The sequence below is a fragment of the Shigella flexneri 2a str. 301 genome (genome assembly GCF_000006925.2).
Classification (GTDB): Bacteria; Pseudomonadota; Gammaproteobacteria; order Enterobacterales; family Enterobacteriaceae; genus ECMA0423.
Window position 1 is genome coordinate 230,687 of sequence record NC_004337.2, and the last position, 57,671, is coordinate 288,357.

At 51.2% G+C, this 57,671-nt stretch carries 59 protein-coding genes, 8 pseudogenes and 10 other annotated features (1 of these 77 cut by a window edge); of the genes and pseudogenes, 33 read left to right on the forward strand and 34 right to left on the reverse strand.

Annotation, left to right across the window (positions count from 1 at the left end):
- The 6 genes and pseudogenes from safA to SF0208 form a co-directional block, all read right to left on the reverse strand.
- A protein-coding gene (safA, locus tag SF0202; RefSeq protein NP_706157.1) for a hypothetical protein crosses the window boundary here: on the reverse strand, positions 1–400 show its start. 647 nt of this gene lie to the left of the window's left edge; only the first 400 of its 1,047 coding nucleotides appear in the window; it begins with the start codon at positions 398–400; its stop codon lies off the left edge, out of view.
- A gap of 254 nt (positions 401–654) precedes the next feature.
- Positions 655–973, reverse strand: a pseudogene (gene safB / locus SF0203).
- Positions 970–2,853 (reverse strand): outer membrane usher protein, encoded by a 1,884-nt coding sequence (safC, locus tag SF0204; protein NP_706159.1) that lies wholly within the window; start codon positions 2,851–2,853, stop codon positions 970–972. Before safC ends, safB begins: the two are co-directional and overlap by 4 nt.
- 15 nt (positions 2,854–2,868) lie before the next feature.
- The gene (locus tag SF0205) at positions 2,869–3,363 is read right to left on the reverse strand and encodes a hypothetical protein (RefSeq protein ID NP_706160.2); all 495 of its coding nucleotides are present in this window, start codon (positions 3,361–3,363) and stop codon (positions 2,869–2,871) included.
- Positions 3,360–3,558, reverse strand: a pseudogene (locus SF0206). The gene SF0205 and the pseudogene SF0206 overlap by 4 nt, the downstream one beginning before the upstream one ends.
- A gap of 618 nt (positions 3,559–4,176) precedes the next feature.
- Positions 4,177–5,091: pseudogene (locus SF0208) on the reverse strand.
- Between the two features lie 6 nt (positions 5,092–5,097).
- Positions 5,098–6,428 (forward strand) — a mobile genetic element.
- Here SF0208 and SF0209 point away from each other — a divergent pair.
- Positions 5,144–5,554, forward strand: coding sequence for an IS2 repressor TnpA (locus tag SF0209; protein NP_706164.1), 411 nt, complete (start codon positions 5,144–5,146; stop codon positions 5,552–5,554). Its footprint overlaps the feature before it by 411 nt.
- Positions 5,512–6,417, forward strand: coding sequence for an IS2 transposase TnpB (locus SF0210; protein NP_706165.1), 906 nt, complete (start codon positions 5,512–5,514; stop codon positions 6,415–6,417). It lies within the feature at positions 5,098–6,428. Before SF0209 ends, SF0210 begins: the two co-directional genes overlap by 43 nt.
- 45 nt (positions 6,429–6,473) lie before the next feature.
- Here the strand turns inward: SF0210 and SF0211 are convergent.
- Entirely contained in the window at positions 6,474–6,761 is a 288-nt protein-coding gene (locus SF0211) for a hypothetical protein (protein NP_706166.1), read from the reverse strand.
- Positions 6,762–6,766: 5 nt separating this feature from the next.
- Positions 6,767–8,016: a mobile genetic element, on the reverse strand.
- Positions 6,775–7,980: pseudogene (locus SF0214) on the reverse strand. (Overlaps the previous feature by 1,206 nt.)
- Before the next feature lie 138 nt (positions 8,017–8,154).
- Here SF0214 and SF0215 point away from each other — a divergent pair.
- From SF0215 to SF0228, 14 genes and pseudogenes are all read left to right on the forward strand, one after another.
- On the forward strand, positions 8,155–9,057 hold the full coding sequence (locus tag SF0215; protein ID NP_706170.1) for a terminase large subunit: 903 nt from the start codon (positions 8,155–8,157) through the stop codon (positions 9,055–9,057).
- Entirely contained in the window at positions 9,058–11,223 is a 2,166-nt protein-coding gene (locus SF0216; protein NP_706171.2) for a packaging glycoprotein, read from the forward strand.
- Between the two features lie 13 nt (positions 11,224–11,236).
- Complete coding sequence (locus SF0217; RefSeq protein ID NP_706172.1) at positions 11,237–12,148, forward strand: scaffolding protein; 912 nt, start codon at positions 11,237–11,239, stop codon at positions 12,146–12,148.
- The gene (locus SF0218; RefSeq protein NP_706173.1) at positions 12,148–13,443 is read left to right on the forward strand and encodes a coat protein; all 1,296 of its coding nucleotides are present in this window, start codon (positions 12,148–12,150) and stop codon (positions 13,441–13,443) included. The genes SF0217 and SF0218 overlap by 1 nt, the downstream gene beginning before the upstream one ends.
- A 44-nt stretch (positions 13,444–13,487) precedes the next feature.
- Positions 13,488–13,718: a bacteriophage protein gene (locus SF0219; RefSeq protein ID NP_706174.2), complete on the forward strand. Its 231-nt coding sequence runs from the start codon at positions 13,488–13,490 to the stop codon at positions 13,716–13,718.
- Positions 13,696–14,196: a DNA stabilization protein gene (locus SF0220; protein ID NP_706175.1), complete on the forward strand. Its 501-nt coding sequence runs from the start codon at positions 13,696–13,698 to the stop codon at positions 14,194–14,196. Before SF0219 ends, SF0220 begins: the two co-directional genes overlap by 23 nt.
- A complete protein-coding gene (locus SF0221; protein NP_706176.1) occupies positions 14,196–15,614 on the forward strand; it encodes a packaged DNA stabilization protein in 1,419 nt (472 codons plus the stop codon). The genes SF0220 and SF0221 overlap by 1 nt, the downstream gene beginning before the upstream one ends.
- Positions 15,614–16,462: a packaged DNA stabilization protein gene (locus SF0222; protein ID NP_706177.1), complete on the forward strand. Its 849-nt coding sequence runs from the start codon at positions 15,614–15,616 to the stop codon at positions 16,460–16,462. Before SF0221 ends, SF0222 begins: the two co-directional genes overlap by 1 nt.
- Positions 16,462–16,917, forward strand: coding sequence for a head assembly protein (locus SF0223; protein ID NP_706178.2), 456 nt, complete (start codon positions 16,462–16,464; stop codon positions 16,915–16,917). The genes SF0222 and SF0223 overlap by 1 nt, the downstream gene beginning before the upstream one ends.
- Positions 16,918–16,919: 2 nt before the next feature.
- Positions 16,920–17,612: a DNA transfer protein gene (locus SF0224; RefSeq protein NP_706179.1), complete on the forward strand. Its 693-nt coding sequence runs from the start codon at positions 16,920–16,922 to the stop codon at positions 17,610–17,612.
- A 9-nt stretch (positions 17,613–17,621) separates the two neighbouring features.
- Positions 17,622–18,953, forward strand: a complete 1,332-nt coding sequence (locus tag SF0225) for a prophage DNA injection protein (protein ID NP_706180.1) — start codon at positions 17,622–17,624, stop codon at positions 18,951–18,953.
- Complete coding sequence (locus SF0226; RefSeq protein ID NP_706181.2) at positions 18,954–20,684, forward strand: DNA transfer protein; 1,731 nt, start codon at positions 18,954–18,956, stop codon at positions 20,682–20,684.
- A gap of 71 nt (positions 20,685–20,755) precedes the next feature.
- Positions 20,756–22,061 (forward strand) — a mobile genetic element.
- Positions 20,810–21,136, forward strand: coding sequence for an insertion sequence element IS629 protein (locus SF0227; protein NP_706182.1), 327 nt, complete (start codon positions 20,810–20,812; stop codon positions 21,134–21,136). Its footprint overlaps the feature before it by 327 nt.
- A pseudogene (locus tag SF0228) lies at positions 21,136–22,019 on the forward strand. Its footprint lies within the feature at positions 20,756–22,061. Before SF0227 ends, SF0228 begins: the two are co-directional and overlap by 1 nt.
- Positions 22,062–22,069: 8 nt before the next feature.
- Here the strand turns inward: SF0228 and psiF are convergent.
- The 4 genes from psiF to SF0230a form a co-directional block, all read right to left on the reverse strand.
- Positions 22,070–22,408 carry a hypothetical protein gene (gene psiF, locus SF0229; RefSeq protein ID NP_706184.1) on the reverse strand — a complete coding sequence of 113 codons (339 nt, stop codon included), beginning with the start codon at positions 22,406–22,408 and terminating at the stop codon, positions 22,070–22,072.
- A 100-nt stretch (positions 22,409–22,508) separates the two neighbouring features.
- A complete protein-coding gene (gene phoA / locus SF0230) occupies positions 22,509–23,993 on the reverse strand; it encodes an alkaline phosphatase (protein ID NP_706185.1) in 1,485 nt (494 codons plus the stop codon).
- A gap of 31 nt (positions 23,994–24,024) precedes the next feature.
- Complete coding sequence (gene yaiB, locus SF0231; protein ID NP_706186.1) at positions 24,025–24,285, reverse strand: anti-RssB factor; 261 nt, start codon at positions 24,283–24,285, stop codon at positions 24,025–24,027.
- 181 nt (positions 24,286–24,466) lie between these two features.
- Positions 24,467–24,670, reverse strand: a complete 204-nt coding sequence (locus SF0230a) for a hypothetical protein (protein YP_008439229.1) — start codon at positions 24,668–24,670, stop codon at positions 24,467–24,469.
- A gap of 77 nt (positions 24,671–24,747) precedes the next feature.
- On the opposite strand from SF0230a, the gene ddl reads away from it, so the two are divergent.
- Positions 24,748–25,842 (forward strand): D-alanyl-alanine synthetase A, encoded by a 1,095-nt coding sequence (gene ddl, locus SF0232; RefSeq protein ID NP_706187.1) that lies wholly within the window; start codon positions 24,748–24,750, stop codon positions 25,840–25,842.
- Positions 25,843–25,865: 23 nt separating this feature from the next.
- Here the strand turns inward: ddl and SF0233 are convergent, their stop codons facing one another.
- Positions 25,866–26,105, reverse strand: coding sequence for a hypothetical protein (locus tag SF0233; protein NP_706188.2), 240 nt, complete (start codon positions 26,103–26,105; stop codon positions 25,866–25,868).
- Between the two features lie 232 nt (positions 26,106–26,337).
- Between SF0233 and SF0234 the strand changes: the two genes are divergently transcribed.
- On the forward strand, positions 26,338–26,646 hold the full coding sequence (locus SF0234; protein NP_706189.1) for a hypothetical protein: 309 nt from the start codon (positions 26,338–26,340) through the stop codon (positions 26,644–26,646).
- Between the two features lie 58 nt (positions 26,647–26,704).
- Here SF0234 and yaiW read toward each other — a convergent pair whose 3' ends face one another.
- On the reverse strand, positions 26,705–27,799 hold the full coding sequence (yaiW, locus tag SF0235) for a hypothetical protein (protein NP_706190.1): 1,095 nt from the start codon (positions 27,797–27,799) through the stop codon (positions 26,705–26,707).
- 12 nt (positions 27,800–27,811) lie between these two features.
- A complete protein-coding gene (sbmA, locus tag SF0236; RefSeq protein ID NP_706191.2) occupies positions 27,812–29,032 on the reverse strand; it encodes a microcin B17 transporter in 1,221 nt (406 codons plus the stop codon).
- 351 nt (positions 29,033–29,383) lie between these two features.
- On the opposite strand from sbmA, the gene yaiH reads away from it, so the two are divergent.
- Positions 29,384–30,541: a beta-lactam binding protein AmpH gene (gene yaiH / locus SF0237; protein ID NP_706192.1), complete on the forward strand. Its 1,158-nt coding sequence runs from the start codon at positions 29,384–29,386 to the stop codon at positions 30,539–30,541.
- Here yaiH and yaiV read toward each other — a convergent pair whose 3' ends face one another.
- The 8 genes and pseudogenes from yaiV to SF0245 all read right to left on the reverse strand — a co-directional run bounded on the left by yaiV (position 30,542) and on the right by SF0245 (position 35,972).
- A complete protein-coding gene (gene yaiV / locus SF0238; protein NP_706193.1) occupies positions 30,542–31,090 on the reverse strand; it encodes a hypothetical protein in 549 nt (182 codons plus the stop codon). It abuts the gene before it with no gap.
- A gap of 42 nt (positions 31,091–31,132) precedes the next feature.
- Positions 31,133–31,661: a sequence feature (Similar to Escherichia coli K12 flagellin structural protein gi: 1786572 (468 aa). BLAST with identity of 98% in 176 aa. This CDS has been truncated. The sequence has been checked and is believed to be correct.), on the reverse strand.
- Positions 31,133–31,661 (reverse strand): annotated as a pseudogene (gene yaiU / locus SF0239). (Overlaps the previous feature by 529 nt.)
- 18 nt (positions 31,662–31,679) lie before the next feature.
- On the reverse strand, positions 31,680–32,492 hold the full coding sequence (locus tag SF0240; protein NP_706194.1) for a hypothetical protein: 813 nt from the start codon (positions 32,490–32,492) through the stop codon (positions 31,680–31,682).
- Between the two features lie 230 nt (positions 32,493–32,722).
- Positions 32,723–33,986: a mobile genetic element, on the reverse strand.
- Complete coding sequence (locus SF0241) at positions 32,766–33,584, reverse strand: insertion sequence element IS600 protein (protein NP_706195.1); 819 nt, start codon at positions 33,582–33,584, stop codon at positions 32,766–32,768. (Overlaps the previous feature by 819 nt.)
- A complete protein-coding gene (locus tag SF0242) occupies positions 33,620–33,922 on the reverse strand; it encodes an insertion sequence element IS600 transposase (protein NP_706196.1) in 303 nt (100 codons plus the stop codon). (Lies within the feature at positions 32,723–33,986.)
- A 168-nt stretch (positions 33,987–34,154) precedes the next feature.
- Positions 34,155–34,724 carry a hypothetical protein gene (locus SF0243; protein NP_706197.1) on the reverse strand — a complete coding sequence of 190 codons (570 nt, stop codon included), beginning with the start codon at positions 34,722–34,724 and terminating at the stop codon, positions 34,155–34,157.
- Positions 34,688–35,995, reverse strand: a mobile genetic element (partial). (Overlaps the previous gene by 37 nt.)
- The gene (locus SF0244; RefSeq protein NP_706198.1) at positions 34,699–35,604 is read right to left on the reverse strand and encodes an IS2 transposase TnpB; all 906 of its coding nucleotides are present in this window, start codon (positions 35,602–35,604) and stop codon (positions 34,699–34,701) included. Its footprint overlaps the feature before it by 906 nt. The genes SF0243 and SF0244 overlap by 26 nt, the downstream gene beginning before the upstream one ends.
- A complete protein-coding gene (locus tag SF0245) occupies positions 35,562–35,972 on the reverse strand; it encodes an IS2 repressor TnpA (RefSeq protein NP_706199.3) in 411 nt (136 codons plus the stop codon). (Lies within the feature at positions 34,688–35,995.) Before SF0245 ends, SF0244 begins: the two co-directional genes overlap by 43 nt.
- Positions 35,996–36,763: a mobile genetic element, on the forward strand.
- On the opposite strand from SF0245, the gene insA (SF0246) reads away from it, so the two are divergent.
- On the forward strand, positions 36,051–36,326 hold the full coding sequence (gene insA, locus SF0246; protein ID NP_706200.1) for an insertion element IS1 protein InsA: 276 nt from the start codon (positions 36,051–36,053) through the stop codon (positions 36,324–36,326). It overlaps the preceding feature by 276 nt.
- The gene (insB, locus tag SF0247) at positions 36,353–36,748 is read left to right on the forward strand and encodes an insertion element IS1 protein InsB (protein ID NP_706201.1); all 396 of its coding nucleotides are present in this window, start codon (positions 36,353–36,355) and stop codon (positions 36,746–36,748) included. (Lies within the feature at positions 35,996–36,763.)
- A gap of 29 nt (positions 36,764–36,792) precedes the next feature.
- Here the strand turns inward: insB (SF0247) and SF0248 are convergent.
- Positions 36,793–37,164 (reverse strand): hypothetical protein, encoded by a 372-nt coding sequence (locus SF0248; RefSeq protein NP_706202.1) that lies wholly within the window; start codon positions 37,162–37,164, stop codon positions 36,793–36,795.
- Positions 37,165–37,654: 490 nt separating this feature from the next.
- On the opposite strand from SF0248, the gene hemB reads away from it, so the two are divergent.
- Positions 37,655–38,662, forward strand: coding sequence for a delta-aminolevulinic acid dehydratase (hemB, locus tag SF0249; protein ID NP_706203.1), 1,008 nt, complete (start codon positions 37,655–37,657; stop codon positions 38,660–38,662).
- Positions 38,663–38,767: 105 nt separating this feature from the next.
- Here hemB and tauD read toward each other — a convergent pair whose 3' ends face one another.
- The 6 genes from tauD to insA (SF0255) form a co-directional block, all read right to left on the reverse strand.
- Positions 38,768–39,619 carry a taurine dioxygenase gene (gene tauD / locus SF0250; protein ID NP_706204.1) on the reverse strand — a complete coding sequence of 284 codons (852 nt, stop codon included), beginning with the start codon at positions 39,617–39,619 and terminating at the stop codon, positions 38,768–38,770.
- Positions 39,616–40,443: a taurine ABC transporter permease gene (tauC, locus tag SF0251; protein NP_706205.1), complete on the reverse strand. Its 828-nt coding sequence runs from the start codon at positions 40,441–40,443 to the stop codon at positions 39,616–39,618. The genes tauD and tauC overlap by 4 nt, the downstream gene beginning before the upstream one ends.
- The gene (gene tauB, locus SF0252; protein NP_706206.1) at positions 40,440–41,207 is read right to left on the reverse strand and encodes a taurine ABC transporter ATP-binding subunit; all 768 of its coding nucleotides are present in this window, start codon (positions 41,205–41,207) and stop codon (positions 40,440–40,442) included. Before tauB ends, tauC begins: the two co-directional genes overlap by 4 nt.
- 12 nt (positions 41,208–41,219) lie before the next feature.
- Positions 41,220–42,116 carry a taurine ABC transporter substrate-binding subunit gene (tauA, locus tag SF0253; RefSeq protein ID NP_706207.1) on the reverse strand — a complete coding sequence of 299 codons (897 nt, stop codon included), beginning with the start codon at positions 42,114–42,116 and terminating at the stop codon, positions 41,220–41,222.
- A 542-nt stretch (positions 42,117–42,658) separates the two neighbouring features.
- Positions 42,659–43,426 (reverse strand) — a mobile genetic element.
- Entirely contained in the window at positions 42,674–43,069 is a 396-nt protein-coding gene (gene insB / locus SF0254; protein NP_706208.1) for an insertion element IS1 protein InsB, read from the reverse strand. (Overlaps the previous feature by 396 nt.)
- Entirely contained in the window at positions 43,096–43,371 is a 276-nt protein-coding gene (insA, locus tag SF0255; RefSeq protein ID NP_706209.1) for an insertion element IS1 protein InsA, read from the reverse strand. (Lies within the feature at positions 42,659–43,426.)
- An 89-nt stretch (positions 43,427–43,515) precedes the next feature.
- On the opposite strand from insA (SF0255), the gene ykgH reads away from it, so the two are divergent.
- Complete coding sequence (gene ykgH, locus SF0256) at positions 43,516–44,184, forward strand: hypothetical protein (RefSeq protein NP_706210.1); 669 nt, start codon at positions 43,516–43,518, stop codon at positions 44,182–44,184.
- A 75-nt stretch (positions 44,185–44,259) separates the two neighbouring features.
- Positions 44,260–44,472 (forward strand) — a sequence feature (Similar to Escherichia coli K12 conserved hypothetical protein gi: 1786500 (71 aa). BLAST with identity of 95% in 71 aa. This CDS ontains frameshift. The sequence has been checked and is believed to be correct.).
- Positions 44,260–44,472: pseudogene (locus SF0257) on the forward strand. Its footprint overlaps the feature before it by 213 nt.
- Here SF0257 and ykgG read toward each other — a convergent pair.
- The 3 genes from ykgG to ykgE all read right to left on the reverse strand — a co-directional run bounded on the left by ykgG (position 44,427) and on the right by ykgE (position 47,272).
- Entirely contained in the window at positions 44,427–45,269 is an 843-nt protein-coding gene (gene ykgG, locus SF0258; protein ID NP_706211.4) for a transporter, read from the reverse strand. The pseudogene SF0257 and the gene ykgG overlap by 46 nt on opposite strands.
- Positions 45,115–46,542 (reverse strand): hypothetical protein, encoded by a 1,428-nt coding sequence (gene ykgF, locus SF0259; protein ID NP_706212.1) that lies wholly within the window; start codon positions 46,540–46,542, stop codon positions 45,115–45,117. The genes ykgG and ykgF overlap by 155 nt, the downstream gene beginning before the upstream one ends.
- 10 nt (positions 46,543–46,552) lie before the next feature.
- On the reverse strand, positions 46,553–47,272 hold the full coding sequence (gene ykgE / locus SF0260) for a dehydrogenase subunit (RefSeq protein NP_706213.1): 720 nt from the start codon (positions 47,270–47,272) through the stop codon (positions 46,553–46,555).
- A 363-nt stretch (positions 47,273–47,635) separates the two neighbouring features.
- Positions 47,636–48,403: a mobile genetic element, on the forward strand.
- Between ykgE and insA (SF0261) the strand changes: the two genes are divergently transcribed.
- The 9 genes and pseudogenes from insA (SF0261) (at position 47,691) to SF0268 (ending at position 55,847) form a co-directional block, all read left to right on the forward strand.
- A complete protein-coding gene (insA, locus tag SF0261) occupies positions 47,691–47,966 on the forward strand; it encodes an insertion element IS1 protein InsA (RefSeq protein ID NP_706214.1) in 276 nt (91 codons plus the stop codon). (Overlaps the previous feature by 276 nt.)
- Entirely contained in the window at positions 47,993–48,388 is a 396-nt protein-coding gene (gene insB, locus SF0262) for an insertion element IS1 protein InsB (RefSeq protein NP_706215.1), read from the forward strand. (Lies within the feature at positions 47,636–48,403.)
- A 169-nt stretch (positions 48,404–48,572) precedes the next feature.
- Complete coding sequence (locus SF0263; RefSeq protein NP_706216.1) at positions 48,573–49,058, forward strand: hypothetical protein; 486 nt, start codon at positions 48,573–48,575, stop codon at positions 49,056–49,058.
- The gene (locus tag SF0264) at positions 49,055–49,441 is read left to right on the forward strand and encodes a hypothetical protein (RefSeq protein NP_706217.1); all 387 of its coding nucleotides are present in this window, start codon (positions 49,055–49,057) and stop codon (positions 49,439–49,441) included. The genes SF0263 and SF0264 overlap by 4 nt, the downstream gene beginning before the upstream one ends.
- A 24-nt stretch (positions 49,442–49,465) precedes the next feature.
- Positions 49,466–51,679 carry a Rhs-family protein gene (locus tag SF0265; protein NP_706218.1) on the forward strand — a complete coding sequence of 738 codons (2,214 nt, stop codon included), beginning with the start codon at positions 49,466–49,468 and terminating at the stop codon, positions 51,677–51,679.
- Positions 51,680–51,701: 22 nt separating this feature from the next.
- Positions 51,702–52,147 (forward strand): annotated as a pseudogene (locus tag SF0260a).
- Between the two features lie 21 nt (positions 52,148–52,168).
- On the forward strand, positions 52,169–52,576 hold the full coding sequence (locus tag SF0266) for a Rhs-family protein (protein ID NP_706219.1): 408 nt from the start codon (positions 52,169–52,171) through the stop codon (positions 52,574–52,576).
- The gene (locus tag SF0267; RefSeq protein NP_706220.1) at positions 52,573–54,861 is read left to right on the forward strand and encodes a Rhs-family protein; all 2,289 of its coding nucleotides are present in this window, start codon (positions 52,573–52,575) and stop codon (positions 54,859–54,861) included. Before SF0266 ends, SF0267 begins: the two co-directional genes overlap by 4 nt.
- Entirely contained in the window at positions 54,858–55,847 is a 990-nt protein-coding gene (locus SF0268; protein NP_706221.1) for a Rhs-family protein, read from the forward strand. Before SF0267 ends, SF0268 begins: the two co-directional genes overlap by 4 nt.
- Before the next feature lie 1,048 nt (positions 55,848–56,895).
- On the opposite strand, the gene yafV is transcribed toward SF0268, so the two are convergent.
- A complete protein-coding gene (gene yafV, locus SF0269; RefSeq protein ID NP_706222.2) occupies positions 56,896–57,666 on the reverse strand; it encodes a C-N hydrolase amidase in 771 nt (256 codons plus the stop codon).
- Positions 57,667–57,671: the final 5 nt, after the last annotated feature.

A 57,671-nucleotide genomic window follows, 5' to 3' on the forward strand; every position in this document is an offset into this window, starting at 1 on the left:
CCAGCAACGCCGCCAGCGCGTTACTGCGTGCCACCGCAGCATCTTCGGCGGTGATATCTTCAGTCGCGAGCAGTTGAGGATGGATGGCGTCCGGGTACGTGGAGCACAACGTTTCCAGCAGCGTGAGCGCCTCCGACAGTCCCCTGGCACCGGCCTGCTGGATACGGCAGCGCAGCAGGACAACCAGAATGCGGATATCTTTGCTGCGCATCAGCAGACGATGGGCGTCCCGCTCAAGCTCCGCCCAGTTAATGTTTTCCGGCGTACTGACAAAATCGCCATATTGCGCTTCTTCACGCGGTGCGGCGCGGGTGAACAGCAGCAGGTATTCCGGATCGTACTCCAGATCCGGGCCGCAGGGGCATTCCGCCGAAATTGGGTCAGACAGGAATATTTCCATTTAATTATCCTCAGTGCGCCAGCGTGGTGGCCAGACCGTCCGGATTGCGGGACTCACGCACCAGATGGGCCGATGCCGCCAGACGAGCGTGATCTGGCAACGGGCTGTCAGCGCTCTCCCGCAAATCCTGCCCGCTGAGGCTGGCGACATAAAAGGCAAAGCGGTCATGTTGCGGTTTATCCAGACCGCCCCCAGCGGACTGGGCGCTGCGCCATGCCTGGTAAAACTGCGTCAGCCAGCGGTGATGAAAAAGATCAGAAAAACGGGTCAGCGTCGGCTTTCAGTCCGGTTACGCGCCAGTTCGGTGTAGTGCAGCGGCAGTGGACCGTTCGGCCCCCACAGCACGAGGCTGTACAGACTGATGTGCAGGCGCCCTTCCTGCCAGCCCACACTGGCGATTTCTCGTGGCGCAAAGGTCAGCGCGGGCGTTTGTCCGAGGCGAAATTTTTCCATCCGTGGTTGCCAGGTGTTGCCCGCCGGAACGGTACACAACTGCACATCCACGCGGCGCATCAGGTTCAGAAAACCGTAACGCCAGGGGGGGGCCTGCGCCTGAGTGAAATCGTTGCTCATACGCTTCCCCGCTGTCCCGCCCTGACAGGCCAGGTCATAATTTTGCCGCGCTGCATGCTGTGCAGCGTCATCTGCGAGAAGGTATTAATGGAAACATGGCGGGCGATATAGTGTTCCAGCACCAGGCCGAACAGATACGGACTGATGCCGGAAAAACCTTCTTCATCCACCGTCAGTTCACAACTGACGCCACGCCCATAGACCAGTAGTCCGGAACCGGGCAGACGGCGGGTGACCGGGGTCGTTTTACAACCAATCAGGCTGCGCACCTGGCGCGATTGCGGACTGTCATGAGCAGGAATAAACAGGTTCAGCAGATCTCGCAACGCCTGGCCGCCGGTACGGTGATCCAGATCGGCCAGCGGCAGATAATTAAAAGATAACTGGCGGATCAACCGCCATGCCATCTCACGTTCAGCCATCGGGGGCTGCGGCGAGCGTGGCGGGCGGATAAGCCCTACGCCCGCCACCGGGATGGCTGCATCCACGGTTAGATCGTCCCGGCCATTGCGGGCAATAAGACAGGGCAGATCGCGGTTAGTGACCATGGCCGTGATGGTGATGTGGCGCAGATTTTCCGGGTACGGCGCTTCATACTGGTCAACCAGCGACAGGAACACTTCCGAGCCCGTATAGGGGGTACGGGTGCCGTAACGGCGGGCGTTTTCTGATAAGCGGCGGGGCTCCCGGCGCAGGGAAAAATAACGTCCGTGATTGCCTTCATCATTATTGCGGGTGTGGTAGAGCGGGCGAAAGGCCATCTTCCGTGTGGTGTCGGTTTCCAGCCCTTCCACTTCCTGGACCGAGAACACCTCATAATCCAGCGGATGGGTTCTGTCCACCACCAGATGCTGTTCCGTCGTGCTGTGCGTGACATCGATCCGGGCGGTGACGCGGGGAAACAGGTTGATAACCGGGGTACAGAACAGGCTGAACTGTGCCGCATTTGTCTGGTGGATCAGCCAGTCCGGCGGCAGGCGGTTCAGCAGGATAACAATCTCCGCCACGCCACCGTCAATTTTCTGTAATCCGGCAGACAGGCCTGTCGGGGTGAAAAAATAGAAGCGTTCCGGACAGGCAAAATATTCATGCAGCAGGTTATGACCGTGAAACACGTTCCACGCCAGCGGCAGCAGCCCCTGATCCGGCTCCAGGCCTTCGTACATAACGGGCTGTTGCAGATTCACATCCAGCGCGCCGTCAAAATGCCCCGGAATGCCAGCCAGGGGCGCGATGGCGCTGGTATGTAGAAGTTCTAACAGGTGTGAGGCCGTACGCTCCTCGCCGCAGAGATAAAACGGCAGCCTGTCCAGTCCGGCAAGCTGACTGAACGTTAGTTCACCAAAGGTGCGCAGGGTAATACGCAGCGCCCCGGCGACGTGAATGTTGGCCGGCAGGTAGCGGTGCAGGGCAGGCATATCCGGTGGCGCGGCGGTCAGTCGCGCCTCTTCGATGGCGAGCGGCCACAGCGTTACATCCTGGCTGCTGCGAAACTGGCAGGCAGTGCTTTCGCCTTCCGGAATGGCGGAGAAAAAGGCTGTGTCGCGCGGGACGGTAAATCCTTTCGCCAGATCGCCTTCTTCCGTATCGGGATGCAACTGCGCCACGCTCATTGAGGGCGTGGGTGTGACGTAATTGGGGCTGACCACTTCCAGCAGGCGCTGGGTGAAACGGGGGAATTCAGCGTCAATTTTTAGCTGCGTGCGGGCGGTCAGGAAGCTGAAGGCCTCGACCATTCGCTCTACATACGGATCGGCAATATCCGTTCCCTGCATGCCCAGCCGGGCGGCGACTTTGGGATGACGGGCGGCAAATTCGGCTCCCGTTTCCCGCAGATAGCTCAGTTCGCGGTTGTAGTATTCCAGTAGCCGTGGATCCATCGGTCTCTCTCTGAATTAAAAAAACGTAATGCGACTCTGCTCCATATCCAGCGCGCTACGTACCCGGAATGCAGTCGGATACGGCTGCGTGAGGATCTCGCCGCGAATTTCAAACTGTAATGTGTTATGGCCACTCTGGCGGCGCTCATCCTGAAGTGGGATGATTTGCAGAGTGGACGCTTTCAGCCGGGGTTCAAACCGGGTGATGGTTCGCAAAATGGCCCTGCGGATATCGTCCCACTTGTGCTCATACAGAAAGCTGCCCGCCAGTGGCGGCAGGCCGTAGTTAAGTACGGACGCTGCCGCGTACGGATAACGTGCAGCATCAATATCATCTTCATGGCTGACGGTGTTGAGCAGAAATGACAAATCCCGGCGGATGATCTCCTTAATCTGAACCGGACTGACGCTGATACCGTGGTCGCGTTTCTGGTTTGGGGCGTCGTCACACAGGCGGTCAAACAGCGTGGGCAGCAGGTGATTGCCTGGACGCTGGCGGGAAGCGCTCACGCGTCGCTTCCTTCAGCGGTGTTAAAGGTACAGGTGGACAAATCCAGCAGGCTGATATCGCCGTGACCGGTGAGCCACACCCTCTGACCCAGCGCCTGTACCAGTGTCTCTCCCGGACCGTCCTGCCAGACCGTTTCCCGGCACAGACGCAGGGAGTCGGCAGCCTTTTCAGAGCCGCTGTAGCGGGGAAACAGCTAGGCACTGTGTGTATCGCCATTGTTCAGGGTGACGTTGACGGGTTTCCAGATCAAATCGATCAGATGCGCAGGCCGCGGCGATTTCAGCGAACAGATTTGTGAAAACGGCAGCCAGATATATGCTCCGCCCGCGATCAGTTCGAGTACCGGACCGGTACGGGAGTCGCTGTCGCTAATCCAGTCAAATGCGCCGCCATTCCACTGCCCGGAAGTGTCTGTTATGGCCTCAAGCGCGCGGCTGCGGTGAGCATCAGCTTCCTGCGCTTCACCACGGGCGTTACAGGCGAGGGCGGTCAGCAGATCCTCCATCCAGGCGGGCGGCGGGAGAATAACACCGGGCCGCTGTTCGCCCTGAAAGCAGGCGTGGCGGTATATCTCACAGCGGATCAGCTCGCCAAATACCTGCGCTTCGCGAGTATAATTTGCGTCCATCCGGGCGCATAGCTGGATCTGTTGCAGTGCCCGCGACCAGTCGCCTGCCACGCACAATAACTGAAACAGGCTGTGGCGGCGGGAGGCCTGCGCTGGGTGCATCCTGACCTGTTGCTCTGCCATCTGAATGCCCTCCACCACGGAATAATCCCGCAGCAGCGCCGACAAGGTAATCGGTAGCTCGTTATTGTTTGTCATGATATATCTCTCCATGTTGTGCCGGGTTTATCCGGTAATGGCTGTCAATGCCAATGATGCGATGCTCTTTCCGTGTCAGATCTGGCAGTACGGTGTTATGCGCTGTTTCCGGGGCGTATTCCGGGGAAAGTAAATGCAGGATATCAGGGGGAGTCTTTTCGACAGGCCAGATAGTTTCATCTTCGCCAGTGGCATCCAGTACATTGAGAATAGCGTCAATGCTTAACCCACCAGTGACCATATCCTGCAATGTCTCGGCTTCGGTGACCAGGTCACGCAATGAATCCAGATCCTGCGAGGAGGGCTCTTCGTTAAAAGGAAAAGGATCAGCATGGCGATTAAGATCTTGTTCGGGAGATAACAACGCCTCGCGGTATTCCTGATAAAGTCGGGTCAGGGCATTTCCTTTTTCCGCACCTTCTCCGGTGGAGGAGGCTCCATGAACAGGAATGATATCGAATGGATTTTGTGATGTCAGATGCTGCTGCCTGAACCAATCCAGATCCAGATATTCGGTTATTGCTTCCGACGTGATGGCAGTCTGCGATATCGTTTTTACTGTGCTCAGGTTCGGAGATGATGGATTGCCATGTACAAGGCACTATGAAGATAACCCCCATTCTATCAGGTCGCCTTCATTCAGACGCATACGGTGATGAGGTTCCACAATCTGGTCGTTTACCGTACAGCAATATTCGGTAGACTGATTGATAATCCACCATGCTTCTTCGTGGCGGGTCAGAGTGAGGGCAATCTTTACATCATCATTCACCTTAAAAACAGGAATCCAGGGAGAGGTAACGGTGAAGATAATTTGTGTTCCTTCAGTCGCGTAAATTGTGTTATCGGCGATCCCGTGCGCCTGTATTTTTTGGAGTCCCCACGTAATATTTGGTTTCATTGTGTATAGACTGGCCCCCTGAATCTCCAGACAACCAGTATCACTTATTTAAGTGATAGTCTTAATACTAGTTTTTAGACTTGTCATTGGAGAACAGATTATTGATGTCTTAGGGCCGGAGAAACGCAGACGGCGTACCACACAGGAAAAGATCGCAATTGTTCAGCAGAGCTTTGAACCGGGGATGACGGTCTCCCTCGTTGCCCGGCAACATGGTGTAGCAGCCAGCCAGTTATTTCTCTGGCGTAAGCAATACCAGGAAGGAAGTCTTACTGCTGTGGCCGCCGGAGAACAGGTTGTTCCTGCCTCTGAACTTGCTGCCGCCATGAAGCAGATTAAAGAACTCCAGCGCCTGCTCGGCAAGAAAACGATGGAAAATGAACTCCTCAAAGAAGCCGTTGAATATGGACGGGCAAAAAAGTGGATAGCGCACGCGCCCTTATTGCCCGGGGATGGGGAGTAAGCTTAGTCAGCCGTTGTCTCCGGGTGTCGCGTGCGCAGTTGCACGTCATTCTCAGACGAACCGATGACTGGATGGATGGCCGCCGCAGTCGTCACACTGATGATACGGATGTGCTTCTCCGTATACACCATGTTATCGGAGAGCTGCCCACGTATGGTTATCGTCGGGTATGGGCGCTGCTTCGCAGACAGGCAGAACTTGATGGTATGCCTGCGATCAATGCCAAACGTGTTTACCGGATCATGCGCCAGAATGCGCTGTTGCTTGAGCGAAAACCTGCTGTACCGCCATCGAAACGGGCACATACAGGCAGAGTAGCCGTGAAAGAAAGCAATCAGCGATGGTGCTCTGACGGGTTCGAGTTCTGCTGTGATAACGGAGAGAGACTGCGTGTCACGTTCGCGCTGGACTGCTGTGATCGTGAGGCACTGCACTGGGCGGGGACTACCGGCGGCTTCAACAGTGAAACAGTACAGGACGTCATGCTGGGAGCGGTGGAACGCCGCTTCGGCAACGATCTTCCGTCGTCTCCAGTGGAGTGGCTGACGGATAATGGTTCATGCTACCGGGCTAATGAAACACGCCAGTTCGCCCGGATGTTGGGACTTGAACCGAAGAACACGGCGGTGCGGAGTCCGGAGAGTAACGGAATAGCAGAGAGCTTCGTGAAAACGATAAAGCGTGACTACATCAGTATCATGCCCAAACCAGACGGGTTAACGGCAGCAAAGAACCTTGCAGAGGCGTTCGAGCATTATAACGAATGGCATCCGCATAGTGCGCTGGGTTATCGCTCGCCACGGGAATATCTGCGGCAGCGGGCTTGTAATGGGTTAAGTGATAACAGATGTCTGGAAATATAGGGGCAAATCCAGTATAAGCCATTATCAAACCCACCCGTAGATAGGCTTTGTAATGGCTACTTCTTCAGAAATGATTCGATGAATTCACGTCGAGGATGACGATAGTTCAGAATATCTTCTGGCATCCTCATAAAGCGGTTGTTGCCGTCTTTGGCAGTAACAAAACAGCTGTGAACTCCGCAGACATCCGTTTTGATCGTGTCGCTATACTCAAAAAGCAACTGAGCCATCTTCTCTTGCCATTCTGGAGGCATAGCCTCCATGAATACTCGCGGCATCACGCAGAACGACGCATGCGTAAGACCAAACCACAGTTGCAGGTCTTTACGATATTCTTCATCCATCGTCTTGAAGTGGTCAACAAAAACTGGCCACCGAGTTAGAGTTTTTCCAGTATCGATTTTCCGATTCGTTTGGGGGTAACCCACCGTTATATTCGTGCGGTCTTAGTGCGCTGTAATATCCAACGATATAGTCCGTTATGGCGTGAGCTGCCTCGCTGAAGCTTACGTAACCCACCACCGGCATCCATTCGTTCTTCAGACTCCTGAAGAAGCGTTCCATTGGGCTGTTATCCCAGCAGTTTCCGCGCCGGCTCATACTCTGTCTGATCTGGTATCGCCACAATAACTGCCGGAACTGCCTGCTCGTATAATGACTGCCCTGATCGCTGTGGAACATCACCCCGCCGGGCTTACCACGGGTTTCCCATGCCATTTCCAGCGCTTTCATGGTGAGCCTGCTGTCCGGCGAGAACGACATGGCCCAGCCCACTGGTTTTCTTGCGAACAGGTCGAGAACAACGGCGAGGTACGCCCAGCGCTTACCCGTCCAGATATAGGTCACATCACCGCACCACACCTGATTTGGCTCGGTCACCGGCGAACTGCCTTTCAAGGTAGTTAGGGATAGCAACATGTTCATGACCACCACGTTTATACCGGCGAGTCGGCTGCTGACAGCTGACCAGCCCCAGCTCTTTCATGAGCCTGCCAGCAAGCCAGCGTCCCATCTGGTAGCCTCTCCGGGTTGCCATTGTGGCGATGCTTCTTGCTCCGGCCGAACCGTGGCTGATGCCATGTAGCTCAAGTACCTGACTGCGTAATACAGCCCGTCTGCCGTCTGGTTTTTCAGGACGGTTTTTCCAGTATCTGTAGCTGCTGCGATGAACCCCGAACACATGGCAGAGTGTGACCACAGGATAATGCGCTCTGAGTTTCCCGATTATCGAGAACTGTTCAGGGAGTCTGACATCAAGAGCGCGGTAGCCTTTTTTAATATTTCATTCTCCATTTCAATGCGTTGTAGCTTTTTCCTGAGCTCACGGATTTCAATTTGTTCCGGGGTAATGGGGGAGGCTTTTGGTGTTTTGCCCTGACGCTCATCACGCAGTTGTTTGACCCATCTTGTCATTGTGGAAAGGCCAACATCCATAGCTTTGGCGGCATCTGCCACCGTGTATTTCTGGTCAACAACCAGTTGAGCGGATTCGCGTTTAAACTCTGCGCTAAAATTTCTTTTTTTCATTGGAGCACCTGTGTTGTTCTGAGGTGAGCATATCACCTCTGTTCAGGTGGCCAAATTCAGTGTGCCACTTCACCTTTCTTTCCGAACCTTGTTGATCACCTTCTGGTTAAGCATCACACGGCTGATGGCGTTGAAGATGGCATTTCAATCTGCTACTTCAAGCCATACTCGCAAGGCCGTGCTCGCTGGCAGGGTGACACAATCCACGGCGTGTGGTTTGACGAAGAGCCACCATACAGCATTTATGGCGAAGGTCTTACCCGTACCAACAAATACGGGCAATTCTCAATTCTGACGTTTACCCCGCTGATGGGGATGTCTGACGTTGTTACCAAGTTCCTGAAGAACCCCAGCAAGTCGCAGAAAGTGGTCAACATGACCATCTATGACGCTGAGCACTATACCGACGAGCAGAAAGAGCAAATCATCGCATCATATCCCGAGCATGAGAGAGAGGCGCGTGCTCGCGGTATTCCTACGATGGGTAGTGGTCGAATCTTCCAGATACCGGAAGAGACGATTAAGTGTCAGCCGTTCGAGTGTCCTGATCACTTCTACGTAATTGGCGGGATGGATTTCGGATGGGATCACCCACAGGCGCAAGTTCAGCTTTGGTGGGATAAGGAGGCAGACACAATCTACGTTTCACGCGTGTGGAAGGCGAAAGAAAAAACAGCCGTTCAGGCGTGGGGAGCCGTTAAATCATGGGCGCATAAAGTGCCAACCGCATGGCCTCATGATGGAAACCAGCACGAGAAGGGCGGCGGTGAGCAGCTCAAAGGGCAGTATGCAGACGCTGGATTTATGATGTTGCAGGAGCATGCGACATGGCCTGATGGCGGTAACGCTGTTGAGCCAGGCATCACTGAATTGCGCGACATGATGCTCGATGGTCGCTTCAAAGTATTCAATACCTGTGAGCCATTCTTTGAGGAGTTCCGCCTCTATCACCGTGATGAAAACGGGAAAATCGTCAAGCTTAACGACGACGTGCTATCCGCCGTTCGCTATGCATACATGATGCGCCGCTTCGCAAAAATGATGCGCGACATCAAAAAACCAAAAGAGAAAAAGATACCAGCCCCAATCAGGCCCATCGCACGGAGAACTTAAATGGCCGACGAAAACAGACTCAATTCCATTCTGTGTAAGTTTGACGCAGACTGGATGGCGAGCGATGAAGCCAGAACCGAGGCGACAAATGACCTGTATTTTAGCCGAGTGTCGCAATGGGATGACTGGCTATCAAACTACACTACCCTGCAATATCGCGGACAATTCGATGTTGTTCGCCCGGAGGTCAGGAAACTGGTCGCAGAGATGCGCCGGAACCCTGTCGACGTTCTCTTCCGACCCAAAGACGGCGCTAATCCTGATGCAGCCGATGTATTGATGGGGATGTATCGTACTGATATGCGCCATAACACGGCAAAGATTGCCGTTAACGTTGGCGTTCGTGAGCAGATAGAGTCAGGCGTTGGTGCATGGCGTCTGGTCACGCAGTACGAAGACAACGATCCAACAAGCAACAATCAGGTAATCCGACGCCTGCCAATCCATGAAGCCTGCTCACACGTCATATGGGACGCCAACAGCAAGCAGATGGATAAGAGCGACGCTAAGCACTGCACGGTGATTAACGCCTTGTCGCGCAATGGCTGGAAAGAGTTCGCAGAGGATTACGGTATTGACCCGGATACCCTGCCATCTTTCCAGAATCCTAACGATACATGGCTATTCCCGTGGGTGTCGAATGATGTCGTCTACGTCGCTGAGTATTACGAGGTAGAAGAGGAGAAGGAGAAGGTCTTCATCTACCGCGACCCGCTGACAGGTGAGCCGGTCAGCTATTACCAGCAGGATATCAAAGACGTCATCGACGACCTGGCTAATCGTGGATTCATTAAGGTAGCAGAGCGCAAGGTGAAGCGTCGGCGTGTGTATAAGTCGATCATCACCTGTACGCAGATACTGAAAGACCGCGAGAAGATAGCCGGAGAGCATATTCCAATCGTTCCAGTGTATGGCGAATGGTCATTCGCTGGTGACAAGGAGTGCTACGAGGGTGTGGTAAGGCTGACGAAAGACGGTCAACGCCTTCGTAACATGATTATGTCGTTCAACGCCGATATTGTTGCTCGGTCACCGAAGAAGAAACCGACCTTCTTCCCTGAGCAAATCGAAGGCTACGAATACATGTACGGCGGAAATGATGACTATCCGTACTATCTGCAGAACAGGACTGATGAAAACGGTAACGACCTGCCGATTGGTCCAATCTCCTACATGGAAAACCCTGAAGTGCCGCAAGCCAACGCTTACATGCTTGAGGCTGCCACCAACGCAGTGAAAGAAGTGGCTAGTCTTGGCGTGGATGCGCAGGCGGCAAATGGTCAGGTCGCTTTTGATACCGTCAATCAACTGAACATGCGGGCAGACCTTGAGACATACGTGTTTCAGGATAACCTGGCTACCGCAATGCGACGTGATGGCGAGATTTATGCCTCAATGGTCAACGATATTTATGACGTTCCTCGTCATGTAACGCTGACACTTGAAGATGGAAGCGAGAAAGACGTTCAACTCTATGCGCAAGTTGTCGATTACCAGTCCGGCAATGTGGTCACACTCAACGACATTCGCGGTCGATATGAGTGCTATACAGACGTTGGGCCATCCTTCCAGAGTATGAAGGAACAGAACCGCGCAGAGATTCAGGAGTTGCTCACCAAGGTTCCGCAAGGTACTCCAGAGTTCCAGATGCTGATGCTGCAATACTTCACGCTGCTTGACGGTAAAGGCGTCGAGATGATGCGAGAGTACGCGAACAAGCAACTGGTGATGATGGGGCTGAAGAAACCAGAAACACCTGAAGAGATGGAGATGGTGCAGCAGGCACAACAACAGCCGCAGCAGCCATCAGCAGAGCAAATTCAGGCGCAGGGTATCCTTCTGCAAGGTCAGGCTGAATTGCTCAAGGCAGAGAACCAACAGGCGCAGATTCAGGTTGAAGCTGCCAAGGTTGAAGCCCAAAACCAACTCAACGCCGCGAAGATTGCAGAAATATTCAACAATATGGACCTCGACAAGCAGGCAGAACTGCGTGAGTACCTCAGGCTCGTAGGTCAATTCCAGCAACAGCGCAGCAAAGATGCTCGTGCTAACGCTGAGCTGCTTCTTAAAGATGCAGACCAGACTCATTCACAACGCATGGATTTCGCGAATCTTATGCGTCAAGTTCAAATCCCCTCCGGCGGAGTAGCCGAGACACCTCAATAAGAGAGAGTTAATCATGGACCAAACCACCGACATTCAGGCTTCTGAAGAATTAACCCTGCCCGGCAATCATGCAGCGGCATCTGCTGATGGCTTAGTTGTCGATAATGCCAACGACAGCGCAGGTCAGGAAGAAGGCTTTGAGATTGTCCGGAAAGACGATGAGAAACCAAAACAAGACCCGGCAACTAATGCTGAATTTGCCCGTCGCCGCATCGAACGCAAACGCCAGCGTGAGCTTGAGCAGCAGATGGAAGCGGTTAAGCGTGGAGAGTTGCCGGAGCACCTGCGGGTGAACCCTGAGTTACCAAAACAACCAGACCCTAACGATTATCTTTCCGAAGATGCACTGGCTAAGTACGACTATGACCAGAGCCGCGCACTGGCTGCCTTCCAGCAGGCAAACAGTGAATGGCAGATCAAGGCTATGGACGCACGAAGCCAGGCTGTCGCCGAGCAGGGTCGCAAAACTCAGGAGTTCACCCAGCAATCAGCGCAATACGTCGAGGCGGCCCGTAAGCACTACGAGGCAGCGGAAAAGCTCAATATCCCTGACTATCAGGAGAAAGAGGATGCATTCATGCAACTGGTGCCGCCAGCAGTCGGTGCCGACATCATGCGCCTCTTCCCGGAGAAATCCGCCGCTCTCATGTATCACCTTGGTGCTAATCCTGAGAAAACACGCCAGTTGCTGGCGATGGACGGGCAATCCGCGCTGATTGAACTCACTCGACTGTCAGAACGTTTAACTCTCAAGCCTCGAGCCAAGCCTGTTTCAGAAGCCCCGTTACCTGATGAACCCATTCAGGGACATGCTGTTGCTGCAAATATCTCTGCGATTGAAAAGCAGATGGAGGCGGCAGCAAACAAAGGGGATGTAGAGACGTACCGCAAGCTCAAGGCGCAACTGAATAAAGGAATTCGATAATGGCATTAAATGAAGGTCAACTGGTCACGTATGCTCTGGATGAAATCATCGGAACCGTCCAGAACCTGACGCCAATGGCGTCAAAAGTGACAAAATACCCCCCTCCGGCAGAATCCATGCAGCGTTCAAGCAACACCGTGTGGATGCCTGTTGAGCAGGAAGCGCCAACCCAGACTGGCTGGGATTTAACTGGCAACGCAACCGGGATTCTGGAACTCTCCGTGAAGTGCAACATGGGCGATCCGGATAACGATTTCTTCGAGCTTCGTGCAGATGACCTGCGTGATGAGCGTTCTTACCGTCGCCGCATCCAGGCATCCGCCAAAAAACTGGCGAATAACATTGAGTCAGCGATTGCCAAACAGGCAACTGAAATGGGCTCGCTTGTTGTTCACGATACCCGCGCAATTGGTCCATCGACTGGCCTGCCTGGCTGGGATTTTGTGTCTGATGCAGAGCGACTGATGTTCTCCCGTGAGCTAAACCGCGACATGGGCATCAGTTACTTCCTGAACCCTGACGATTACCGCAAAGCAGGCCGCAACCTGGTAGATGGTGACATCTTCGGGCGCGTTCCTGAAGAAGCATATCGAAACGGTACTATTCAGCGTCAGATTGCTGGCTTTGATGAAATTCTTCGCTCACCGAAACTTCCGGCAGTTACCAAGTCAACCGCGACTGGTGTAACTGTTTCTGGTGCGCAGAAGTTTAAGCCGCAGGCATACACCCTTGATACCGATGGTAACAAAGAGAACGTCGACAACCGTGTTGCAACGGTGACCGTATCCTCCACCACCGGATTTAAGCGCGGCGACAAAATCAGCTTCATTGGTGTGAAGTTCCTGTCTCAGATGGCGAAGAATGTGCTGACTGATGACGCGACTTTCTCAATCACCCGTGTGATCGATGGTACTCACATCGAAATCACGCCGAAGCCGATTGCGCTGGATGACGCGTCACTGACAAAAGAAGAGAAGGCTTACGCTAACGTAAACACCTCTCTTGCTGATACCACTCCGGTAAACGTTCTGAACGTGGCAACAACCACCGCTAACGTGTTCTGGGCTGATGACTCAATCCGCCTGCTGTCTCAGCCGATCCCGGTAACCCATGAACTGTTTGCTGGCATGAAAACGTCTTCCTTCAGCATTCCAGGTATTGGTGTTAACGGCATCTTCGCAACGCAGGGTGATATCAACACTCTGTCTGGTAAGTGCCGTATTGCTGTGTGGTATTCAGCATGTGCTGTACGACCAGAGGCAATTGGTGTTGGTCTGCCTAACCAGACCGCGTGATAACCAGAGGGAGCTTCGGCTCCCGTTTTTATCTGGAGACAAGCATGACACACATGATCTTTCGTCATGGCGACATGAAGAAGTGGAAAGGCGTTGGCTACGACTTTGAAATCGTGAAAGCCGAAGAGCTTCAGGAATATCTGGATGCTGGCTGGTTTTCACATCCTGATGACCTTTTGAAGGATGTTGCAGAGCCAGAGCCAGAAGAAAAACAGCGTAAAAAGCCTGGTCGAAAACCTAAGGCGGCAGCAGATGAACCTGACAACGAAGGGTGATTTAGTTCTTGCGGCATTACGTAAGCTCGGTGTTGCATCAAATGCCACGTTAACCGATGTCGAACCGCAGTCTATGGAAGACGGCGTCAACGACCTTGAAATGATGATGGCTGAATGGCTTGGCGGTGATGCGTCACCTGGTATCAACGTTGGCTACATTTTTGCTGATGCAGATGTTGCTCCGGATCCGGGCGATGAGCACGGTTTATCAAATAACGCTATCAATGCCGTCATTTTCAACCTTGCCTGCCGAATTGCTCCAGATTATGCGCTGGAAGCGTCTGCAAAACTTATAACCACTGCCAGATACGGGAAAGAGCGACTCGTCAAACTGTCTGCAATGGACAGGGCAAAAGCAGCTAAATGTAAGTCCGGTTATCCAAACCGTATGCCTGTTGGTAGTGGTAACCAGTTGGCGAAGTGGAATGGTTGGAATTACTTCCACCGAAAGGAACCTTGCGATAACGGGAGCGAATAATGCCTATTCAGCAACTTCCGCTTATGAAAGGTGTCGGCAAAGACTTCCGAAACGCCGACTATATCGACTATCTGCCAGTGAATATGCTGGCTACACCCAAAGAAATCCTGAACAGCAGCGGATATCTTCGCTCATTCCCGGGCATTGCCAAACGTTCTGACGTGAACGGTGTATCTCGCGGCGTCGAGTACAACATGGCGCAGAATGCTGTTTATCGCGTGTGTGGCGGCAAGCTGTACAAAGGAGAAAGTGAAGTCGGTGATGTTGCCGGAAGTGGTCGTGTATCAATGGCGCATGGTCGGACATCACAGGCGGTAGGCGTTAATGGTCAACTGGTCGAGTATCGCTATGATGGCACGGTCAAAACCGTCTCAAACTGGCCTACAGACAGTGGATTCACTCAGTATGAGTTAGGTTCAGTTCGCGACATTACGCGCTTACGTGGGCGTTATGCGTGGTCAAAAGACGGAACTGATTCATGGTTTATCACTGACCTTGAAGACGAATCTCATCCTGACCGTTACAGCGCACAATATCGTGCCGAGTCTCAGCCTGACGGCATCATCGGTATCGGGACATGGCGAGACTTCATCGTCTGCTTTGGTTCATCGACTATTGAATATTTCTCCCTGACTGGCGCAACCACCGTTGGTGCCGCTTTGTATGTTGCACAACCATCGCTGATGGTGCAGAAAGGCATTGCCGGAACTTACTGCAAAACGCCATTCGCTGATTCGTATGCGTTTATCAGCAATCCGGCAACGGGTGCGCCGTCTGTGTATATCATCGACTCCGGTCAGGTGTCACCAATTGCCAGCGCGAGCATTGAGAAAATCCTCCGCTCCTACACTGCTGATGAACTGGCTGATGGTGTGATGGAATCGCTGCGATTTGATGCTCATGAGTTGCTGATTATCCACCTTCCGCGTCACGTCCTCGTGTACGACGCATCTTCAATCGCCAATGGCCCACAATGGTGTGTGCTGAAAACAGGTCTGTATGACGATGTGTACCGCGCTATCGACTTCGTTTACGAAGGCAATCAGATAACGTGCGGCGATAAGCTGGAATCTGTTACCGGGAAACTGCAATTCGATATCAGCAGCCAGTACGACAAGCAACAGGAACACCTGCTGTTTACTCCACTCTTCAAAGCGGATAACGCCAGAGTGTTCGACCTTGAGGTTGAATCGTCAACTGGCGTTGCGCAGTACGCCGACCGCCTTTTTCTCTCTGCAACCACTGACTGCATCAATTACGGGCGTGAGCAGATGATTGAGCAGAATGAACCGTTCGTTTACGACAAGCGTGTTTTGTGGAAGCGAGTAGGGCGCATCAGGAAAAATGTCGGCTTCAAATTGCGCGTTATCACGAAGTCACCTGTCACTCTGTCTGGCGCTCAGATAAGGATTGAGTAATGGCTGATTCGAATCTCAATGTGCCGGTAATCATCCAAGCTACGCGGCTCGATACATCAGTCCTTCCACGCAATATCTTCTCGCAGTCGTATCTGCTTTACGTTATCGCACAGGGCACTGATGTTGGTAACGTGGCTAACAAAGCCAACGAGGCCGGACAGGGCGCTTATGATGCACAGGTCAGGAACGATGAGCAGGATGTGATTCTCGCTGACCATGAGCAGCGAATTTCTGCTGCGGAAGCAACGCTTGTTAATCATGAGGAGCGAATCAGACAGGCAGAATCAACTCTTCAGGACCATGAAACACGAATAGCTCAGAATGAAAGCGATATTTCGTCGCTTGACACAAGAGTTCAGTCGCTGGAGTCGCAGGTTTCAGACCATGAAACGCGCATCGATGCTCTGGAGTATGCAACCACACGCAAGAAGTCAGAGGTTGTTTACTCTGGTGTATCTGTAACCATCCCGACAGCGCCGACCAACCTTGTTAGCCTGCTGAAAACGCTCACACCGTCATCCGGCTCGTTGGCACCATTCTTCGACACCGTTAACAACAAGATGGTTGTGTTCAACGAGAACAAAACCCTGCTCTTCAAGTTGTCGATTGTCGGCACGTGGCCCAGCGGAACCGCCAACAGGTCAATGCAGCTAACCTTTTCCGGCTCTGTTCCTGACACACTGGTCAGCAGTCGTAATGCGGCGACAACAACCGACAACATCCTGTTAGCTACGTTCTTCAGCGTGGATAAAGACGGCTTTCTTGCCACAAATGGCAGTACGTTAACCATTCAGTCGAATGGTGCGGCGTTTACTGCCACAACCATCAAGATAATCGCGGAGCAGTGATGATTACATTCAAACCAACGCGAAACATCGACCTGATAGAAGCAGTCGGAAATCACCCTGACATTATCGCCGGGAGCAACAACGGTGATGGATACGACTACAAACCTGAATGCCGTTACTTTGAGGTGAACGTGCACGGTCAGTTTGGCGGCATTGTTTACTATCAGGAGATTCAGCCGCTGACATTAGATTGCCACGCCATGTACCTGCCAGAGATTCGCGGCTTCAGCAAGGAAATTGGGCTGGCGTTCTGGCGATACATTCTGACTAACACCACCGTTCAGTGCGTAACATCGTTCGCTGCACGCAAATTCCGACACGGTCAGATGTACTGCGCAATGATTGGCCTTAAGCGTGTAGGAACCATCAAGAAATACTTCAAAGGCGTGGATGACGTGACTTTTTACAGCGCCACACGCGAAGAACTAATCGACTTCCTGAATCACGGGAGATAGCCATGTTATATGCATTTAAGCTGGGCAGAAAACTGCGCGGCGAGGAACCTTATTGCCCTGAAAAAGGCGGGAAAGGTGGCAGTTCTGATAAAAGCGCAAAGTATGCAGCAGAAGCCCAGAAGTATGCTGCAGACCTGCAAAATCAGCAGTGGCAGACGATCATGAAAAACCTTGCTCCGTTCACGCCTCTTGCGGAGCAGTATGTTAACCAGCTTCAGAACCTTTCCAGTTTAGAAGGTCAGGGGCAGGCACTTAATCAGTATTACAACTCTAAGCAGTATAAAGACCTTGCAGGGCAGGCGCGTTACCAGAGTCTTGCTGCTGCGGAGGCGACGGGTGGACTTGGTTCGACAGCCACAAGCAATCAACTGGCTACGATCGCGCCGACACTCGGTCAGTCTTGGTTATCAAATCAGATGAGCAATTACAACAATCTGGCAAACGTTGGGCTTGGTGCGCTGCAAGGTCAGGCAAACGCCGGGCAGACGTACGCCAACAACATGAGCAGCATTGCACAGCAAAGCGCAGCTCTTGCCGCTGCTAATGCCAATAAACCATCAAGTCTTCAGACTGCAATTAGCGGTGGCACGTCTGGTGCGATTGCCGGTGCAGGTCTTGCCAGCCTTTTGGGAACATCAACGCCTTGGGGCGCTGGTATTGGTGCTGGTATCGGATTGCTTGGCTCGTTGTTTTAAGGGGGAATCATGGCTACTTGGCAAGGAACAAACGGCGGATTGTTGGCTGGTATCGGCGGCGTCAACTCAAACGCTCCGAGCGTAAATGACATCGGCAATACGCTTCAGCTTATCAGGCAGAACAATGATATTGAGCGTTCAGGCGCTAACAATGTTGGGCTGACTGCTTTGCAAGGTCTTTCAGGTATTGCGGGTGTTTTTCAGCAGGAAAAGCAGGCTCAGCGGCAGAAAGAATTTCAGCAGGCGTACGCTAATGCTTATGCGTCTGGTGATCGCGGTGCTTTGCGTCAGTTGGCTACTCAATATCCAGACCAGATTGAATCCGTTCGTAAAGGCATGGGATTCATTGATGAAGAGCAGCGTAATTCTATCGGCACCTTAGCGGCTGGCGCACGCCTTGCGTCATCGTCTCCAGAAGCAATGCAATCATGGCTGCAAAACAACGCCGGTGAGTTAGCTCGTGTTGGCGTTAATCCTCATGACGTCGCTCAGATGTACCAACAGAACCCGCGGCAGTTCGGCGAATTTGTCGATCACCTGGGGATGAACAGTCTCGGGCCCGAAAAATACTTTGACCTACAGGATAAAATGCAGGGTCGCCAGGTTACCATGCGCGGTCAGGATCTGGATTCGCAAACCGCCGCTCGGAATCAGGCAATCACAATGCGCGGACAAGATATCCAGGCGAATTTAGGTCAGCAGCGCATTAATCTGGACGCAGAAACAAACCGCATTAACAACGAAAATAAGCGCCTTGACCGGATGCTATCAGCAGAAACTAACGACCTGAAGCGCCAGGAAATACAGAGCCGCATAGCAGCCAACAACCAGCAGTTGCAGCAGAAGCAGCAAGCGCTAAATGATGGCTACAAAGACGGCATCAACACCCTCACAACCAGCATGTTCACTCTGAACGATATCGTTAGTTCTCCTTCACTTAAGAGCATTACAGGCTTACGTGGAGTAATCCCCAACGTTCCAGGCTCACAGGCTGCAGACACTCAGGCACGACTTGATACCTTTAAATCACAAGCATACCTGACAGCGGTTCAGGCCATGCGAGGCATGGGCGCACTTTCTGATGCCGAGGGCAAAAAGCTCGACCAGGCTGTTGGTTCGCTGCAGAACTCGCAGAGCGAGGAGTCCTTTCGTCGCAACGCTGGCGTCATCCTGAACACGCTCAACCAGAAGCGTAATGAGGCGGTTGGTAAGTACGTTCAGCAAAACGGTATCAAGCGAGTGGAAGCGCCTCAGGCTTCTATAGATTACCTGAAGCAGCACCCCGAGCTGTCAATCGACTTCATTAATCGCTACGGATATCTTCCATCTTTGGGGCAGTAAATGGCTAATTACCGTGATTTGTTAGAGCAGGCTGGCGCACGTTACGGTGTGCCAGAAGGGTTGATGACTGCACTGGGTGCCAAGGAGTCTTCTTACAACCCTGCCGCAGTAAGCTCCGCCGGGGCTGTAGGATTGACTCAGGTCATGCCTGGGACATGGCGTGATATGGGTTATACCGATGAGCAAATGCAAAACCCCGAATATCAGGCTGACGCTGGCGCGCGCTATCTGGCAAAGATGTACCAGCAGTTTGGTAACTGGCGTGACTCTCTTCAGGCTTATCACGACGGTCCCGGCAACGTTATGAAGGCAAAGCGTGGTGAATATACGCCAGGACCTGAAGGCCGCGGTTACGTTGATGATCGCTTTGCTCAATGGGCTGGTGACCCGGTGACAGACTCAACAGTCGAACAGCGCGCCACCTCTGCAAAGGTACATCCTCAGCAAGACCCTAACAACCCGTTTGCACAACTGGAAGTACAGTCATCCGAACAAGTATCGGCATCAGGTGTGCAGTCAGACCCAAATAATCCATTTGCTCAGATTGAGCAGCAGGCAGCCAGTCAGCAGCCACCTCAACCCGTAAGTTCTGTCGCACCGAAACCTGTTCAGCAACAAACAGTTAATCAGGCCAATAATGCACCAACACGGGAAGAACCATCATTGATGCAACAAGCTGGCGATTGGCTCACTGGTGGTCAAAGTGCAGGGCAAATTGCAGAACAGGCTGGTCGTGGTCTGGTAAACATACCATTTGACGTATTGCAGGGTGGCGCAAGTCTGATTAATGCAATCAGTCAGGGGCTTGGGGGGCCAAAAGTATTGGATGATGTTTATCGTCCAGTAGACAGACCGACAGACCCCTACGCGCAAGCTGGAGAGTCAATAGGCGGTTATCTTGTTCCTGGAGCAGGTGTAGCTGGAAACATGGTCATTGGTTCTCTCGCTGACGCGGCGAATCAACGGGGTGATTTTGCCGAAAATGCCGCTATTAATGCCGGACTTAGCATTGCTACGCATGGCCTGATAAATGGCGTTACCCGTGGTGTTCGTGGTGCATCAAATATAATTAGTGGCAATAAAACATCTGCACAGAGAGCGACCACTGCGCCAACAGAAACATCACCATTCTCCGGTGATGCCGCTGCAGCAACAAATCCTGCGGTTCATGCCGCAGAGGCAAGAGTAGCACAAGGTGTACCAATGACGCCTGCGACGAAGAACCCAGAGGAAGTCGTTCGCACAGTAGCAGCACAAAAAAGGCCAAATCTCGCTTCATCGCTTGATGAACTAGATATCAATCCTCAGGCTGAAGTTCTGGAGTCTGCTGAAAGGCTTAATGTTGATTCATTACTCCCTTCACACTTTTCCGGGAACGAGCAATACAAGGCAGTTGAGCAAGCAATCAAGTCCCGTGCGGGTTCTGCTCTACAGGTGCAGGAAAATGAAGCAATCAGGCAGCTAGCACAGGGCGCGGGTGAGATAATTGATCGCGTTTCCGGTGCAAAAGATGCTCTTGGTATGAGCGACAAGTTTATTGATACGGTCAATGGAAGAATGTCTGCGCTGATGAAACGAAGCGACCAGCTTTATCGCAATGTTGAAAAGGCGATGCCTGCAGGTGCAAAAATTGATGCGCCATCAACAAGGTCAATGCTCAAACAGGTGGCAGAAGATCTTGGCGGGATGAAAAACCTTGACCCTATTGAAAAGAGAGTTGAGGTAGCCTGAGTTTAACGGACACTCCTTCCTGAAATAGAATGGCATCAGAAGGAGCTAATAATGAGCAGAAAAACCCAACGTGAACCGCCCCGGGAATCCTGGAGACTAAACTTCCTGAGAAAGAGGTAAACAGGATGACTAAAAATACTCGTTTTTCCCCCGAAGTCCGTCAACGGGCAGTCCGTATGGTTCTGGAAAGTCAGGGCGAATATGACTCACAATGGGCGACAATTTGTTCCATTGCCCCAAAGATTGGCTGTACGCCGGAGACTCTGCGTGTCTGGGGTCGCCAGCATGAGCGGGATACCGGGGGCGGTGATGGAGGGCTCACCACCGCTGAACGTCAGCGTCTGAAAGAGCTGGAGCGTGAAAATCGTGAACTGCGCCGCAGTAACGATATCCTTCGCCAGGCTTCCGCTTATTTTGCGAAGGCGGAGTTCGACCGCCTCTGGAAAAAATGATGCCACTGCTGGATAAGCTGCGTGAGCAGTACGGGGGCGGACCGCTATGCAGCGAACTGCATATTGCCCCGTCAACGTATTACCACTGTCAGCAACAGCGACATCATCCGGATAAACGCAGTGCCCGTGCGCAGCGCGATGACTGGCTGAAGAAAGAGATACAGCGCGTATACGATGAAAATCACAAGGTATACGGTGTAAAGTCTGGCGTCAGTTGTTACGGGAATGTATCAGAGTGGCCAGATGCACTGTGGCACGTCTCATGGCGGTTATGGGACTTGCCGGTGTTCTCCGGGGTAAAAAGGTCCGTACGACCATCAGCCGGAAAGCCGTTGCCGCAGGCGACCGCGTAAACCGTCAGTTCGTGGCAGAACGACCTGACCAGCTGTGGGTGGCTGATTTTACTTACGTCAGCACATGGCGGGGCTTCGTCTATGTGGCGTTCATCATTGATGTGTTTGCCGGATACATCGTGGGGTGGCGGGTCTCATCGTCCATGGAAACGACATTCGTGCTGGATGCACTGGAGCAGGCGTTATGGGCCCGTCGACCGTCCGGCACGGTCCATCACAGTGATAAAGGTTCTCAGTATGTATCGCTGGCCTACACACAGCGGCTTAAGGAAGCCGGATTACTGGCATCAACAGGAAGTACAGGCGACTCGTATGACAACGCGATGGCGGAGAGCATCAATGGTCTTTACAAAGCGGAGGTAATACACCGTAAGAGCTGGAAAAACCGTGCAGAAGTGGAACTGGCCACACTAACGTGGGTGGACTGGTATAACAATCGACGATTGCAGGAAAGGCTGGGCCACATCCCTCCGGCAGAAGCAGAAAAAGCTTATTATGCTTCCATCGGAAACGATGATCTGGCAGCCTGAGTTCACAGATAAAACACTCTCCAGGAAACCCGGGGCGGTTCAATCAGGTATCAGGCGGCTTTCTTGAGGCAGGCACTCATAAACTTATTACGATCATCACCTTTCAGAGCTTGTTGCGTTGCTTGATTATTACATTCACGCATCTTTTGCTGCTGTGGCGTCAAACTTTTTTCACCAGGCGCAGACTTGCTGTTCTTCAGGCAATCACTCATGTAGGTCTTACGAGCATCCCCTTTCAACGCCTGCGCCGTCGCCTGCTGATTACAGGAGGTCATACGCTGTTGTTGTGGGGTTAAGGTTCTCTCGGCAGCGCCGACGGTGGTTAAAAAAACCAGACCAAAAAGCAAGGTAACCAGGAATGTTATTTTCATAGCACCATCCCTCTTCATGTTTTAACCATGAGCGTTTGCGCCCGTGATCTGCCATTAAGTCTGGTTGCTAACAGCAAAAAAACCACCCGGCAGCGAAAATTCACTGCCGGGCGCAGTTTTATTTCAGCCCCAGAGCGGCTTTCATGGTGTAGAAGAGATCGGTCTGGTCGGTCAGTCCAACAACATTGGCGGCATGCGGGCCATACGCCGCAATACGCAACTGACTGCCGGTATGTTCTTGTGAATCCTCTTCGGAATTCCCGTAACTCATCACCATCACTGCGCCATCTTTAGTATTTAGCGCCTGAGTGAGGCCCGGCGCTTTGGTATCCGGCGCAACAACCTGGCTGGCGTGGGCGTGATCAGCGGTGACTATGACCAGCGTGTTACCCTCCTTTTTAGCGAATTCCAGCGCCCGTTGTACGGCTTCATCGAGATCGACCGTCTCGCCAATTTGCCCACAAGGGTTCGCAGCGTGATCCTGTTTATCGATTGACGCACCTTCAACTTGCAGGAAAAATCCTTTCTCATTTTTACTCAACAATTCAATGGCTTTGTCGGTCATCTGTGCCAGGGTTGGTACACTGTCATTACGTTGCGGATTAGGCGTATAGGTGACTGCGGGCTTATCGATATTGCCGTGGTACGTTGCTTTCGGCCCTAGCCAGCGCACTGGCATATTGCCGTCAGCAAACAGGCCAAGCAGGGGTTTTTGCTGATTCGCTTCCGTCACCGAATTCAGTGAGGCAGCATCGTTCACCAACTGATAACCACGCGCCTGTGCCTGTTCACGCAGCGTTTTTCCCTGCCATTCACCAGCGGTTGCCGTTTCAGCAAAGGTTTTTGCGCCGCCGCCAAGCGTAACGTCGGCACGAGCGTTAAGCAGCTGTTCGGTAATCGATCCTTTTCCGCCTTTTTCCAGAGCGTTACCCGGACATTTTTCACTGGTCGCGCTCGGACCGTAGCATTTGCGCGAAGTCACATGTGCCACCAGCGCAGCGGGCGTGGCATCCTGCAACTCTGCGGTAGAAACGTTACCGGTCGCCAGACCTGCGGCTTTTGCCATTTCCAGAATCGTTGGGTGATCTTTTTCGTGAATATCGACGCCCAGCGCGCCGTTATAGGTTTTGACATCGGTTGACCAGGCGGTTGCTGATGCAGCCGAGTCGGTGACGTAGTCCGGTTTGCCAGTTTTTTTATTCAGCGCATAGTGAGTGTATTGCCCGGTAAGCGGTAAGGCATCGATACCTTTAAAAAAGCCGCCCGCACCTTCGGCATAATTACGTGCGGCAGTAATTTCCGAATCCCCCATCCCATCGCCAATCAGCAAAATAATATTTTTTGCAGGTTTATCGCTAAGAGAATCACGCAGAGCGGCGGTCTGATCACCCGTTAAGCGGCGAGCACCGCCGGGTGCAGTAATATCGCCCTGAGCAGCCCGGTTTTCCAGAACAGGCATTTCTGGTGTCCGGGCTTTTGTCACAGGGGTAAACAGTAACGGTAAGAGTGCCAGTGCAATAGTGCTTTGTTTCACTTTATTTTCTCCATGTACAAATACATTAAAAAATAAAAACAAAGCGACTATAAGTCTCGGCCGTGACAACTTTATGACAGCTGTTGAAAAGATTAACTTTTTACTGACAAGGATGCTTCAATAACTTCTTTACGTAATCGCGCAGCAGCTCTGTATCGTCGTCAGGAATGCTGGCATCGGGCTTTACCTCGTACAGCGCCCCCTCTACCTGATCAATCAACCGCTGTTGGTCATTTTGCGCCATATTGCGAAGCATTGCAGTGACGATAATCTCCAAAGCTTCTACCTGCGCACACAGTTCTTTCGACTCTTCTTCTTTTTGGGCAAGCTTAAATAACAACTCAGCAATGAGATTTTTCATGTCTGTATTTCCTTATCCAAAGTATGGAGAAGTTAACATTATGTTTCACAACTTCATAGTGTCTGGAAGTATTATTTTTATGACAAAGGAAATACTTTGCGCAAATATTTTTTGTTTGATTACCAGCGAAACGTTTCTCTTATTTAAATAATTACCCACACAAAATATAGGCTTTTAATTATCAACCTTTATTATAAATAAAAGCTATGAAATATATTCTCTTCGTTAACTTATAATTAAGAGAAAAAAACTCACCGCATTGCCATTTAAGCCAGGAATAAATTAGCTTCCCGTTCATCATTTTTGTGATCTTGCGCACATCTTTGAGATAACGCACTTTCTTCACCAGTACGTTGCACGCTTTGTCAGCAGAAGATTGCAACAATCTTTCAGAAGGCCGCGAATCCCCCGTTTTGTCGTGGTAATGTATGCACTTTGTGTTAGACGGGATAGGTTTTTAAGATGGAAAAACTGCGGGTAGGAATCGTTTTTGGTGGTAAATCAGCGGAACATGAAGTGTCTCTGCAATCGGCAAAAAACATTGTCGATGCCATTGATAAAAGTCGCTTCGACGTTGTGCTGCTGGGCATTGATAAACAAGGGCAATGGCACGTCAGCGATGCCAGCAATTATCTGCTAAATGCAGACGATCCTGCCCATATTGCGTTGCGCCCTTCGGCGACCAGCCTTGCGCAGGTGCCAGGTAAACATGAGCATCAGCTTATCGACGCGCAAAACGGTCAGCCGTTGCCGACGGTGGATGTCATTTTCCCGATTGTCCACGGTACGCTGGGCGAAGATGGTTCCTTGCAGGGAATGCTGCGGGTCGCCAATTTACCGTTTGTAGGTTCTGATGTTCTGGCTTCAGCAGCCTGTATGGATAAAGATGTCACCAAACGTCTGCTACGCGATGCCGGGCTGAACATTGCGCCATTTATTACCCTGACGCGCGCTAATCGTCACAACATCAGTTTTGCCGAAGTGGAGTCTAAACTGGGGTTACCACTGTTTGTAAAACCGGCTAATCAGGGCTCTTCTGTTGGTGTCAGCAAAGTAACCAGTGAAGAACAGTACGCAATTGCCGTCGATCTGGCGTTCGAGTTCGATCATAAAGTGATCGTTGAGCAAGGGATCAAAGGTCGTGAGATCGAATGCGCAGTTCTGGGCAACGACAATCCGCAAGCCAGCACCTGTGGCGAGATCGTACTCACCAGCGATTTCTATGCCTACGACACCAAGTACATTGACGAAGATGGCGCGAAAGTGGTAGTTCCGGCAGCCATTGCACCAGAGATCAACGATAAGATCCGGGCGATTGCCGTTCAGGCTTATCAGACGTTGGGATGCGCAGGCATGGCGCGTGTAGACGTGTTTTTAACCCCAGAGAACGAAGTGGTGATCAACGAGATCAACACACTGCCTGGCTTCACCAACATCAGTATGTATCCGAAGCTGTGGCAAGCCAGCGGTCTGGGTTACACCGATCTGATCACACGTTTGATTGAGCTGGCGCTGGAGCGTCACGCTGCGGATAACGCATTGAAAACCACAATGTAATATTTTAACGCCCGATAATATTCTTATTGGGCGTTTTCAGTTTCTTCATCGCGACGACGAATAATCAACCCCGCCAGCCAGAAACTAATCACCCACGTCACCAGACCGACGGCATAGGTCTGCCAACCTTTTGCTTCAAATCCCAGTACCCCCACCACGCCATTAAGAATGAATATAAGGCCAATGGCGAACGCATAGTAGTGCCAGTCACGGCGGATTTTTACAGGCAGATTCATGGCAGCTCCGTTAACGAAAAACAACATCCTTGCATATTCTGTAACAACCGTCTGTGGTGTAGACAACATTTTCGTAATTATTAATAAATTTAACTTAAGGTTGCCATTTTGTGACTCACAACGAAGATTCACGCTTCGGGAATATTCCCAACATCAATTTACCATGATTCTGATATTGACAATCTAAATGACCTGTCAGACTTGCCATAAGCCGCTGGTATCACACCAGAAGAGAAGCAGATGACTTCCGGAGGTTTTTATGGCTGATTTCACCCTGTCAAAATCGCTGTTTAGCGGAAAATATCGCAATGCCTCTTCAACGCCTGGCAACATTGCCTATGCGTTGTTTGTGCTGTTTTGCTTTTGGGCTGGGGCGCAATTGCTGAACCTGTTAGTGCATGCGCCCGGCGTCTATGAGCGTTTAATGCAGGTCCAGGAAACAGGTCGCCCACGGGTGGAAATTGGTTTAGGTGTCGGCACCATTTTCGGGCTGATCCCGTTTTTAGCAGGCTGCCTCATTTTTGCAGTGGTGGCGCTATGGCTGCACTGGCGACATCGCCGCCAGTAAAATTTACGTTGCCAGATGCGGCCTGAAACGCCTTATCTGGCCTGACATTCCTGTTTGATCACTGTTTCATACAACGCGCCCGCCGTTCGTCTACGCGCTTCGCAAACCAGGCCGTAGTCAGGTTGCGGGTGATTTTCGGGCTTTCCAGTTGAATGCCAGGCAACATTTCGCGGGGTAGTGATTTACCCGTTTTCGCTTCGGCAAGTTGATAAACTTTCTTGTACAGCGCCGTCTCCTCAAAAGAGAAGCTGTCACCTTTCTCTAACTGACGGCGAATTTCGCTGTCGCTCATCCCCAGTTTTCCCGCCAGTTTGCGCGTTGCCAGTTCGGTTTTCCCGGGTTCTTTACTGTCGTAACGAATTAAATCACCGTCCAGTGCCAGCTTCACGCCGCTGGCCTTACTGACTGCGTTCTGAAACGCGGCATTACGGCTGGCGTACCAGCCAGCGTTAAAATCAGCAAAGCGGTATATCGGTGCGCTATAGCTGGCGGGATAATTCAGTAAATGGTAAGTACCAAACCACAACCCGCCGCGGCGACTGAAGACTTCCTGACGAACTGTACCGTCCATTTTCCACGGATACCCTTTGGTATGCTGTTCGGCAAAAGCAATGCTGACCTGCATCGGCCCACCGGTGCGCACCGGATTAAGCGAACCAAACAGCGTCTGCCCCATTGGTACCATGCTGATCAGATCGTCAAAAATCGCGCTCAATTGCTTTTCTGTACGCACCGAATCTAACCGTTCGCTATAACTTTTGCCGTTTGGCGATTTGATTTTTAGCGCGGTATGAACCAGAAAAGCAGGAATGTGCATCCGTTCAGCACGACGGTCAATCTCTTGCCAGGCGATCTTGCTTAAGCCCGGAACGGCCGGATCTGCCTGATAATTTGACTCCTGCTGCGCCACCGCCAGCACCGAGTAGACGTTTTCCAGCGTCGGTGCCAGCCCCTGACTTTCAAAGGTGGTGGCGAGATCTTTCGCCCAGGCATCGCGGTCTTTCACGCTCGCAGGCATCTTCTGCCGCACGACGCTCGCTACATCTATCGCTTTTTCGCCCTTTTTCAACGGTTGCGGAGCCTGACTACTACACCCCGCTAAAACCAGAACCGCCAACAATGACAGCGAAGATAGATGATTGACGCGCGACATTACTTCTCCTTTTTAGCTCAAGGTATGGGTTACTTCCTGAATTTTGTCACCATCCAGCTCATGTTCAAAGCTGCGCAGACGTTTGTAGATAGACATCAACTCAACCAGTGTGGTCCATGAGTTAATCAGGTACTGGAAAGCACCGCGAACCTGACCAAAAACGTTGGTAATCTGCGTCATCAGGCCGAGCGTAATCGTACCGGCAACAATTGACGGAAACAGCAAGAACAAACCGAAAACGTTATCGACCTGCAAATAGAGAATGCGGGCGATGTTGAAATACATATAGTGAAAATAGAGGCGAAAATAGTTTTTCCGTACGGCGCTAAACAGCTCGCGTACCGTAGGCGGCGTCGCGCGCGTGGCATCGTCTTCACCATAAACCAGCTCTTTACGGTAGGCGGCCTCTACTCGCTGGTTTTTAAACTCCAGCCCCGGCAGTTTGATCCCTACCACTGCCAGCAATCCGGTCCCCATCAGCGACCAGACGATAGCGGCAATCACCAGACCATACGGAATGTGCCCGATAATCGGCAGCTCCGGCACATGCGCGGAGAGCGTTACCAGCACCGGCAGGAAGGCGATCAACGTCATGATGGCGTTGATAAAACTGACGCCCATATTCTCCAGCGTTGAAGCAAAACGCATGGTGTCTTCCTGCACACGCTGTGCGGCACCTTCGATATGACGCAGTTGTTGCCAGTTCGCCATGTAATATTCGTTCATCGCCGTACGCCAGCGGAACACGTAGTGACTGACAAAGAAGTTGTTCAGTACACTGATCACCACCGCGATCAGCGCAATCCCCAGAAAGACGCCCACTTCGCGGTAAAATTGTTCGATAGTGACTTTATGCGGCGAACTTAGCGCGGTTTGAATCAGATCATAGAACGGCGCATACCAGGCGTTGACGGCGACCCCGACTTCCACCAAAAACCAAGTGACGAAGATAATCAGCGCAGTACCGAGTATTGACCAGTATTGCCAACGGTGCGGGCTGTAGATAAACCAGAAAAATGCAAAAAGTCCTACGCAAACAATGTAGTAAGCGTAAAAAATCAGGAAATCCAACGACCAGAAACGCGCGGCGCTAATCGGGATCTGCCCGGAAGCGCCGGTGATACGTGCCACCCAGTCACCCCCACCGGCTTGCCAGAAGATAACGGCAATCAATGCCCAAACAAAGGCCGAGAGAAAAAACGTTCCCGGCTTTGGGAAAAAAGACTTAAACATATGCACTCCTGCTAACTTCTTATCGTTTTAACAACTGCTGTGTATTAACCGCATGACCGCTACAAAGCGTCAGCCAAATGAAACCGCCCATTGTGACCCATAGCAAGGCGCTTAGTTCGCCAGCCTGACCATAAGAATTGTTTCGACGGATTTCACAAACCAAAGATTGTTTACATAAGCGGATTAACACGCGCAGGATCACAAATGCAGGCATTGGTGAGCAGGAAAAAGATCGTGTTTACGCGCCGTTACGTTTTTAACACTATTATTGCACTAATTCGCCCTTTGCAATCCATCAATGAGTAGTATAAATACGCTCAGTTACCTTCATTCAATCTATGGACACCACCGTTGAAACGTAGTCTGCTTTTTTCTGCCGTGCTGTGTGCGGCGTCATTGACCTCCGTCCATGCGGCGCAGCCGATCACTGAACCGGAGTTTGCCTCTGATATTGTCGATCGTTATGCCGATCATATTTTTTACGGCAGCGGTGCCACGGGGATGGCGCTGGTTGTTATCGACGGTAACCAGCGCGTCTTTCGTAGTTATGGTGAAACGCGACCTGGTAATAACGTTCGCCCGCAGCTGGATTCGGTCGTGCGTATTGCTTCCCTCACCAAACTAATGACCAGTGAAATGCTGGTGAAATTGCTCGACCAGGGGACCGTAAAGTTAAACGATCCGCTAAGTAAATATGCTCCGCCAGGCGCACGCGTGCCGACCTACAATGGGACGCCCATTACCCTAGTGAATCTGGCAACCCATACCAGCGCCCTGCCCCGTGAACAGCCCGGTGGCGCGGCACATCGTCCGGTGTTTGTCTGGCCAACGCGCGAGCAACGCTGGAAATACCTTTCTACGGCGAAGCTGAAAGCCGCGCCAGGCAGTCAGGCGGCGTACTCTAACCTTGCGTTCGACCTGCTGGCAGATGCACTGGCGAATGCGTCCGGCAAGCCTTATACCCAGTTGTTTGAAGAGCAGATTACCCATCCATTGGGGATGAAAGACACCACCTACACCCCCTCACCGGATCAGTGCCGCCGTTTAATGGTTGCTGAGCGCGGTGCCAGTCCGTGCAATAACACGCTGGCGGCAATTGGCAGCGGCGGCGTCTATTCCACGCCTGGCGATATGATGCGCTGGATGCAGCAGTATTTGTCATCTGATTTTTATCAGCGCAGTAACCAGGCAGATCGCATGCAGACGTTGATTTATCAGCGCGCGCAGTTTACGAAAGTGATTGGCATGGATGTCCCCGGCAAAGCGGATGCGCTTGGTTTAGGCTGGGTATATATGGCCCCGAAAGAGGGTCGTCCGAGGATTATTCAGAAGACAGGCGGTGGTGGCGGTTTCATTACCTATATGGCGATGATCCCGCAGAAGAATATTGGCGCGTTTGTGGTGGTCACTCGTTCGCCGTTGACGCGCTTTAAAAATATGAGCGATGGCATCAATGATCTGGTGACCGAGCTAAGCGGGAATAAACCGTTGGTTATCCCCGCATCCTGATTAATACTCTGAAGGCAAACGGTTGATAGCGACCAGTTTGCCTTTATTCATTTCGATATAGCCGCCTTTACGCAAAGCAGCGAGAACTTCTGCGACGACAGAACGCGATATGCGTGTACGTTGATGGATATAATTCATCACACCAATACGTGATCGCAATTCTTCATTCCAGTCAATCATTGATAATAATGTTGCGCGGGTTTGTTTGGCTGGTAGATGATATCCCGTACAATTTCCTTCTGATATTAATTTGTATGGTATATCGTTTTTCATTAAACCATCAGCCAGCCCCATAATATAAGGAGCCTGGGTAATACCGATAAGTACGTTTTCTTCTCTACGCAGAGAGATAACTCCTTCTAAAATAACGAAAGTATCTTCGTTATTGACATCACTGGAAAATATAACTTGCTTTTCATTATTAAACTCGAAGCGCGTACCGTATCTGGACAAACATTTATCGAGCTTACCAAATTCCTGAAGAGGTTTAACTACAGATAACATTTGCGCGTCCTTTGCAGTAATGCCCGTCAAATCCTTGACGGGCATTATTTAGATTAAATTACCAGTATTTCTTCGGAGTGAAGAATATTACCAAGTATATTTAACACCCACGTTCGCGGACCAGTCTTGATCTACGTCACCACCACCGAGGTAGTTAGCATCGGTATAGGCGCTGAAGTTCTTGGTGAAGCTGAACTGAGTACCCAGACCAACACGTACCGCAGACCCTTCAGTACCGTTATCGATGGAATCACCGTTCACATCGTTATCGTTGTTAGAGTCGTCGTAGACGTAAGCCAGTTTGAAGTACGGAGTCAGAGCCTGATCTTCGCTGTAGGTGAAGGTATAACCTGCATCTACACCCAGTTCATAACGCATGCTGTCGTAAGGCTGACCGTCAACTTTCATGTCGTTGCTCAGCTGGTAGTCATCACCAGACTGGAACAGACCAGAAATGCTGCCGTAAGGAGTCACGTAACCAGCATCACCCAGTTTGAAGTCGTAACCGGTTTTCAAACCGAAGCCCCAAGCGTCGGAGTTGGTGCTACCGTCAACGTAAGTACCGTTGCTCATGGTTGCAGACAGGTCGTTGTTGAAGTGAGAGTAGCTCAAGCTATGAATCGCCACGGATAATCTAGACACTTCCGAGCCGTTGATAATACTGGTTTTCATATTCTGTCGGTGACATCTGTTCGCTAGAACCATGCCGACGCTTACTGTTATAAAACATTTCGATGTAATCAAAAATATCACTGCGGGCTTCTTCCCGCGTTCCGTAGATCTTTTTCTTTATCCGTTCACGTTTCAACAACTGGAAAAAACTTTCTGCAACCGCATTATCATGGCAGTTACCGCGACGGCTCATGCTACCCTCCAGGCCGTGTGATTTCAGGAACGACTGCCACTCATGGCTTGTGTACTGACTGCCCTGATCCGAATGAACCAGCACCTGTTTTTCGGGATTACGCCGCCATACAGCCATCAGCAGTGCGTTCAGGACAATGTCCTTTGTCATCCGGGATTGCATGGACCAGCCGATAATTTTGCGTGAGAACAGATCAACAACAACGGCAAGATACAGCCAGCCTTCGTGGGTCCTGATGTAGGTTATGTCCGTTACCCAACGCTCATCAGGAGCATCCGGATTGAACTGTCGCTGGAGCCTGTTGGGTGACACGATACTGGCCTCGCCTTTACGTGCCCGCGGGCTTCGGTATCCGACCTGAGCCTTTATTCCGACACGTTTCATCAGTCTCCAGACTCTGTTTACTCCGCACTGTTGTCCGCTGTCACGCAGATCCAGATGGATTTTGCGATAACCATAGACGCATCCCGATTCCAGCCAGAACTGTTTAATCTGTCCTGTCAGTCTCAGGTCTGCCTGATGGCGTTGTGAATGCGGCTGCTGAAGCCAGGCGTAAAAACCACTGGGATGAACATCCAGCACCCGACAGAGCAGGCGAACAGGCCAGCAACAGGAGTTGTCACGGATAAAGGCGTACCTCAGTCGGACAGCTTTGCGAAGTACGCCGCGGCTTTTTTTAATATGTCCCGTTCGTCGGTAACCCGTTTCAGCTCTTTCTGGAGACGGCGGATCTCGGCCTGAGCATCTGACTGTTCTTTATTAGTGGAAGAATCCGGACCGTACTTCTTTATCCAGGCATAAAGGCTGTGGGTTGAGGTGTACTGGCAATAGCGGACACTACCATTTGTTCTTTTTTTAAGCAGCCATCTGATGATATTTTTCCCTGAAGGCTGCCGGGGAGATATTCCCCAGACGAGAGTGACGACGCTGACGATTGTAGAAAATCTCAATGTATTCCCGTATTACTGAGATGGCTTCATCCCGGTTATTAAAACGATAGTGGCTCAGGCTCTCATTTTTCAGCGTTCCCCAGAAGCTTTCCATCGGAGCGTTGTCGTAACAGTTACCTTTACGCGACATTGATGTTTTCAGACCAGACTGCTCCTGTATGACCCGGTAATCGTATGCGCAGTACTGTGAACCTCGATCAGAGTGGTGGATTAGCCCGGCAGGTGGGCGCTGGCTCCTGAGCGCCATAAACAGGGCTTTACCTGTCAGCTCTTTTGTCATGCGCTCTCCCATGGCGTAGCCGACAATTTCACACGTATAAACATCTTTGATGCCAGCGAGGTACAACCATCCCTCCTGTGTGGCAACATACGTCAGGTCCGCCACCCAGACCTGATTTGGTGCTGTAGGAGCGAACGTCTGGTTCAGCAGATTTGGCGCAACTGGCAGATTGTGGTTCGGGTTCGTAGTCGCTCTGAACTTGCGTTTCTGCTTACAGCGTAGCCTCAGCTCCTTACGAAGACATGCCAGTCGGTCACGACCAACGATGATGCCATTCTCTGCCAGCTCCGTCTGGAGCCGCCGGGTTCCATATGTTTCGCGAGTGCGGATATGTGCCACCTTAATCTCCAGTTTTAGCCGCTCATCACTTTGTTTTCTGTCTGAGGGTTCATGCTGTACCCAGTTGTAATAACCGCTCCTGGATACACCAAATACCTGACACATCGCTTCAATGGGAAATTGTTGTCGCCATTGTTCGATTAACGCGTATTTTTCAGCGACTCCTGTGCAAAATACGCTGTTGCTTTTTTTAATATATCGCGCTCAAGGCGAGCTTCATTTAACGCCTTACGCAGTTGCAGAATTTCAGATTCCAGTTCAGCCACCGTGCGGGAACCAGGAGTACCGAGCCCTTTTCTGGCGGCGGTAACCCATTGTCCTAAAGTGCCTTCAGGAAGAGATAATCGGGAAGCGCCTTCACTGATCGAAAGTTGATTTTCAAGAACCGTTCTGACAGCTTCGGCTTTGAACTCTTTAGAGTAACGTTGGGTTTTTCTGCTCATTATTAGCTCCTTCTGATGCCATTCTATTTCAGGAAGGAGTGTCCGTTAAACTCAGGCTACCTCAGGTGGTGATATCGAGACGTGTTGCAACGCTGGCAACAGAATAACCGCGATCAACAACCTGTTTGACTGCTTCAGTTTTAAACTCTTCGGGATAACGCTTACCGCTCATGGGCACCTCTCTTTAAGCCATCTTAAATGACTCTGAGGTGTCTGTTAAACCCGTGGCGATTCAGGTCTGCATAGCATTATCAACATTCGGATGTGCAACTACAGCTAATGCAACATCATCCCAGCTTGCAATAGTGCTATCAGCAACACCATCTCCGTCAGTATCTACGGTGACAAAGTTAGATTTACCACTATAATCGCTGGCATTACCTGTATTACCGAACCAACCAGTAGTACCTTCATCAGTCCATGAACCAGAGGTTACGGTAGAATCTTTAACAGTGATGGTGTTATTAAACACTTCGCTGCTGTTTACGCCAGTGCTGACAGTGTTGTCGTCAATATCTTCCCACTCATAACCCTGAGTCAACGTAATACCCGCAACGTGAGAGTTATTAGTGATGGACAGATCAACTTCCTGATCCAGAGTAATAGCCGTACCAATGTTGTAAACGTCTACAACATGAGTATCAGCGGCATTATTGTAAGTGCCGTTATATGTGTAGTGTTCGTAGTTGTCGTCGATCGTTGAATTATCAACAGTCAGCGCCAGACGGTCATGGTAGTAATCATCCGCACGATCAGCACAATCAGTGGATTTGCCCCTATATTTCCAGACATCTGTTATCACTTAACCCATTACAAGCCCGCTGCCGCAGATATTCCCGTGGCGAGCGATAACCCAGCGCACTATGCGGATGCCATTCGTTATAATGCTCGAACGCCTCTGCAAGGTTCTTTGCTGCCGTTAACCCGTCTGGTTTGGGCATGATACTGATGTAGTCACGCTTTATCGTTTTCACGAAGCTCTCTGCTATTCCGTTACTCTCCGGACTCCGCACCGCCGTGTTCTTCGGTTCAAGTCCCAACATCCGGGCGAACTGGCGTGTTTCATTAGCCCGGTAGCATGAACCATTATCCGTCAGCCACTCCACTGGAGACGACGGAAGATCGTTGCCGAAGCGGCGTTCCACCGCTCCCAGCATGACATCCTGTACTGTTTCACTGTTGAAGCCGCCGGTAGTCACCGCCCAGTGCAGTGCCTCACGATCACAGCAGTCCAGCGCGAACGTGACACGCAGTCTCTCTCCGTTATCACAGCAGAACTCGAACCCGTCAGAGCACCATCGCTGATTGCTTTCTTTCACGGCCACTCTGCCTGTATGTGCCCGTTTCGATGGCGGTACAGCAGGTTTTCGCTCAAGCAACAGCGCATTCTGGCGCATGAGCCGGTAAACACGTTTGGCATTGATCGCAGGCATACCATCAAGTTCTGCCTGTCTGCGAAGCAGCGCCCATACCCGACGATAACCATACGTGGGCAGCTCTCCGATAACATGGTGTATACGGAGAAGCACATCCGTATCATCAGTGTGACGACTGCGGCGGCCATCCATCCAGTCATCGGTTCGTCTGAGAATGACGTGCAACTGCGCACGCGATACCCGGAGACAACGGCTGACTAAGCTTACTCCCCATCCCCGGGCAATAAGGGCGCGTGCGCTATCCACTTTTTTGCCCGTCCATATTCAACGGCTTCTTTGAGGAGTTCATTTTCCATCGTTTTCTTGCCGAGCAGGCGCTGGAGTTCTTTAATCTGCTTCATGGCGGCAGCAAGTTCAGAGGCAGGAACAACCTGTTCTCCGGCGGCCACAGCAGTAAGACTTCCTTCCTGGTATTGCTTACGCCAGAGAAATAACTGGCTGGCTGCTACACCATGTTGCCGGGCAACGAGGGAGACCGTCATCCCCGGTTCAAAGCTCTGCTGAACAATTGCGATCTTTTCCTGTGTGGTACGCCGTCTGCGTTTCTCCGGCCCTAAGACATCAATCATCTGTTCTCCAATGACTAGTCTAAAAACTAGTATTAAGACTATCACTTAAATAAGTGATACTGGTTGTCGGTAATGCTGCCAACTTACTGATTTAGTGTATGATGGTGATTTTAAGGTGCTTGCGTGGCTTCCATTTCCATCAGATGTCCTTCCTGCTCCGCTACTGAAGGCGTGGTGCGTAACGGCAAAAGCACTGCCGGACATCAGCGCTATCTCTGCTCTCATTGCCGTAAAACATGGCAACTACAGTTCACTTACACCGCCTCTCAGCCCGGTACGCACCAGAAAATCATTGATATGGCCATGAATGGCGTCGGATGTCGCGCCAGTGCACGCATTATGGGCGTTGGCCTCAACACGGTTTTACGTCACTTAAAAAACTCAGGCCGCAGTCGGTAACCTCGCGCATACAACCGGGCAGTGATGTGATTGTCTGCGCTGAAATGGACGAACATTGGGGCTACGTCGGTGCTAAATCACGTCAGCGCTGGCTGTTTTACGCGTATGACAGGATACGGAGGACGGTTGTGGCGCACGTCTTCGGTGAACGCACTCTGGCCACACTGGAGCGTCTTCTGAGCCTGCTGTCGGCCTTTGAGGTCGTGGTATGGATGACGGATGGCTGGCCGCTGTATGAATCACGCCTGAAGGGAAAGCTGCACGTTATCAGCAAGCGTTACACTCAGCGCATTGAGCGACATAATCTGAATCTGAGACAACATCTGGCAAGGCTGGTACGGAAGTCACTGTCGTTCTCAAAATCGGTGGAGCTGCATGACAAGGTCATCGGGCATTATCTGAACATAAAACACTATCAGTAAGTTGGAGTCATTACCCTGGTTGTCTGGAGATTCAGGGGGCCAGTCTAATCAGTTGTCATGCACTCGGAATAAATCATACCGTGAATAGTGCTGTTTTTGATTGTCAGACTATTGGCGTTGGTATTGGTAGAAATACCGTCGTCCAGATAGTAGGTAGAAATCACGCCGTTAACGGTAGCGTTATTAATGACCGGGTAGATATCGCCGTTGTAATAGCTATCAGCGGCATAGTTGTTCCAGCCTACATAACCATCATAGTAAACGTCATCAGCATAGGTGGCGTCGTTGTAGTGATGGAAAGTATTGTAAGTTTGACCAGAAATATCGTTGGTCGCTGCATTAGCCTGAGAGGTGATAGCCAGAGTGCAAGCCAATGCTAATTGTGATACTACAAGTTTCTTTTTCCAGGAGTGCATTTGTCATCCCTCCTCAGGGACGTAATAAGTTGATCCATCAATTATCAATGCATAGAAAACATATTATGTTTCGCGCTAACGATTATGCTGCGTTACAGACGAATGGTTCAATTATTCTTTCCCCTAAGTCCGAATGTGGACATATATAATTTATGGAGAAAAACACGCATCAAATTGATAAAAGGACGATATTTCAGTATGTTGCAGATAATGTTATTTTTGATGCATACGCGTTATAAATATCAAAAATACAAACCAGATAAATATCTTATCAATATACAACAAAGTTTGAATTATTCAATTTATAGCAGCACAACCAAACGCCAAAAAATAATAACCAAGAGCTATAAATAAAGATTAAAAATATTTTCAGTGAATATGAAATTATTGCTATTTCTATTACAAAGATGTCCTGGTCTCTCTTTCATTCTCTTCTTGTCAACATCGCGACAACTTTCGTAAAACACTCCTGCCCCGCTTCAGGTATACTGTGCACCTTAATTCCACAAACATCAGGCAGACCATGACAGACTTAATCCAACGCCCTCGTCGCCTGCGCAAATCTCCTGCGCTGCGCGCTATGTTTGAAGAGACAACACTTAGCCTTAACGACCTGGTGTTGCCGATCTTTGTTGAAGAAGAAATTGACGACTACAAAGCCGTTGAAGCCATGCCAGGCGTGATGCGCATTCCAGAGAAACATCTGGCACGCGAAATTGAACGCATCGCCAACGCCGGTATCCGTTCCGTAATGACTTTTGGCATCTCTCACCATACCGATGAAACCGGCAGCGACGCCTGGCGGGAAGATGGACTGGTGGCGCGTATGTCGCGCATCTGCAAGCAGACTGTGCCAGAAATGATCGTCATGTCAGACACTTGTTTCTGTGAATACACTTCTCACGGTCACTGCGGTGTGCTGTGCGAGCATGGCGTCGACAACGACGCGACTCTGGAAAATTTAGGCAAGCAAGCCGTGGTTGCAGCTGCTGCAGGCGCAGACTTCATCGCCCCTTCCGCCGCGATGGACGGCCAGGTACAGGCGATTCGTCAGGCGCTGGACGCTGCAGGCTTTAAAGATACGGCGATTATGTCGTATTCGACCAAGTTCGCCTCTTCCTTTTATGGCCCGTTCCGTGAAGCTGCAGGAAGCGCATTAAAAGGCGACCGCAAAAGCTATCAGATGAACCCAATGAACCGTCGCGAGGCGATTCGTGAGTCACTGCTGGATGAAGCCCAGGGCGCAGACTGCCTGATGGTTAAACCTGCTGGAGCGTACCTCGACATCGTGCGTGAGCTGCGTGAACGTACTGAATTGCCGATTGGCGCGTATCAGGTGAGCGGTGAGTACGCGATGATTAAGTTCGCCGCGCTGGCGGGTGCTATAGATGAAGAGAAAGTCGTGCTCGAAAGCTTAGGTTCAATTAAGCGTGCGGGTGCGGATCTGATTTTCAGCTACTTTGCGCTGGATTTGGCTGAGAAGAAGATTCTGCGTTAATTTTTTTCCTCTCAGAAAGGGGGAGTTAACCTGTTGAAAGTACAGTGAACGCCCCCTCACCCTAACCCTCTCCCCAAGGGGGCGAGGGAACCGTCCGCACTCGTATCACCCCGCCCGATAAAACGGTTTATCCCCAAGGATCGTCGCCCGATGCATAATCCGCCGCTGTGGCAGGTAATCGGCATTGGCATAGTGCTGAGTCACGCGGTTATCCCAAATCGCAATATCATTCGGTTGCCAGCGCCAACGCACCTGAAACTCCGGTTTAGTGATATGGGCGAATAAAAAGCCTAACAAGGCTTCGCTCTCTTTCTCGCTGACATCGACAATTCGCGTAGTAAAGCCTTCATTCACAAACAGCGCCTGTTTACCGCTCACCGGATGCGTTCGCACCACCGGATGTAGCAACGGAGGATTTTTCGCGACCGCCTCGCGCCAGCGTTGATGTTCCTCCTCGGTTTTGCGGTATTTGTATTCCGGGAATGATTTACGGAAATCATGCTCCGCACGCAGCCAGCTCAGCAGCTGGCGGAAGGGAACAGAGAGCGCCTCATAGGCCGCAATACCGCTGGTCCAGAGCGTATCACCGCCGGTCGAAGGTAACTCTTTAGCTGCCAGAATCGCCCCTGCGGGTGGCGTTTCAATAAATGTCACATCGGTATGCCAGTTGTCGTTATCCGGCGGATTATCGTTATGGGTATCCAGCACGATGATCTCGTCAACCCCTTCGGCATGAGGGTAAACAGGGTGAATATGCAGTTCGCCAAAACGCTGGGCCAGCGCGCGTTGCTGCTGCGGCGTAATAGCTTGATCGCGCAGAAATACCACCTGATGGCGCAGCACCGCATGGTAAAGCTGTTCAAACTGATTATCGCTTAACGGGCGCGTCAGGTCGGCACCCGAAATTTGTGCGCCGATATACGGCCCCAGCGGGGTAATGCTCAGACGTTCACTCATTGTACTTCTCCATGCCAGGGCGTCAGACGGCGCTGTAACGCGCGCAGACCCAGTTCTAAAAGAAAGGCGATAATCGCAATCACCGCGATCCCCGCCAGTACCACGTCAGTCGCGAGAAATTCACCCGCTGACTGAACCATAAATCCTAAACCGCGTGTCGCGGCAATCAGCTCCGCCGCTACCAGCGTAGACCAGCCCACACCCAGACCAATGCGTAATCCGGTGAGGATTTCCGGCAGCGCGCCGGGCAAAATGACAAACCACAGCACCTGCGCACGGCTGGCACCCAGCGACTGGGCGGCACGAATGCGAACCTGCTGCGCGCTTTTCACCCCTGCCAGCGCCGACATCGCCACCGGCGCAAAAATCGCTAAATAGATCAGTAAGATCTTCGAGGTTTCACCAATACCAAACCAGATCACCATCAGCGGCAAATAAGCCAGCGGTGGCACCGGACGATAAAGTTCGATTACCGGATCCAGAATGCCGCGCACCGTCGGGCTTAGCCCCATGGCGATCCCGACCGGAATACCGATCACCACCGCCGCGAGTAGCGCCAGCACAATGCGCGTCAGGCTGGCTGCCAGATGCTGCCACAGCGTGGCGTCCATAAATCCCTGCGGTCCGGCAATGGTGAGCAGTTTTGCCAGTACTTGTTGCGGCGGCGGCAAAAACAGCGGGCTAATCAGTTGCAGCGCCGCCACCGTCCACCATACAGTGAGTAAAACCGCTAACGTGCCAATGCTTAAGGTCACCTGACGCGAGAGCGGCCAGCGCCATTTCAGCCGCCGCGAATGCAGTTTTTCATTAATGAGCACACTCATGAGAACGCCTCCCGTTGCTCAAATACGCGGCTTAAAACATATTCGCGCATGGCGATGAATTGTGGATCGGACTTGATGCTGCGGCTCGACTCTCCCGCAACAAAGCGGCGAGCAAAGTTGAGCCGCAGCCGCTCCAGCACACGGCCAGGGCCGGATGAAAGCAGAACCAGTTCAGTCGCCATAAACACCGCTTCTTCTATATCGTGGGTAATCAACAGCACCTGCTTGCCCGTCTCCTGCCAGAGTTTCAGCAGCAGAGTTTGCATCTGGTCGCGGGTGAAGGCGTCCAGCGCACCAAACGGTTCGTCGAGTAATAACAGCTGGGGATTCGCCGCCAGCGCGCGGGCAATCCCCACCCGCTGACGTTGACCATCGGAAAGCTGCCAGATATAGCGTTTTTCTGCGCCTTCCAGCCCCACTTTTTTCAGCATCTGGTGCGCGATTTCCAGTCGCTGCATTTTCTCTATACCTGCCAATTGCAGGCCGAACGCCACGTTGTCCTGTACATTGCGCCACGGTAGCAGCCCTTCATTCTGAAAAACTACGCCACGCTCTGCTCCCGGTCCCTCAATACGCTTACCCGCCAGTTGAATGCTGCCATGCTGATAAGGCACAAAACCGGCAATCAGATTCAGCAGGGTGGTTTTACCGCAGCCGGACGGCCCCAGCACCACCAGTAGCTCGCCGCTTTCCAGCGTCAGGTTGATATCTTCCAGTGCCGGTTTGCCGCCATAATCGGCATAGAGATGAGAGATTTGCAGCATCTGCGCCTCCTTTTATTGCACGAAGCGCGAGGTAACGTACTGGCTGTAATCATTCGCTACAGCCGGGACCTTGCCCTGCTCTTTCAAAAACTGCGCGGTGTCGATGATTGCTTTGTTCACCGGTCCGGTCAGTTCTGCCGTTTGTTGCTGCGGCGTCAGATAGGTATTTCCCTTCACCAGCCCCGGAACGTCACCTTCAGGCACGCCGCTTAAACGCGCCAGTTTGCTGATGTTTTCCGGCTGTTTCAGCCACGCGTCAGGGTTAGCAATGTACGGTTGCTGTGCATCGATGGCGCTTTTGGCGAACGCTTTCACGACCTCAGGATGTTTCTCGGCAAAATCTTTGCGCACCACCCAGACGTCCAGCGTTGGCGCACCCCACTGCCCGACCTGTTCAGAATCGGTCAGCACCTTGCCGTCTTTTTCCAGGGCGTTAACCGCCGGTGCCCAGACATAAGCACCATCAATATCACCCCGCTGCCATGCGGCGATAATCGCGGGCGGCTGCAGGTTCACAATCTCCACTAGCCCTGGTTTAATCCCCCAGTGTTTCAGCGCCGCCAGCAGGCTGTAGTGGGTGGTGGAGATAAACGGTACGGCAATGCGTTTACCAATCAAATCTTCGGGTTTGCTGATAGTTTTCTTTACCACCAGCGCTTCGGAGTTACCCAGTTTTGACGCCAGCAAGAAGACTTCAATCGGCACCTGTTGGCTGGCTGCAACCGCTAATGGGCTGGAACCGAGGTTGCCGATTTGCACGTCGCCAGAAGCCAGCGCCCGCACGATGCTGGCTCCGCTGTCAAACTTACGCCAGTCCACGCTCGCCCCGCTCTCTTTAGCAAAGGTGTTGTCGGCCTGAGCCACTTTCGCCGGTTCGGCTGAGGTTTGATACGCCACGGTGACGTTCACCGCCTGTGCCTGAAAAGCGATGAATGCCAGTGCGGCAAGAAGTGTGTTATATGACTAGGTAATTTATTCAAGATAACCGGGAATGGGTAAAAAAAGACGGGATTTGATGGGATTCAATAAGTTATGCGCCGATTGCATTCAAGATAAAACGAGTTAAAAATGCTCAATGCTTCGATATCGATAAAACATTCAAGATAGGCGCGCCGTGTATTTTAATTCTTTTAAGACTCTTCAAAAATGTCATCGTAGCCTTTAAAAACGAATTTTAAAGGCACCCTAAAGGCAGGTCAATGAAGTTAACCCGCCTTCGCGTTTACACTCTCTGAGAGAATACTAGCTTCAATCTCTTCCAAAATCTCTCTGACTTGCTCGTCGGGCATATCAACGAGCATCAACGCTGCCAGGCGTTTACGGCCCTCTAGTTGCAGTAGCTCTTGAGTTTCCTTATCTAACAAGCGTAGCACAGTCTCAACACCTTTCCTTGCGAGCATGTTTGTAAGGGCTTCTCGTTCCTCACTGGTAAGAAACGACAACATTTCTGTGGTAATGACTCCAACTTACTGATAGTGTTTTATGTTCAGATAATGCCCGATGACCTTGTCATGCAGCTCCACCGATTTTGAGAACGACAGTGACTTCCGTCCCAGCCTTGCCAGATGTTGTCTCAGCTTCAGATTATGTCGCTCAATGCGCTGAGTGTAACGCTTGCTGATAACGTGCAGCTTTCCCTTCAGGCGTGATTCATACAGCGGCCAGCCATCCGTCATCCATACCACGACCTCAAAGGCCGACAGCAGGCTCAGAAGACGCTCCAGTGTGGCCAGAGTGCGTTCCCCGAAGACGTGCGCCACAACCGTCCTCCGTATCCTGTCATACGCGTAAAACAGCCAGCGCTGACGTGATTTAGCACCGACGTAGCCCCAATGTTCGTCCATTTCAGCGCAGACAATCACATCACTGCCCGGTTGTATGCGCGAGGTTACCGACTGCGGCCTGAGTTTTTTAAGTGACGTAAAACCGTGTTGAGGCCAACGCCCATAATGCGTGCACTGGCGCGACATCCGACGCCATTCATGGCCATATCAATGATTTTCTGGTGCGTACCGGGCTGAGAGGCGGTGTAAGTGAACTGTAGTTGCCATGTTTTACGGCAATGAGAGCAGAGATAGCGCAGATGTCCGGCAGTGCTTTTGCCGTTACGCACCACGCCTTCAGTAGCGGAGCAGGAAGGACATCTGATGGAAATGGAAGCCACGCAAGCACCTTAAAATCACCATCATACACTAAATCAGTAAGTTGGCAGCATTACCGGTTTTTTGCTGATATTTAACCCGAACATTCCTGATACAGACTATTAATACAACATTATCTGCGACAGATTTTATTTTCTGGATATATTATGAGTGAACAAATCAAACAGGATATCGATCTGATTGAGATTTTATTTCATCTGAAGAAAAAGATTCGTGTTATCCTTTTTATTATGGCTATCTGTATGGCAATGGTGCTGTTGTTTCTGTATATCAATAAAGACAATACAAAAGTGATTTACAGCCTTAAAATAAACCAGACAACGCCAGGTATACTTGTTAGCTGTGATAGCAATAATAATTTTGCCTGTCAGACCACAATGACTGAAGATGTTATTCAGCGAATTACTACATTTTTTCAGACCAGCCCAGATATCAAGAACAGAGAAATAAGGCTGGAATGGTCAGGAGATAAGAGAGATTTACCAACTGCTGAAGAGGAAATATCTCGCGTGCAGGCGTCTATTATCAAATGGTATGCGTCAGAATACCATAATGGCAGGCAAGTTCTCGATGAGATACAAACGCCTTCAGCAATTAACAGTGAGCTTTATACAAAAATGATATACCTGACCAGGAACTGGTCATTGTATCCGAACGGTGATGGCTGTGTAACTATAAGCTCACCAGAAATAAAAAATAAATACCCTGCTGCCATTTGCCTGGCTCTGGGATTTTTTCTAAGCATTGTAATTTCTGTAATGTTTTGCCTTGTCAAAAAAATGGTAGATGAATACCAACAAAACTCTGGGCAGTAATAAACAGCATTCTGATAGAGAGTGCCTGTATAAAGCTGAAGTGACAATGACCGGGAAGGGAACCCGTTTTCAGGAATGGATGCCTGTCTTTTTCACTGTAAATATCCTGGCATTACTAATGCCTGGATATTTACAGAAGAGCAGCATAACCATGACGGAACGGGGTTAAGTCAGGTTGTCCTTAACGCTATTTTCAACCTCGTATGCCTTCTTCAGGTTTATGTTCAGATCTCATATCTCTCTCAGCAATCCTCAATAATCAGATACACCGCTTTCACCGGACCATGAACCCCGACGACTTTGATAAGCTCAATATCCGCCGTTGAGCTGGGACCACTGATGATGTTAATACATGACGGCATTCGTTCACCGGCCTGCGCTTTCTGATGCAATTTTTCTGCGAGTTGCGCTACACGCGGCAGGATTGTGCTTTTACGCAGGATAAAAAGAGAAGATTCCGGGAGCAGGCTCAATGAACGCCCGCGCTCGGCGGCGGAAAAAAGAACCACGCCTCCCGATTCGGTTAAACCATATTCAGCATACACGACACCCACTTTAGCCTGCTCTGCCTGCGAGATATTCTCGGCACCTTTCGCCGGATCCCAAACAACGGCATTGCATTCCTGCTGCAAACGTTCACTAATCCCCAATTCCTCCAGCCTCGTGTCACCGCTAATCACGACCGACTGATCTCCCAGCTCTTTACACAGACGTATTGCAGCTTCTGCCGCCTTCGCCTCGCTGGTCAGCTCACAGCGCGTCAACATAACATCGCTGGCAAACTGAATAAACGCGTCACAGCGCTGCTGTTGGTTAAGTTGGGTAAGCCGCTCGTTAGCATAGTTGTTAAGCGGCGCATCTTCTGCTTGCGGTTCAAGTCGCAGCGGGCGACCCAGTGCCTGAGCAACGTTATTCAAAAATTCGCTCCGATTATCCATTCTTTTTCTCCTGCGCCTGATGTTTCTTAAACCAACTACGGAAACTCTCTCCGTCAGCTTCAGGAAGATCGCGTGCTTCCATCCAGTCGCTAATCGCGCCAAATTTGAGTGGTGTTTTGCCGCCATTGATAAACCAGCTTGCCGCATGAGCGCCGGCCATCATCCCGACTTTCCACAATCCTGGATGACTATTGGCATAAGCGAACATTTTTATCGCCCGTTGCTCTGCTTTTGCGGTGATCCCTTTTTCAGCCATCACCCGACGATGACGCAAAATCAGTTTTGACAGCGGAATACGCACCGGACACACGCTGTCACAAGCAGTGCATAAAGAGCAGGCGTAGGGTAAATCTTTAAAATCTTTATAGCCGCCAAGTAGCGGAGAAATCACCGCACCAATTGGCCCTGGATAAATAGAGCCATATCCATGACCGCCAATATGGCGATATGCCGGACAAGTATTCATACAAGCCCCGCAGCGAATACAGCGCAGCACATCCCGAAATTCAGAGGCCAGCACCTCAGAACGCCCGTTATCGACAATAACCAGATGAAACTCTTCAGGACCATCAACGTGCCCCGCTTCGCGCGGCCCTGTCAGCCAGGTGTTGTATCCCGTCAAACGTGCACCAACGGCACTGCGCGCCAGCATGGTGATCAATACATCTACCTCGGCAAACGTGGGGGCAATACGCTCCATTCCCATCACTGCAATATGCGTTTTAGGCAGCGTGGTACACATTCGCGCATTACCTTCATTGGTCACCAGGCATACCGAACCGGTCTCTGCCACCGCGAAATTACAGCCGGTAATACCTATTTCAGCACTGAGGAAATCTTCACGGATTTTTTGCCGGATGAATAAGGTCATCGCTTCAGGCGTTTCCGGCCCCTCATAGCCCAGACGTTCGTGTAGCACTCGACGGATCTGATGGCGATCTTTATGAATTGCCGGGACCACAACATGAGATGGCGGATCTTGATCCAGCTGGAGAATATATTCACCCAGATCGGTTTCAATCACCTGAATGCCAGCATCCTGCAACACATGATTGACACCAATCTCTTCGGTCACCATCGATTTAGATTTCACCACCTTCCGGGCATTTTTGCGTTGGGCAACCTGTAAAATGTAGCGGGTAGCGTCTTCTTTGGTTTTTGCAAAATAGACGTGACCGCCGTTTTGCGTCACTTTTTCTGAGAGCTGGTACAGATAAGCGTCGAGATTACTCAGAACATGATCACGTATCTGGGCGGCCCGATCGCGCCACTCCTCCCAGTGCCCCAATTCATCGACCATTTTTTGCCGATTTGCCCCAATACGCTGCTGCGCGCTTGCCACCGCTTTGCGCATGATCGGATCTTCAATTTGCTGACGGATGCGTGTCTTAAAATCTGTATTACTGGTTTTGATCGACATCTTTATATCCTCAGCGGCTCATCAACACTTCAGCAATATGCATCACTTTGACTTTCTGCCCTTCCCGTTGTAATCGCCCACTGATGTTCAGCAGGCAACTCACGTCAGCACCAATTAAATACTCAGGGCGGACTTCCATCAGGTGCACAACCTTTTCTTTCACCATCTCGCCGGATATTTCGGCCATTTTGACCGAGAACGTGCCGCCAAATCCGCAGCAGGTATCCTGTTCAGCAAAGGTCAACAGCTCCAGTCCACGCACATTTTTCAGCAGCGTAAGTGGCTCGTCCTTCACTCCCAGCTTACGGGCCAGGCTACAAGATGGGTGATACACAGCTCTCCCTTGCAAACTGGCACCTACATCGACTACCCCTAATTTATTAACAATAAAAGAGGTGAGATCCTGCATACGCGCGGCAACCTTTTCGGCACGTGATGCCCATTCAGGTTCATCCGCCAGATACGTCGGGTAACTTTTTATGGCATAGGTGCAAGAGCCAGCCGGTGAAATAATGGGATCGTCGTTATCCTCCAGTGCGGCGATCAGATTTTTCATCCCTGGAATCGCTTCTTTGATATAACCGCTATTGATCGCAGGCTGACCGCAGCATCCCTGTTTCTCCGGGAAATTTACGCGACAGCCGAGTTTTTCCAGTAGCAGCACGGAGTCTCGTGCCATTCTTGATTTCAGGGCGTCACCAATACAGGTGACAAAGAAATTGACATTCACAACTAATACTCCATTACTTCATGCCCATTTATGCCCGATGTTTCCCCCCCACCGGGGGATCAATCATCAATAAATATGGCGTTCTTTTTTAATTGGCTAGCAACATACCACCCCTCATTTGTATGACAAATGATAATCTTTCATCCAAACTTCAAATGCAATAACTAATTTTATTTCTTTCGGCATCGCTCACATTTTATGGGGAAATCGACGATCATTTTTGGCATAAGAAATCCATTTAAAAATGGCTACATCCCTTATACCTATTCAGAGCTACTTATTCAGGGGTTATTGAGATATACACTGATGGTGTACAAAAAAATCACCGACAATAATCACGTATCAAGTAATAGTCGGAATTTTGGTAATGCTGCCAACTTACTGATTTAGTGTATGATGGTGATTTTAAGGTGCTTGCGTGGCTTCCATTTCCATCAGATGTCCTTCCTGCTCCGCTACTGAAGGCGTGGTGCGTAACGGCAAAAGCACTGCCGGACATCAGCGCTATCTCTGCTCTCATTGCCGTAAAACATGGCAACTACAGTTCACTTACACCGTCTCTCAGCCCGGTACGCACCAGAAAATCATTGATATGGCCATGAATGGCGTCGGATGTCGCGCCAGTGCACGCATTATGGGCGTTGGCCTCAACACGGTTTTACGTCACTTAAAAAACTCAGGCCGCAGTCGGTAACCTCGCGCATACAACCGGGCAGTGATGTGATTGTCTGCGCTGAAATGGACGAACATTGGGGCTACGTCGGTGCTAAATCACGTCAGCGCTGGCTGTTTTACGCGTATGACAGGATACGGAGGACGGTTGTGGCGCACGTCTTCGGTGAACGCACTCTGGCCACACTGGAGCGTCTTCTGAGCCTGCTGTCGGCCTTTGAGGTCGTGGTATGGATGACGGATGGCTGGCCGCTGTATGAATCACGCCTGAAGGGAAAGCTGCACGTTATCAGCAAGCGTTACACTCAGCGCATTGAGCGACATAATCTGAATCTGAGACAACATCTGGCAAGGCTGGTACGGAAGTCACTGTCGTTCTCAAAATCGGTGGAGCTGCATGACAAGGTCATCGGGCATTATCTGAACATAAAACACTATCAGTAAGTTGGAGTCATTACCTGAAAAAACAAATATTGATGGCAATATCATTATACATAAGGATGGTAGGAGGACGTATTTATTAAATCAAAATACTGGTTCGATTACGGCTGTGATAAGATGGAAGTATGAGTAGTATAAGGATAATACCGTTACAGATGACTGGACTATATGGGAAAAAGCTATTTTTATGCGAGCGATATATTTATCTGTTCAGCAGGCATGGAATGGGAAAATAACTTATTCTGTTTCCGGTGAATCTGAGTTCGCTAAAAAATTTCAGGGTAAAGCTTTGCCTTTTGATGTAAGAATAATTTCTGCATCTCAGAATGAAGACTGGTTGGTTATTGCAACAAAGGTTTTGCCTGGTGCTGATTTAAGAACATATGTTGATTTTAAAAACAGTACGGTTCATGTTGATTCAGCGGGCCTGGAAAAAGTAGCGAAATGTATTAACTGTAATAATACGTTGCAAGTAAATATACCTCATGAAGCCGGACATGTACTTGGTTACTTAGATGATGATTATGATTCTTCGTCTCCGTATGTTGGAGATATTAGTGGGTTGATGAATGTGGGAATGGAGCTTTGGGAACGATACCTTAAAAACGCAACTATAACGTTGAATATCATAATGCCTGAAACTAAATTTACTTTATTGAATGTAACCAAATGAAATTTTTCTGTATTATAGTGATTTTCCTTTCAATAAATTACATAGCTATAGTGAATGTTTTCAAGTCTTCTGCAGTTGCTCAATCCACCAAATATTATGAAGAAAATGATATACATGATGGAAGTAATGACATCTTTTTTATGAAGAAATATGGGCCGCCTGCTCATGAGTTCGTGAGGCCACGATATAAATTTGTTGGTGAGTATTATATCGGCTTGAATCAAACTTATCGCATAACAGATCCTGAATTTCAAGATGTTCCTATTAAGGAAATGTTCTGGAATTTGCAGGGGGATTTGAATCTGACATGTTGGTTTCATTATAAAGACGGGCAATGGAGAGTGATTACTTATATTTTTTGGCCACCAGGGGCTAGATTTTAATCCGGTATTAAAGGAGCAAATATCATGAGTTTTGTATCTACGGGTAATAAACCAGTTGGAAACGGTGGACCCGTCATCACCACACCACCAATAGCTGGCGAAAGTGGCGGTATGAGCACAGGTTCAGCTGTAACCGATGTATCTGGTGCCGCCGAGGAGATGGCAGAACAGGCTGCGGCGGACCTGTTTGGTGCGCTGCCGGAACCGTCAGGTCTGGTTAAAGCCGCAGTAGCTGCTGCGCAGGCTGCCGCTGCAGCAGCAGGGATCTCGGATATGGCTGGTGCAGTTCAGGATGCAGCGGCGTCGCTTGCAGCCGGTGCTCCGGGGGCGCATAACGTCACAGTAAGTGGTAGTGCGGTGCCGCCGCAGATGCTTTTGTTTGCAGGCATGAATGGTTCGGAAGGGCTTGGGAATCTGTTTTCTTACACAGTACAGCTTAAAACGCTGGACGCCCTGAACCTGGGGTACGTTTCCCCCGCTGCTAACCTGCCGCTTCAGCTCATGGTGGGCAAAGACCTGTGCGTCAGTATCGAACTGGACGGCGGCGGAAAACGGTATATCAGCGGGCTGGTGACGGCGGCGAGGGTGGTCGGCCATGAGAGCCGTTCGGTAACGTATGAATTACGCATTGAGCCATGGCTGAAGCTGCTGACCCATACCAGCGACTACAAAGCGTTCCAGAACAAAACCGTGGTGGATATTCTCGATGAAGTACTGGATGAATATTCCTTTCCGGTGGAAAAGCGGCTGGTGGAAAATTATCCACCCCGCGCCTGGCAGGTGCAGTATGGTGAAACCGACTTCGATTTCATCCAGCGCCTGATGCAGGAATGGGGGATTTACTGGTGGTTTGAGCACAGCGAGAACAGCCACACGCTGGTGCTGGTGGATGCCATCAATGGTCATAAAGCGTGCCCTGACTCGCCGCTGGTGGAGTGGCACCAGGAAGGGCTGAAACTGGATAAGGAATTTATCCACACCATTACGGCCAGTGAGAGGCTGCGTACTGGAAAGTGGGTGATGGACGATTTTGATTTTATGAAGCCTCGTTCGCTGCTTAAAAGTACCGTGGCCAGTCCGCGTGATACCGGTCATGCTGAATACGAGCATTACGAATGGCCTGGTGATTACTTCACTACGGGCGAAGGCGAGATGCTGACGCGCATTCGTATGGAAGCGCAGCGCAGCCCAGGCAGCCGGGCACATGGGGCCGGTCATATCCGTACCCTCATGACCGGGTACACCTTTACGTTGATGAATCACCCGACGGCAGAAATTAATCAGGAATATCTGCTGGTACAGACCACTCTGTTTTTACGGGATAATGCGCAGCACAGCGGTCAGGATCAGCATTTTACCTATGTCACCACGTTTGAACTGCACCCCACCAGCGAAGTTTACCGCCCACAACGAACCCTGAGCAAACCCCACACCAAAGGCCCGCAGAGCGCCATCGTCACCGGCCCGGCGGGGCAGGAAATCTGGACGGATAAATATGGCCGGGTGAAGGTGCAGTTTGGCTGGGACCGTTACGGAAAGAATGACGAAAACAGTTCCTGCTGGATCCGCGTCAGCTATCCGTGGGCGGGTAAAGGATTCGGCATGATCCAGATCCCGCGTATTGGCCAGGAAGTACTGGTGGATTTCAAAAACGGCGATCCGGATTTGCCCATCATCGTGGGGCGCACCTATAACCAGGACACCATGCCGCCGTGGGGGCTGCCGGGCATGGCGTCGCAGAGTGGGATATTCAGCCACTCATTGCAGGGAGGGCCGACTAACGGAAATATGCTGCGCTTCGATGATAAAACGGGTGCGGAAGAGGTGAAGTTCCATGCGGAAAAAGACCTCAATACCACGGTAAAAAACAATGAAACCCACACGGTCATGGTCGATCGCATAAAAACCATTGTCAAAAATGAAACCATCAGCGTGGGAGAAGACCGTAATGCCACCATCACAAAAAATGATGGTCTTTCCGTCAAACTGGCTCAAACCATCAATGTCGGAACGACATATCGTCTGGATGTTGGCGATCAATTTACCCTTCGTTGCGGCAATGCAGCGCTTGTATTACACAAGGATGGCTCGATTGAGTTTTGCGGAAAACAACTGTTACTGCACACCAGCGATGTTATGCAACTCATTGGCAGTGGCATTGATATGAATCCGGATGGCGGCACAGCCATGACTGCGGATGATATTGCCCCGTTACCTACCCCCGACGTTTCTGAATAAAAAATATAAAAGGAATTTTTCTATGACCAGCCTTTACCGTATTCAGGAGGGCTGCTTTGCCCTGCCTGAAACTTTTCTTGATCGCACCGTCAATATCTTCGTCCCATCGGGCAATGAAAGGGCAACTCCCAGTCTGAATATTTTCCGCGATACGCTCAGGCCAGATGAAAATCTGACCACCTATATTGACCGCCAGATAGCCTTGATGAAAAAAAAAACCTAGGCCAGCACCGGGTACTTTCGCGGGGAACGGCACTGGCGGGAACTGGCGAAGCTGCCATGACAGGTGAACAGATTCTCGCAACTCATCGTTCTGGAAAAACAGAAGTGTACCAGCGTCAGGCCGGGTTTATCACCGGGCCAGCAAAGGTACTAATGTTGACGCTGACCACTCAGCGTCCTTTTGATGATCACACCGACCAGCTATGGACTGCATGGTTGACTAGTTTTCAGCCTGCTAAAAGCTAAAAAAAACAGGGAGGTTTTGTCATGTATGAAGCCGCACGGGTGGATGACCCCATCTACCACACCAGCGCCCTTGCCGGGTTTTTGATAGGGGCCATCATAGGTATCGCCATTATTGCCGTCGCCAGCTTTGCTTTTTTTACCTGCGGCTTTTTGGCCGGGCTGATTTTGAGTTTTCTGGCTGATCAGATAGCTTCCGGAGTCCTGCAACTGGGTGAGGCTATTGGGCGCTCGATACATTCCACAGTGGGAAAAATTCTGACCGGTTCTGATAATGTCAGCACCAACAGTCGCCCGGCCGCCCGGGCCGTACTGAGTACGGTGATATGCGAAGACCATTCCCCGGAAATCCGCATTGCCCAAGGTTCCGGCAACATCTACATCAACAGCCAGCTGCCCGTAAGGATGACCACACTGAGTGTGATGCAGTGATTGAGGACGGCTCCCCCAATGTCTTTCTCGGCGGCGGTACGCAGACGGTACTGGAAATCAGCCCGGAAATCCCTGACTGGCTGCGTCAGGTGGTGGATGTGCTGTATGTGGTCGCCGGAATGCTTGGCGGGCTGGCTGGCGCCTGGCGTCAGGCGGCAAAGATGGGGTCGAAATTTGGTACAAAATGTGCGGCAAAATTTATTGGTGGCGAAATGGTCGGGATGGCCATCTCTGACACAGTCATGGGATTGTTCAGCAATCCGGTAGATGTCACCACTGGGCAAAAAATTTTGCTGCCGGAGACGGATTTTACCCTGCCAGGACGCCTGCCTGTCACCTGTTCGCGCTTTTACGCCAGCCACCTGGAAACTGAAGGATTGCTGGGCAGAGGATGGCGGCTGAACTGGGAGATAAACCTGCGTGAGGATGAAACATATATCACCTTCATCGGTGTACAGGGTCGGGAACTGAGTTATCCGAAAGAGATGCTGATACCGGGCCACCAGATATTCGACCCGGAAGAGCAGTTTTACCTGAGCCGTCTGCATGACGGATGCTATGTGCTGCATTACACCGACCGCAGCTATTACGTGTTTGATGAATTTGATGACCACGGCGTCGCGCCGTTACTTTTTATGGAGACGCCGTACCGGCAGCGTATTGCTTTCGGGCGTGAGAACGGCAGGCTGGTGCGGGTGGCCTCCAGCAGCGGACACCATCTGTTATTGCACCGCACGATGACGCAAGCAGGGGAACGCCTGTCGCATATTGAACTTTTGAAGGGCGGGCGTCCCGGTAACCTGGTGGAATATCGTTACGACGATAACGGGCAACTGACTGGCGTGGTGAACCGGGCTGGTGTGACGGTGCGCCAGTTTGCCTATGAAAATGGCCTGATGACAGAGCATCGCAACGCGACGGGCTTTACCTGTACCTACCACTGGGAAGAGATTGAAGGTTTCCCGCGCGTGGTGGAACACACGACCAGCGACGGCGAGGATTACCGGTTCCACTATGATTTTGCTGGCGGGCAGACGGTGGTAACCGGCAGGCCGGAGCAGAAGTGGCAGTGGTGGTTTGATGAAGAGACGTATGTGACTGCGCACCGGACGCCGGGCGGCGGAATGTACCGCTTCACGTACAACGAAAACCATTTTCCGGTAGCGGTGGAACTCCCCGGCGAACGCAGGGTAACGCTGGAATACGACACCCTGAGCCGGGTGGTGAAAGAGACGGACCCGGCAGGCCGGGTGACACAGACGCAGTGGAACGGCAGTTTTGCTGAAATCACGCGCCGGGCGCTGGATGACGACCACGTATGGAAGGCGGATTACAACGAACACGGCCAGGTGATACGGGAGACGGACCCGGAAGGGCGCGTCACGCGGTACGGGTATGATGATCAGGGGCTGCCGGAGACGGTCTGCCACCCCGGTAAACAGCAGGACCGTTACACCTGGAACGCGCTGGGGTTACTGAGCAGCCACCGTCGCATCACGGGCAGTGTGCAGTCCTGGCAGTATACGCAGCGCGGGATGCTGGCGCGCCATACGGATGAAGAGAAACGGGAGACGCGCTGGCAGTACACCCCGGAAGGGCTGGTTGCCAGTCTGAGCAACGGCAACGGGGCTCAGTACCGGTTCAGCTACGACGGCGACGGACGGCTGACGGGAGAACAGCGCCCGGACGGCCTGATAAGGATGTTTGCGCTGAATGCGGACGGGTTTCCGGTCATCATCCCGACGCAGGGCACAGAGGGCGGGGTGCGCAATGAACAGCAGGAGCGTGATGCGCTGGGCCGCCTGCTGCGCAGTGACACGCAGCACAGTACACGGACCTTCAGCTACAACCGTCTTGACCAGATAACGGAAGTGACGCTCACCCCCACGGAAGAAGGGGAACGGCTGCACCACATGCAGGCGGACACGGTGCGTTTTGCGTATGACCGCAGCGGGTGGCTGACGGCAGAGCACAGCGTGCACGGCAGTATCAAATACCGGCGCGATGCGCTGGGCAATCCCACCGATATCACGTTGCCGGACGGGCAGCATCTCAGTCATCTTTACTACGGCAGCGGGCATCTGCTCCAGACGGCACTGGACGGTATCACGGTCAGTGAATATGAGCGTGACAGCCTGCACCGTCAGGTGATACGCACGCAGGGGAAACTGGCGACGTTCAGCGGCTACAACGCCGACAACCGGTTAAGCTGGCAGCGCAGCCTGCCAGGTGGCAGCCAGAATCCACAGCAGGCGGTACTCCCCCGGCGCAGAACGACAGCGTGACGGCGCGGGACTATATCTGGAACGCAGACGGTGAAGTCGGCGGCATCAATGACAAACTGCGCGGTTGCCTGGTGTTCAGCTATGACCGCAGCGGCTGGCTGACCAGCCGCACGGGGCAGATGTATGACCATGACCATTATTATTACGACAAAGCGGGCAACCTGCTGACGGATGAGTATCAGGGAGCGGTGATGGATAACCGCCTGCCGGGTTACGGGCGTGACCGCTACCGCTATAACGAATGGGGCGAACTGACAGAGCGCAGGGACCAGCAGCTGGAGTGGAACGCGCAGGGCCAGTTAACGCGGGTCATCAGCAGCAACAGCGAGACGCGGTATCAGTACGATGCGCTGGGCAGGCGCATCAGCAAGGCGACCAGCAATCTCCATACCGACCGGGGAGAACGAAGCCGGACAACGTTTGTGTGGGAAGGGTTCCGGCTGTTACAGGAGACAACGTGGCAGGGAAAGCGGACATACCTGTACGATGCGGAACAGCCGTACACGCCGGTGGCTGCCATCACGGGGCGCGGAGAGAGCCAGAAAATCTGGTATTACCACACGGACCTGACGGGCACGGTACACGAGGTAACCGCGCCGGACGGGACGCTGGTGTGGGCGGGCTACCAGGCGGGATTTGGTGAAAACCGGGGCGACATCAGCAACAGCGGGGCGTACTTTGAGCAGCCGCAGCGGCTGCCGGGGCAGTACTTTGACGAAGAAACAGGGCTGCATTACAATCTGTTCAGGTATTATGCGCCGGAGTGCGGGAGGTTCGTAAGCCAGGACCCGATAGGATTAAACGGTGGGTTGAACTTATATGCTTATGCGCCTAATCCGTTAGGTTGGATCGATCCGCTAGGACTGAATTCTTTAGGAATAGATTCAAATAATATATTTAGAGGAGATGGTAACTATAAAGGTGGCGGAATTGGACAGCCAAAGAGTGGCACAATATCAGCACAGGACATTATTGATCATCTCTAAGAAAAAGGTGATGGGCGTTTAACATCTTTTAGTACTAAAAAAACATCTAGTTCCAACTCTCGTGGTGCAGATTTTTTCTCAAAAAACCATGTCTTCAAAGTGGCAGTTTCTGATCTCGATGATTTAGTTAAAAATAATCAGATCACTGTTTTAACACAAGAAAAAGTAAAAGCAATATTTGGTTTAGAATCAAGCAAGAAAATTAGAAAAGAACTTGGTAATATTCTTCAGAATATGGCTAGGAATAATGAGGTGTTAGTTCATGGGCAAATTCTTGGAAATAAAGTTAGCCGATGTAATTAGTTAGTGGAGAGGAAGTTGTGGACGAAATTAGAATAAGAATTGCTGGTAATACGGCTGCGCCTTGTTTCCATGTGCTAAAAAATAAGGGATATAAAGTAACAATGGAAACTCATGCATTATCTGACGATTGTTTAGATTGTGTATATGATTGGTATGCGGAAAAAAATGGACAATTTTTTAGTGCAACGAGTCCAGAAGAGTTACTTGGATTAGTTGCAATGTGGGAAGTTCGTGGTAATGACTGGAGAGCTAATTTGAATGAGATAAATACTTATCAAAAAGCCATAGAAGAATCCCCGTTTTTTGATAAAAACGGCAATGAAATAGAGTCTGACTAAATTTTATTGATATAGCAACGATAATAACCGGAAATTTCTTCCAGATCTTTCCGGCTTTTTATTATTTAACTTTCGTTCAGCACACTAAACATCCCGTCTCGCATCCCCTTAACTGGCTGTTTAACCTGATAAAGTTCCCTGCGCAGTTCCTGTACTTCGTTGTTATCCCAAGCAGGATCAAACATCCCTCCGAGATCTTCACGGTAACGCCCGTGCCGATCTCAAATCCCGCTTTTCTCAGCCATTTGGCGCTGATTTTGATCACCGGCGTGTCGCTGCGGTTGGGCAGATAACCCACGGTACAGCGACGCTGTGTTTTGGAAATGGTGACTTCTGGCGTAATATTGTGTTTAAGTTAGGGGCTTTCGTAATCTAGCCCAGCCCCCGGCCCTAAACACAACCCCCACTCACCACAACCTAAACTCATCCGCATCCCGCCATGCCGGAAACTTTTCTCTATATTCCCGCAATGCCACCATCGACAGCTCCGCATCAATACGCGTTGCCTTATGCGCGTCGGCGGTAGCGATAATCTCGCCTTGCGGATTAATCACCCGGCTGTCACCGCGATAATGGCAGCCGTTGCCATCGCTGCCGACGCGATTGCATCCCGCCACATACGCCTGATTCTCAATCGCGCGGGCCGTCAGCAATGCCTGCCAGTGCAGAGAGCGCGGAGCTGGCCAGTTGGCGACGTACAGGGCGAGGTCATAATCGTTGAGATTGCGCGACCACACTGGAAAACGTAAGTCGTAGCACACCAGCGGCAAAATACGCCAGCCGCGCCATTCCACAATCACTCGCGCATTGCCCGCTTTATAATGCAGATGCTCATCTGCCATGCGGAACAGATGACGCTTATCATAAAAATGTACCGTGCCGCCCGGCTCAACCAGCAAAAAGCGGTTAACCGAACCAGACTCCGTTTGTAATGCAACACTGCCTGCAATCAGCGCATTGCACTGCTGCGCCTTAGCTGTCATCCAGTTCACTACGTCATCTTGTGCAAGCGACGAAGCTGCCGCTTCCATGGCAAAGCCGCTGGTAAACATCTCCGGTAGAACGATCACATCGCGCCCGGTAATACCTTCCAGTTGACGATCAAAATGGCGCAGGTTGGCAGGACCATCCACCCACACCAACGGTTGCTGCAAAAGCGTAATCTTCAAACTAGGCACGGTGT

Coding starts and splice junctions, on each gene's coding strand:
- safC (NP_706159.1), bottom strand. CDS start 2,853: ATGGATCCACGGCTACTGGAATACTACAACCGCGAACTGAGCTATCTG.
- SF0211 (NP_706166.1), bottom strand. CDS start 6,761: ATGGATGAAGAATATCGTAAAGACCTGCAACTGTGGTTTGGTCTTACG.
- SF0216 (NP_706171.2), top strand. CDS start 9,058: ATGGCCGACGAAAACAGACTCAATTCCATTCTGTGTAAGTTTGACGCA.
- SF0217 (NP_706172.1), top strand. CDS start 11,237: ATGGACCAAACCACCGACATTCAGGCTTCTGAAGAATTAACCCTGCCC.
- SF0218 (NP_706173.1), top strand. CDS start 12,148: ATGGCATTAAATGAAGGTCAACTGGTCACGTATGCTCTGGATGAAATC.
- SF0219 (NP_706174.2), top strand. CDS start 13,488: ATGACACACATGATCTTTCGTCATGGCGACATGAAGAAGTGGAAAGGC.
- SF0220 (NP_706175.1), top strand. CDS start 13,696: ATGAACCTGACAACGAAGGGTGATTTAGTTCTTGCGGCATTACGTAAG.
- SF0221 (NP_706176.1), top strand. CDS start 14,196: ATGCCTATTCAGCAACTTCCGCTTATGAAAGGTGTCGGCAAAGACTTC.
- SF0222 (NP_706177.1), top strand. CDS start 15,614: ATGGCTGATTCGAATCTCAATGTGCCGGTAATCATCCAAGCTACGCGG.
- SF0223 (NP_706178.2), top strand. CDS start 16,462: ATGATTACATTCAAACCAACGCGAAACATCGACCTGATAGAAGCAGTC.
- SF0224 (NP_706179.1), top strand. CDS start 16,920: ATGTTATATGCATTTAAGCTGGGCAGAAAACTGCGCGGCGAGGAACCT.
- SF0225 (NP_706180.1), top strand. CDS start 17,622: ATGGCTACTTGGCAAGGAACAAACGGCGGATTGTTGGCTGGTATCGGC.
- SF0226 (NP_706181.2), top strand. CDS start 18,954: ATGGCTAATTACCGTGATTTGTTAGAGCAGGCTGGCGCACGTTACGGT.
- SF0227 (NP_706182.1), top strand. CDS start 20,810: ATGACTAAAAATACTCGTTTTTCCCCCGAAGTCCGTCAACGGGCAGTC.
- psiF (NP_706184.1), bottom strand. CDS start 22,408: ATGAAGAGGGATGGTGCTATGAAAATAACATTCCTGGTTACCTTGCTT.
- yaiB (NP_706186.1), bottom strand. CDS start 24,285: ATGAAAAATCTCATTGCTGAGTTGTTATTTAAGCTTGCCCAAAAAGAA.
- ddl (NP_706187.1), top strand. CDS start 24,748: ATGGAAAAACTGCGGGTAGGAATCGTTTTTGGTGGTAAATCAGCGGAA.
- SF0233 (NP_706188.2), bottom strand. CDS start 26,105: ATGTTGTTTTTCGTTAACGGAGCTGCCATGAATCTGCCTGTAAAAATC.
- SF0234 (NP_706189.1), top strand. CDS start 26,338: ATGGCTGATTTCACCCTGTCAAAATCGCTGTTTAGCGGAAAATATCGC.
- yaiW (NP_706190.1), bottom strand. CDS start 27,799: ATGTCGCGCGTCAATCATCTATCTTCGCTGTCATTGTTGGCGGTTCTG.
- sbmA (NP_706191.2), bottom strand. CDS start 29,032: ATGTTTAAGTCTTTTTTCCCAAAGCCGGGAACGTTTTTTCTCTCGGCC.
- yaiV (NP_706193.1), bottom strand. CDS start 31,090: ATGCCCGTCAAGGATTTGACGGGCATTACTGCAAAGGACGCGCAAATG.
- SF0241 (NP_706195.1), bottom strand. CDS start 33,584: ATGTGTCAGGTATTTGGTGTATCCAGGAGCGGTTATTACAACTGGGTA.
- SF0242 (NP_706196.1), bottom strand. CDS start 33,922: ATGAGCAGAAAAACCCAACGTTACTCTAAAGAGTTCAAAGCCGAAGCT.
- SF0248 (NP_706202.1), bottom strand. CDS start 37,164: ATGCACTCCTGGAAAAAGAAACTTGTAGTATCACAATTAGCATTGGCT.
- tauD (NP_706204.1), bottom strand. CDS start 39,619: ATGAGTGAACGTCTGAGCATTACCCCGCTGGGGCCGTATATCGGCGCA.
- tauC (NP_706205.1), bottom strand. CDS start 40,443: ATGAGTGTGCTCATTAATGAAAAACTGCATTCGCGGCGGCTGAAATGG.
- tauB (NP_706206.1), bottom strand. CDS start 41,207: ATGCTGCAAATCTCTCATCTCTATGCCGATTATGGCGGCAAACCGGCA.
- ykgH (NP_706210.1), top strand. CDS start 43,516: ATGAGTGAACAAATCAAACAGGATATCGATCTGATTGAGATTTTATTT.
- ykgG (NP_706211.4), bottom strand. CDS start 45,269: ATGCGGCAAGCTGGTTTATCAATGGCGGCAAAACACCACTCAAATTTG.
- ykgF (NP_706212.1), bottom strand. CDS start 46,542: ATGTCGATCAAAACCAGTAATACAGATTTTAAGACACGCATCCGTCAG.
- SF0263 (NP_706216.1), top strand. CDS start 48,573: ATGCGAGCGATATATTTATCTGTTCAGCAGGCATGGAATGGGAAAATA.
- SF0264 (NP_706217.1), top strand. CDS start 49,055: ATGAAATTTTTCTGTATTATAGTGATTTTCCTTTCAATAAATTACATA.
- SF0265 (NP_706218.1), top strand. CDS start 49,466: ATGAGTTTTGTATCTACGGGTAATAAACCAGTTGGAAACGGTGGACCC.
- SF0266 (NP_706219.1), top strand. CDS start 52,169: ATGTATGAAGCCGCACGGGTGGATGACCCCATCTACCACACCAGCGCC.